The 57,671-nt window shown below is 67.9% G+C and carries 47 protein-coding genes (2 of these 47 cut by a window edge); 18 read left to right on the forward strand and 29 right to left on the reverse strand.

Annotated features, from left to right (window positions below):
* Positions 1 to 301: the 5' portion of a decaprenyl diphosphate synthase gene (locus AC3WTE_RS20405; protein ID WP_492440388.1), read on the reverse strand. The gene continues 584 nt to the left of window position 1, outside the view; 301 of the gene's 885 nt are visible here — the first part of the coding sequence; it begins with the start codon at positions 299 to 301; its stop codon lies off the left edge, out of view.
* Positions 246 to 1,124, reverse strand: coding sequence for a DNA repair protein RecO (gene recO, locus AC3WTE_RS20410; protein ID WP_492440390.1), 879 nt, complete (start codon positions 1,122 to 1,124; stop codon positions 246 to 248). Before recO ends, AC3WTE_RS20405 begins: the two co-directional genes overlap by 56 nt.
* An 81-nt stretch (positions 1,125 to 1,205) precedes the next feature.
* On the opposite strand from recO, the gene AC3WTE_RS20415 reads away from it, so the two are divergent.
* Positions 1,206 to 2,642 (forward strand): amidase, encoded by a 1,437-nt coding sequence (locus tag AC3WTE_RS20415; RefSeq protein WP_492440391.1) that lies wholly within the window; start codon positions 1,206 to 1,208, stop codon positions 2,640 to 2,642.
* 12 nt (positions 2,643 to 2,654) lie between these two features.
* Here AC3WTE_RS20415 and era read toward each other — a convergent pair whose 3' ends face one another.
* From era to AC3WTE_RS20440, 5 genes are all read right to left on the reverse strand, one after another.
* Positions 2,655 to 3,569, reverse strand: coding sequence for a GTPase Era (gene era / locus AC3WTE_RS20420; protein ID WP_492440393.1), 915 nt, complete (start codon positions 3,567 to 3,569; stop codon positions 2,655 to 2,657).
* Positions 3,562 to 4,902: a hemolysin family protein gene (locus tag AC3WTE_RS20425; protein WP_492440394.1), complete on the reverse strand. Its 1,341-nt coding sequence runs from the start codon at positions 4,900 to 4,902 to the stop codon at positions 3,562 to 3,564. The genes era and AC3WTE_RS20425 overlap by 8 nt, the downstream gene beginning before the upstream one ends.
* Positions 4,899 to 5,435, reverse strand: coding sequence for an rRNA maturation RNase YbeY (gene ybeY, locus AC3WTE_RS20430; protein ID WP_492440396.1), 537 nt, complete (start codon positions 5,433 to 5,435; stop codon positions 4,899 to 4,901). The genes AC3WTE_RS20425 and ybeY overlap by 4 nt, the downstream gene beginning before the upstream one ends.
* Positions 5,436 to 5,439: 4 nt before the next feature.
* Positions 5,440 to 6,501 (reverse strand): PhoH family protein, encoded by a 1,062-nt coding sequence (locus AC3WTE_RS20435; RefSeq protein WP_459369144.1) that lies wholly within the window; start codon positions 6,499 to 6,501, stop codon positions 5,440 to 5,442.
* Positions 6,502 to 6,651: 150 nt separating this feature from the next.
* Entirely contained in the window at positions 6,652 to 6,867 is a 216-nt protein-coding gene (locus AC3WTE_RS20440) for a hypothetical protein (RefSeq protein WP_492440398.1), read from the reverse strand.
* Between the two features lie 275 nt (positions 6,868 to 7,142).
* On the opposite strand from AC3WTE_RS20440, the gene AC3WTE_RS20445 reads away from it, so the two are divergent.
* The 3 genes from AC3WTE_RS20445 to AC3WTE_RS20455 are packed head-to-tail and all read left to right on the forward strand — an operon-like array spanning position 7,143 to position 9,746.
* Positions 7,143 to 8,822, forward strand: a complete 1,680-nt coding sequence (locus AC3WTE_RS20445) for an EspA/EspE family type VII secretion system effector (RefSeq protein ID WP_492440400.1) — start codon at positions 7,143 to 7,145, stop codon at positions 8,820 to 8,822.
* Positions 8,823 to 8,843: 21 nt separating this feature from the next.
* Positions 8,844 to 9,158 (forward strand): ESX-1 secretion-associated protein, encoded by a 315-nt coding sequence (locus tag AC3WTE_RS20450; protein ID WP_138229534.1) that lies wholly within the window; start codon positions 8,844 to 8,846, stop codon positions 9,156 to 9,158.
* 3 nt (positions 9,159 to 9,161) lie between these two features.
* A complete protein-coding gene (locus AC3WTE_RS20455) occupies positions 9,162 to 9,746 on the forward strand; it encodes a hypothetical protein (RefSeq protein WP_492440402.1) in 585 nt (194 codons plus the stop codon).
* 3 nt (positions 9,747 to 9,749) lie between these two features.
* On the opposite strand, the gene AC3WTE_RS20460 is transcribed toward AC3WTE_RS20455, so the two are convergent.
* Genes AC3WTE_RS20460 through hrcA form a run of 3 tightly spaced genes read right to left on the reverse strand, consistent with a single transcriptional unit; the run spans position 9,750 to position 12,757 of the window.
* Positions 9,750 to 10,517 carry a 16S rRNA (uracil(1498)-N(3))-methyltransferase gene (locus tag AC3WTE_RS20460; protein ID WP_492440404.1) on the reverse strand — a complete coding sequence of 256 codons (768 nt, stop codon included), beginning with the start codon at positions 10,515 to 10,517 and terminating at the stop codon, positions 9,750 to 9,752.
* Positions 10,518 to 10,532: 15 nt separating this feature from the next.
* A complete protein-coding gene (dnaJ, locus tag AC3WTE_RS20465) occupies positions 10,533 to 11,684 on the reverse strand; it encodes a molecular chaperone DnaJ (protein WP_492440406.1) in 1,152 nt (383 codons plus the stop codon).
* A 41-nt stretch (positions 11,685 to 11,725) separates the two neighbouring features.
* Positions 11,726 to 12,757 carry a heat-inducible transcriptional repressor HrcA gene (hrcA, locus tag AC3WTE_RS20470; protein WP_492440407.1) on the reverse strand — a complete coding sequence of 344 codons (1,032 nt, stop codon included), beginning with the start codon at positions 12,755 to 12,757 and terminating at the stop codon, positions 11,726 to 11,728.
* Positions 12,758 to 12,936: 179 nt separating this feature from the next.
* Here hrcA and AC3WTE_RS20475 point away from each other — a divergent pair, with 179 nt between their 5' ends.
* The gene (locus AC3WTE_RS20475) at positions 12,937 to 13,266 is read left to right on the forward strand and encodes a type II toxin-antitoxin system VapB family antitoxin (RefSeq protein ID WP_459369136.1); all 330 of its coding nucleotides are present in this window, start codon (positions 12,937 to 12,939) and stop codon (positions 13,264 to 13,266) included.
* 6 nt (positions 13,267 to 13,272) lie between these two features.
* Here the strand turns inward: AC3WTE_RS20475 and AC3WTE_RS20480 are convergent, their stop codons facing one another.
* The 9 genes from AC3WTE_RS20480 to AC3WTE_RS20520 all read right to left on the reverse strand — a co-directional run bounded on the left by AC3WTE_RS20480 (position 13,273) and on the right by AC3WTE_RS20520 (position 33,590).
* Entirely contained in the window at positions 13,273 to 13,617 is a 345-nt protein-coding gene (locus AC3WTE_RS20480) for a hypothetical protein (protein ID WP_492440409.1), read from the reverse strand.
* Positions 13,618 to 14,044: 427 nt separating this feature from the next.
* The gene (locus tag AC3WTE_RS20485; protein ID WP_492440411.1) at positions 14,045 to 14,257 is read right to left on the reverse strand and encodes an MbtH family protein; all 213 of its coding nucleotides are present in this window, start codon (positions 14,255 to 14,257) and stop codon (positions 14,045 to 14,047) included.
* On the reverse strand, positions 14,235 to 15,527 hold the full coding sequence (mbtG, locus tag AC3WTE_RS20490; protein WP_492440413.1) for an NADPH-dependent L-lysine N(6)-monooxygenase MbtG: 1,293 nt from the start codon (positions 15,525 to 15,527) through the stop codon (positions 14,235 to 14,237). Before mbtG ends, AC3WTE_RS20485 begins: the two co-directional genes overlap by 23 nt.
* Positions 15,528 to 15,558: 31 nt before the next feature.
* Entirely contained in the window at positions 15,559 to 19,935 is a 4,377-nt protein-coding gene (locus tag AC3WTE_RS20495; protein WP_492440415.1) for an amino acid adenylation domain-containing protein, read from the reverse strand.
* A complete protein-coding gene (locus AC3WTE_RS20500) occupies positions 19,932 to 25,040 on the reverse strand; it encodes an amino acid adenylation domain-containing protein (RefSeq protein ID WP_492440416.1) in 5,109 nt (1,702 codons plus the stop codon). The genes AC3WTE_RS20495 and AC3WTE_RS20500 overlap by 4 nt, the downstream gene beginning before the upstream one ends.
* 1 nt (position 25,041) lies before the next feature.
* Positions 25,042 to 27,990, reverse strand: coding sequence for a mycobactin polyketide synthase MbtD (gene mbtD, locus AC3WTE_RS20505; RefSeq protein WP_492440418.1), 2,949 nt, complete (start codon positions 27,988 to 27,990; stop codon positions 25,042 to 25,044).
* Positions 27,990 to 29,294: a beta-ketoacyl [acyl carrier protein] synthase domain-containing protein gene (locus tag AC3WTE_RS20510; RefSeq protein WP_492440420.1), complete on the reverse strand. Its 1,305-nt coding sequence runs from the start codon at positions 29,292 to 29,294 to the stop codon at positions 27,990 to 27,992. Before AC3WTE_RS20510 ends, mbtD begins: the two co-directional genes overlap by 1 nt.
* Before the next feature lie 4 nt (positions 29,295 to 29,298).
* On the reverse strand, positions 29,299 to 30,057 hold the full coding sequence (locus AC3WTE_RS20515) for a thioesterase II family protein (protein WP_492440422.1): 759 nt from the start codon (positions 30,055 to 30,057) through the stop codon (positions 29,299 to 29,301).
* On the reverse strand, positions 30,054 to 33,590 hold the full coding sequence (locus AC3WTE_RS20520) for a non-ribosomal peptide synthetase (RefSeq protein ID WP_492440424.1): 3,537 nt from the start codon (positions 33,588 to 33,590) through the stop codon (positions 30,054 to 30,056). Before AC3WTE_RS20520 ends, AC3WTE_RS20515 begins: the two co-directional genes overlap by 4 nt.
* Positions 33,591 to 33,685: 95 nt before the next feature.
* On the opposite strand from AC3WTE_RS20520, the gene AC3WTE_RS20525 reads away from it, so the two are divergent.
* The 3 genes from AC3WTE_RS20525 to AC3WTE_RS20535 are packed head-to-tail and all read left to right on the forward strand — an operon-like array spanning position 33,686 to position 37,431.
* The gene (locus AC3WTE_RS20525; protein ID WP_492440426.1) at positions 33,686 to 35,332 is read left to right on the forward strand and encodes a (2,3-dihydroxybenzoyl)adenylate synthase; all 1,647 of its coding nucleotides are present in this window, start codon (positions 33,686 to 33,688) and stop codon (positions 35,330 to 35,332) included.
* 49 nt (positions 35,333 to 35,381) lie between these two features.
* The gene (locus AC3WTE_RS20530; protein WP_492440428.1) at positions 35,382 to 36,047 is read left to right on the forward strand and encodes a VC0807 family protein; all 666 of its coding nucleotides are present in this window, start codon (positions 35,382 to 35,384) and stop codon (positions 36,045 to 36,047) included.
* Between the two features lie 43 nt (positions 36,048 to 36,090).
* Positions 36,091 to 37,431: an acyltransferase family protein gene (locus AC3WTE_RS20535; protein ID WP_492440430.1), complete on the forward strand. Its 1,341-nt coding sequence runs from the start codon at positions 36,091 to 36,093 to the stop codon at positions 37,429 to 37,431.
* On the opposite strand, the gene AC3WTE_RS20540 is transcribed toward AC3WTE_RS20535, so the two are convergent.
* Entirely contained in the window at positions 37,418 to 38,131 is a 714-nt protein-coding gene (locus AC3WTE_RS20540) for a VldE C-terminal domain-containing protein (RefSeq protein ID WP_492440432.1), read from the reverse strand. The two genes, AC3WTE_RS20535 and AC3WTE_RS20540, sit on opposite strands and share 14 nt — an antisense overlap.
* A 92-nt stretch (positions 38,132 to 38,223) precedes the next feature.
* On the opposite strand from AC3WTE_RS20540, the gene AC3WTE_RS20545 reads away from it, so the two are divergent.
* A complete protein-coding gene (locus tag AC3WTE_RS20545; RefSeq protein WP_492440434.1) occupies positions 38,224 to 38,712 on the forward strand; it encodes a MarR family winged helix-turn-helix transcriptional regulator in 489 nt (162 codons plus the stop codon).
* A gap of 1 nt (position 38,713) precedes the next feature.
* Here AC3WTE_RS20545 and AC3WTE_RS20550 read toward each other — a convergent pair whose 3' ends face one another.
* Positions 38,714 to 40,057, reverse strand: coding sequence for a salicylate synthase (locus tag AC3WTE_RS20550; RefSeq protein ID WP_492440436.1), 1,344 nt, complete (start codon positions 40,055 to 40,057; stop codon positions 38,714 to 38,716).
* A gap of 94 nt (positions 40,058 to 40,151) precedes the next feature.
* Complete coding sequence (hemW, locus tag AC3WTE_RS20555; protein WP_492440438.1) at positions 40,152 to 41,294, reverse strand: radical SAM family heme chaperone HemW; 1,143 nt, start codon at positions 41,292 to 41,294, stop codon at positions 40,152 to 40,154.
* Between the two features lie 129 nt (positions 41,295 to 41,423).
* On the opposite strand from hemW, the gene AC3WTE_RS20560 reads away from it, so the two are divergent.
* From AC3WTE_RS20560 to epsC, 7 genes are all read left to right on the forward strand, one after another.
* Positions 41,424 to 41,546: an Ms4527A family Cys-rich leader peptide gene (locus AC3WTE_RS20560; RefSeq protein ID WP_492440473.1), complete on the forward strand. Its 123-nt coding sequence runs from the start codon at positions 41,424 to 41,426 to the stop codon at positions 41,544 to 41,546.
* Positions 41,547 to 41,671: 125 nt separating this feature from the next.
* Positions 41,672 to 43,336 carry a nitrite/sulfite reductase gene (locus tag AC3WTE_RS20565; RefSeq protein WP_492440440.1) on the forward strand — a complete coding sequence of 555 codons (1,665 nt, stop codon included), beginning with the start codon at positions 41,672 to 41,674 and terminating at the stop codon, positions 43,334 to 43,336.
* A complete protein-coding gene (locus AC3WTE_RS20570) occupies positions 43,333 to 44,046 on the forward strand; it encodes a phosphoadenylyl-sulfate reductase (RefSeq protein WP_492440442.1) in 714 nt (237 codons plus the stop codon). Before AC3WTE_RS20565 ends, AC3WTE_RS20570 begins: the two co-directional genes overlap by 4 nt.
* A gap of 7 nt (positions 44,047 to 44,053) precedes the next feature.
* The gene (locus AC3WTE_RS20575; protein ID WP_492440444.1) at positions 44,054 to 44,755 is read left to right on the forward strand and encodes a sirohydrochlorin chelatase; all 702 of its coding nucleotides are present in this window, start codon (positions 44,054 to 44,056) and stop codon (positions 44,753 to 44,755) included.
* Between the two features lie 302 nt (positions 44,756 to 45,057).
* A complete protein-coding gene (locus AC3WTE_RS20580; protein ID WP_492440446.1) occupies positions 45,058 to 46,974 on the forward strand; it encodes a potassium transporter Kup in 1,917 nt (638 codons plus the stop codon).
* Positions 46,975 to 47,195: 221 nt separating this feature from the next.
* Complete coding sequence (gene cysK, locus AC3WTE_RS20585; protein WP_459369115.1) at positions 47,196 to 48,131, forward strand: cysteine synthase A; 936 nt, start codon at positions 47,196 to 47,198, stop codon at positions 48,129 to 48,131.
* A gap of 33 nt (positions 48,132 to 48,164) precedes the next feature.
* The gene (epsC, locus tag AC3WTE_RS20590) at positions 48,165 to 48,749 is read left to right on the forward strand and encodes a serine O-acetyltransferase EpsC (protein ID WP_459369114.1); all 585 of its coding nucleotides are present in this window, start codon (positions 48,165 to 48,167) and stop codon (positions 48,747 to 48,749) included.
* Positions 48,750 to 48,888: 139 nt separating this feature from the next.
* On the opposite strand, the gene AC3WTE_RS20595 is transcribed toward epsC, so the two are convergent.
* From AC3WTE_RS20595 to AC3WTE_RS20620, 6 genes are all read right to left on the reverse strand, one after another.
* On the reverse strand, positions 48,889 to 49,950 hold the full coding sequence (locus AC3WTE_RS20595; protein ID WP_459369113.1) for a sulfate/molybdate ABC transporter ATP-binding protein: 1,062 nt from the start codon (positions 49,948 to 49,950) through the stop codon (positions 48,889 to 48,891).
* Positions 49,951 to 49,972: 22 nt separating this feature from the next.
* Positions 49,973 to 50,785 carry a sulfate ABC transporter permease subunit CysW gene (gene cysW / locus AC3WTE_RS20600; RefSeq protein ID WP_492440448.1) on the reverse strand — a complete coding sequence of 271 codons (813 nt, stop codon included), beginning with the start codon at positions 50,783 to 50,785 and terminating at the stop codon, positions 49,973 to 49,975.
* 34 nt (positions 50,786 to 50,819) lie between these two features.
* Positions 50,820 to 51,701, reverse strand: a complete 882-nt coding sequence (cysT, locus tag AC3WTE_RS20605) for a sulfate ABC transporter permease subunit CysT (RefSeq protein WP_492440450.1) — start codon at positions 51,699 to 51,701, stop codon at positions 50,820 to 50,822.
* Positions 51,698 to 52,738 carry a sulfate ABC transporter substrate-binding protein gene (locus AC3WTE_RS20610; RefSeq protein ID WP_492440452.1) on the reverse strand — a complete coding sequence of 347 codons (1,041 nt, stop codon included), beginning with the start codon at positions 52,736 to 52,738 and terminating at the stop codon, positions 51,698 to 51,700. Before AC3WTE_RS20610 ends, cysT begins: the two co-directional genes overlap by 4 nt.
* 119 nt (positions 52,739 to 52,857) lie before the next feature.
* Positions 52,858 to 53,160, reverse strand: coding sequence for an Ms4533A family Cys-rich leader peptide (locus AC3WTE_RS20615; protein WP_492440454.1), 303 nt, complete (start codon positions 53,158 to 53,160; stop codon positions 52,858 to 52,860).
* Entirely contained in the window at positions 53,072 to 53,266 is a 195-nt protein-coding gene (locus tag AC3WTE_RS20620) for a hypothetical protein (RefSeq protein ID WP_492440455.1), read from the reverse strand. Before AC3WTE_RS20620 ends, AC3WTE_RS20615 begins: the two co-directional genes overlap by 89 nt.
* Positions 53,267 to 53,376: 110 nt before the next feature.
* Between AC3WTE_RS20620 and AC3WTE_RS20625 the strand changes: the two genes are divergently transcribed.
* Positions 53,377 to 55,413 (forward strand): glycoside hydrolase family 15 protein, encoded by a 2,037-nt coding sequence (locus AC3WTE_RS20625; RefSeq protein WP_492440457.1) that lies wholly within the window; start codon positions 53,377 to 53,379, stop codon positions 55,411 to 55,413.
* 57 nt (positions 55,414 to 55,470) lie between these two features.
* On the opposite strand, the gene AC3WTE_RS20630 is transcribed toward AC3WTE_RS20625, so the two are convergent.
* The gene (locus AC3WTE_RS20630) at positions 55,471 to 56,712 is read right to left on the reverse strand and encodes a thioester domain-containing protein (protein WP_492440475.1); all 1,242 of its coding nucleotides are present in this window, start codon (positions 56,710 to 56,712) and stop codon (positions 55,471 to 55,473) included.
* 338 nt (positions 56,713 to 57,050) lie between these two features.
* On the opposite strand from AC3WTE_RS20630, the gene AC3WTE_RS20635 reads away from it, so the two are divergent.
* A protein-coding gene (locus tag AC3WTE_RS20635; RefSeq protein ID WP_492440459.1) for a family 2A encapsulin nanocompartment shell protein crosses the window boundary here: on the forward strand, positions 57,051 to 57,671 show its 5' portion. 303 nt of this gene lie beyond the right edge of the window; 621 of the gene's 924 nt are visible here — the first part of the coding sequence; its start codon is at positions 57,051 to 57,053; the stop codon falls past the right edge of the window.

The following is a 57,671-nucleotide window of genomic DNA, read 5'->3' on the forward strand; positions in this document are numbered from 1 at the left end:
CGTCGATCAGCACCGCCTCGCCCATCTTGTGGCCCTCGGTCCGCCCGAGCCCGCGCTGCGTGGCCCAGCGGCCGTTGCCGTCCATGACGATGGCGACGTGGTTGGGTACCTGGGCGGCGGGGATCTGCGGGGCCACGGCCTTGGACGGGTGCTGCGGCGGGCGCGCGAAGCGGCCGTTGGACTTCGGCGGGAGCGCCGGAAAGACCACCGGCCAGGTCGAAACGTCCGGGAAAACCGGATAGTCGTCAGGCGCCTGCGGCAGCTGCGGATAGCTGGTCTTGCGCGCCCGGTTGAGTGCCATGGGCCATATCCTGCCTGAACGTGGTGATGCGCTGTTCAATGAGTGCGGTATCGGGTCTAACAGGGGCTGTCTGCTCTTCGCGCAAGCGCTCATCGCGGCGCTCCACGAGAGGCAATGTGCGCAGCTTGCGCTCCAGATGCCATTGCAGGTGCGCGGCCACCAGACCGCTGGCCTGGCTGCGATGCCCCGTCGGCGAGCCCTGCGCAAACTCCCAGTCGCCGTCGTGCAGCGCGGCCATCAGATCCAGCACACCCTGTGGCGGAGTGACCGATCCGGACGGCCGGCAGTGCACACACACGCTGCCGCCGGCCGCGATGTGGAACGCACGGTGCGGACCGGGTGCGGCGCAGCGGGCGCATTCGGTGATGGCCGGCGCCCACCCGGCGATCCCCATGGCCCGCAGCAGATAGGCGTCGAGCACAAGCTCACGGGGCCGGCTGCCGTCCGCGACGGCCCGTAGCGCGCCGACGGTGAGCCGCTGCAGCGTCGGCATCGGGTTGCGTTCCTCACCGGCCAGCCGTTCGGCGGTCTCCAGAATGGCGCAGCCACAGGTGTAGCGGCCGTAGTCGTTGACGATGTCGGTGGCGAACGCGTCGAGCGACACCACTTGGGTGACGATGTCGAGGTTGCGGCCGGGGTGCAGCTGCACATCGATATGGGCGAACGGCTCCAGCCGCGAGCCGAACTTGCTGCGGGTCCGTCGCACGCCCTTGGCCACCGCGCGGACCAGCCCGTGGTCGCGGGTGAGCAGCGTCACGATCCGGTCGGCCTCGCCGAGCTTGTGCTGGCGCAGCACGACCGCTCGATCCCGGTACAACCGCATCGGGCGATTGTCCCATCACAGACCGACAACTTCCGTTAGGCAGCGCCGGGACGACCGGTCAATCTATTCTCTTAAATCGTCATGGCCAGCCTTCCAAAACCATCCGCTCCGCCCCGATTCCCCACTCTGATCCAGCAGTTGTACCGGCTCGCGAGCGGCACGGTGACGTCACAGCAGATCGTGCAGCAGTCGCTGGACGCCATCGCGGCCAGTCAACTCGAGCTCAACGCGTTCCGGGTGGTCTTCACCGAGCAGGCACTCGCAGACGCCGCCGAAGCCGACCGCAAACGTGCTGCCGGACAACATCTTCCGCTGCTCGGCGTACCCATCGCGATCAAGGATGACGTCGACGTCGCGGGCGTGCCCACCCGGTTCGGCACCGACGGCGACGTGCCCCCGGCCACCGCGGACGCCGAGGTGGTGCGACGACTGAAGGCGGCCGGCGCGGTGATCGTCGGCAAGACCAACACCTGCGAGCTCGGCCAATGGCCGTTCACCAGCGGCCCTGGTTTCGGGCACACCCGCAACCCCTGGTCACGTGAGCACACCCCCGGCGGATCGTCGGGCGGCAGCGCCGCGGCTGTCGCGGCCGGACTGGTCACAGCCGCAATCGGATCCGACGGCGCGGGCAGCGTCCGCATCCCCGCCGCGTGGACCCACCTGGTCGGCATCAAACCGCAGCGCGGACGGATCTCCACCTGGCCGTTGCCGGAGGCCTTCAACGGCATCACGGTCAACGGGGTGCTGGCTCGCACGGTGGCCGACGCCGCACTGTTGCTCGACGCGGCGTCCGGCAACGCCGACGGCGATCTCCACAGGCCGCCGCCCATCGCGGCGGCCGAGGCCGTCGGGCGGGCACCGGGCCCCCTGCGCGTCGCCTTGTCGACCAAATTTCCGTTCACGCTGTTCCCGGCCCGGTTACATCCGGAGATCCGGGCGGCATTGAACACCGTTGCGGGACAACTGCAAGAGCTCGGACACACGGTCCGCCCGGACGACCCGGAATACGGGCTGCAACTGTCCCTGGACTTCCTGGCCCGCTCGACGTCAGGACTGGCCGAATGGCGCGACCGCGTCGGCCCCGACGTGGCACTGGACCGTCGTACCCGCAGCAACATCCGGACCGGGCGGCTGCTGTCGGAGCACGCCCTCCGGCAGGCACGACAGCGGGAAAAGGCCCTTCAACGCCGGATCGGCTGGATCTTCAACCTGTACGACGTGGTGCTGGCGCCGACCACCGCGCAGCCGCCTCCGCTGATCGACGCCTTCGACCGGCTGGGCAGCACCGCCACCGACCGCGCGATCATCGCGGCCTGCCCGGTGTGCTGGCCCTGGAACGCGCTCGGCTGGCCGTCCATCAACATCCCGGCCGGCTTCACCGCCGACGGGCTGCCCATCGGCCTGCAGTTGATGGGCCCGGAGGGCAGCGAGCCGCTGCTGATCTCGCTGGCCGCCAGCCTGGAAGCGATCAGCGGCTGGGCCACCGAGCAGCCCGACAACTGGTGGTCCCCGCGCTAACCGAGGTGACTGCTAAAAGCCGAGCTTGCCAAGCTGTTTCGGGTCGCGTTGCCAGTTCTTGGCGATCTTCACGCGCAGGTTCAGATAGACCTTGGTGCCGAGCAGCTTCTCGATCTGGGTGCGCGCCGCGGTGCCGACCTCGCGCAGCCGCGAGCCGCCCTTGCCGATCACGATGCCCTTCTGGCTGTCGCGTTCGACGTAAATGATGGCGTGCACGTCGACCATCTCGCCCTGCTCCGGGGTGCGGCCTTCGCGCTCGGTGAACTCCTCGATGACCACCGCCAGCGAGTGCGGCAGCTCGTCGCGGACGCCTTCGAGTGCGGCTTCCCGGATGAGCTCGGCGACGAGCACTTCTTCGGGTTCGTCGGTGAGTTCACCGTCCGGGTAGAACGCCGGCCCCGGCGGCAGCTGCGCGGCCAACACGTCGATCAGCACGTCGACCTGCTCACCGGCGACCGCAGACACCGGCACGATCTCGACGCTGCCCTCGGTCAGTTCACTGACCGCGAGCAGCTGTGCCGCCACGCGATCACGCGGCACCTTGTCGGTCTTGGTGACGACCACCAGCAGCTTGGTTCGCGGTGCGACAGTGCGGATCTGCTGATAAATCCACCGGTCGCCCGGGCCGATGGCCTCGTCCGCCGGGATGCACAGGCAGATGATGTCGACCTCGGAATAGGTGTCCTTGACCAGCTCGTTGAGCCGCTGCCCGAGCAACGTGCGCGGCCGGTGTAGACCCGGCGTGTCCACCAGGATGATCTGGAAATTCTCGCGGTGCACGATGCCGCGGATGGTGTGCCGGGTGGTCTGCGGCCGGTTGGAGGTGATCGCAACCTTGGTGCCGACGAGCGCATTGGTCAGCGTCGACTTGCCGGTGTTCGGCCGGCCGACCAAACAGACGAAACCTGAACGGAATTCGTCACTCATCGGGTTCTCCTTCTTCAACATCATCAGTGCGCTCCGGCTCGACGGGTGTCACCAGCACGGTGCCGATCCGGACCCGGCCGCGATGGTCCCGGCCGCCCTCGGCCCGCAATTGCAGGGTTGCCGGGTGCTGCGATCGATGCGACGGGAACGACACGCGCACCTCGGCTCCTGGCAGTGGCACACGTCCCAGCTCGTGCGCCAGAAGCCCACCGACGGTATCCACGTCCAGATCGTCGCCGACCTCGAAGCCGCACAGTTCGGCGAGGTCCTGCAGCGGCAACCGGGACGACACGCGAAAGTGATTGTCGCCCAGTTCCTCTACGGGCAACACCTCATCGGTGTCGTACTCGTCGGCGATCTCGCCGACGATCTCCTCCAACACGTCCTCGATGGTCACCAGGCCCGCGATCGCGCCGTACTCGTCGACCAGCAACGCCATGTGGTTATGGGTGCGCTGCATCTCGCTGAGCAGATCGTCGAGCGGCTTGGAGTCCGGCACGAAGACCGCGGGCCGCATCACCTCGACCGCCTTGGTCCCGCGGCCGCCGTTGGTCGAGTTATACGTCCGCTCCACCAGGTCTTTGAGATAGACGACGCCGACGACGTCGTCCACGTTCTCCCCGATCACCGGGAGGCGGGAGTGCCCACTGCGGACCGCCAGTGACGTCGCCTGGCCGGCCGACTTGTCGCTCTCGATCCACACCATCTCGGTTCGGGGCACCATCACCTCACGCGCCGGGGTGTCACCAAGTTCGAAGACGGACTTGATCATTCGGCGTTCCTCGGCGGCCACGACGCCACGCTGCTGCGCGAGATCGACGACCTCGAGCAGCTCGATTTCCGAGGCGAACGGTCCGTTGCGGAAGCCACGGCCGGGCGTCAGGGCGTTACCGATGAGCACCAGTAGCCGGCTGATCGGCGTCAGCAACACCGAGATTACCTGCAGCGGAAGCGCCGACAGCAGCGAGATCGAATAAGCGTTCTGCCGTCCGATGGTGCGCGGGCCGACACCGATGGCCACGAAGCTGACGACCACCATGATGGCCGCGGCGGATACCAGTGCCCAACCTCGCGTCATCAAATCGTCGAGGTAGTCGACCAGTAGGACGGTCGCCGATGCCTCACAGATAACACGAAGCAGCACAACGAGGTTGACGTACTGCGGCCGGTTCCGGATGATCTTCGCGAGCCGCACCGCGCCGGGCCGCTCATCACGGATCAGCTCGTCGACGCGGGCGATGGAGACCGTGTTGATGGCAGCATCGATGGCCGCGAACAGCGCGCCGACCACGACGAGCACTATGGCGCCGAGCAACGGCGTCAACCCGGTCACGGCTCGTCGAAGTACCGCGACTTGTCGAGCAGCCGGCGGTCTTTCTCGGTCTGCCGATCCTTGTGGTAGGCCTGCACCTGGTCGGCAACCCATTCTTCGAGCAGCTGACGCTGCAGTTCGAACATCTCTTTTTCTTCATCAGGCTCGGCGTGGTCATAGCCCAGCAGGTGCAGCACGCCGTGCACCGTGAGCAGCGCCAGCTCGTGGCCCAGCGAATGTCCCGCGGCCTCAGCCTGATTCGCGGCGAACTCGGGACACAACACGATGTCGCCGAGCATCGAGGGCCCGGGCTCGGGTGCGTCCGGACGACCCCCGGGCTCGAGCTCGTCCATCGGGAAGCTCATCACGTCGGTGGGGCCGGGCAGGTCCATCCAGCGCATGTGCAGATCGGCCATCGCCGACTGGTCCACCAGGACCATCGAGAGTTCAGCGGCGGGGTTCACGTCCATCTTGGAGATCACGAACCGCGCGACGCTGATCAGCTCGTCTTCGGAAACGTCGATCCCCGACTCGTTGGAAACCTCGACCGTCACTCCGTCACCGCCTCGTCCGGCCGGTGGCTCGGCGGTGTGAACGGTTGGCCAGACCGTGCTCGCTCACTTTGGCTTCCGCTGCTTCGTACGCGTCGACGATCTCCGACACCAGCTTGTGGCGCACCACATCTGCACTCGTGAGTTCGGCGATGTGGATGTCCTCGATGCCGTCGAGCACCTCGACGGCCGACCGCAGACCCGACTTCGATCCGCCCGGCAGATCGACCTGTGTGACGTCGCCGGTGACGACGATCTTCGAACCAAAACCCAAGCGGGTCAGGAACATCTTCATCTGCTCGGCGGTGGTGTTCTGCGCCTCGTCGAGGATGATGAAGGCGTCGTTCAACGTCCTTCCCCTCATGTATGCCAGCGGTGCGACCTCGATAACCCCAGCGGCCATCAGCTTCGGGATCATCTCCGCATCCATCATGTCGTGCAGCGCGTCGTACAGCGGGCGCAGATACGGGTCGATCTTCTCGTTCAGGGTGCCGGGCAGGAAGCCGAGGCGCTCCCCCGCTTCGACGGCGGGACGGGTCAGGATGATCCGGCTGACCTGCTTGGTCTGTAATGCGCTGACGGCCTTTGCCATTGCCAGGTAGGTCTTGCCGGTGCCGGCGGGGCCGATGCCGAAGACAATGGTGTGGGCGTCGATCGCGTCGACATAGCGCTTCTGATTGAGCGTCTTGGGCCGGATCGTCTTGCCGCGCCGCGACAGGATGTCCAGCGTCAGCACCTGCGCCGGCGACTCGCTCTCGGCGCCGTCGAGCATGCCGACGCTGCGGCGGACGACATCCGGGGTCAGCGACTGGCCACCGGCGGCGATCGCGATGAGCTCACTGACGACGCGCTCGGCCAGCGCCACATCGGCGGGCCGGCCGGCTATCGACAGCGAATTGCCGCGAACGTGAATGTCGGCCGCCAGCAGATTCTCCAACGCCCGCAGATTCTCGTCAGCGGAGCCGAGCAGGCCCATCACAAGGTCAGGCGGAACAGTGATGCTGCTTCGAACCGACGGGTCGAGCTCCGAGGAGCGCGACGCGGCGGCGTTCGTATCGCGGGGCGTCACGTGGTTTTCGATGCCTGCTTTCTTGGGTCGGGCTGAAAGCACATTCTACCGCCGAGCCGATGCCACGCCCAACGAGTTGGCTGGTCACGCAGGCCGCGGGCGGTACCGATGTCCGGTACCGCCCGCGGGTTACGTAGTAGTTGTCGCCGATTACCGACTCTGGTGGACGTTGGTGTCGACCTTGGGCGACTTGGCACCCTGGTGGACGTCGTCCAGCCAGTTCAGGTGATCTACCCCCGTAGGCGCCATCGTTGCCTGCACTCCTGTCGGTGCCTGGCCGATGGCGGCAACGGCGGGAACGGCGAACCCCATGGCACCGGCGGCCAATCCACCGGCGATAACTGCTGCAATTCCGAAAATCTTCATGGTGAGTTCCCCTTCACGTCTTCTGTCCGTCTTTGTCCCATTGCGGCCCGAGCCGCTGTGACATTGATGTAAACAGGCAGGTCAAGAGATTAATTCCGCTGGCAGGAAATTGATGTTTACTGGCAGGAATTGCTGTGTCCCGGGCCACACGAACCGCTCGAACGGCCCCGTCGTGGGCTTCCGAATTAGCGCAATGGAGGGACTCTGCGCGCTGTTAGGCTCGAATTCGCCGGCGAGGGTCCGCCGGGACGGTGAGGAATCGGGGAGGGTTCTGCATGTCTGGTCATCCGCGACTTCCAGGGCGCCCGCATACACCGCATACGCCGAACCCGCCACATGCGCCGAACCCTTCGCACCCCCGCAACAGTCACCCCAACCCTGGGCACCACCGTGACGACGAGCCCACCCAGCACATCCCCCGCCCGCACCGCGGCGACGAACCCGGGAACAGCCCCCATCACGGCGGCGACCATCACGGCGGCGGCCCGTTGGGCAAGCTCGGGGAGGTGCTCGACAAGGCCAACGACGTCCTCGACAAGGTCGACAACGCCCTCGACACGGCGCAGGACATCGCCGACAACATCAAGAAGATGATGTCGGGCGACCCCATCGGCGGCCTCGTCGGACTGGCCAACGACGCGGGCCAACTCGCTCAGATGTTGATGCCGGAGGCCGCGGCGACCCCCATCATCGAGGGCGGGATGTACGGGCTGACGCTCGTGTCGCTCGGCTTCGGCATGGGTGATCCCGATACCGGGGAATCGTTCTCGCAGGGCGCCGAGCTTTTTCAGGCCGCCGGCGACGGACTCAGCAACGCCTATCCGAACGAATGGCACGGCAGCGCCGCCTCGTCGTACTCCAGCAGGAACGCCGAGCAGATCGGCAGCGCCGAACAATTGCTGGAGGCTGACAATCTGGTCGTGCAGATCCTGGGCGCCGAAGCGCAGCAGGTGGCCGCCGGACGCGATCAGATGGACAACATCGCCACCGGGCTCGGCGCGATGATCCCCGTCTGCCTGGCATTGGAAGCATCGGTCATCGGCTCTCCGGAATCGCTTGCACTACAGGCCGCTTCGGTCGCCGTTGCCGCCGCGGCCGCCGGCGTGACGATGAGCAACATGATGGCGCAGTCATCAAGCAACGCAGCCCAATTGAGCCAGGCGACGAGCATGTACCAGAGCGCTTCGCACGCCGCGCCGCTGAGCACCATGCCGCCGCCACCCGCTTCGGGCGGCGCTGGGACCGACAGCACCGGTAATCCGCCCGGCACTGGCACCCCCACGGGCAACCCGCCGGGCACCGGCAACCCCAACGGCAACCCGCCGGGACCGGGCAACCCGGTCGGAACCGGTGGCGGCCCGAGCGGAGGCTCCGGTGGCGGTTCGGGCGGCGGCTCCGGCGGCGGTTCGGGTGGCGGTTCGGGCGCTGGCGCCGGCGGCGGCACGCCGGGCATGCCGTCGATGCCGCAGGTGCCTGCCGCCTCGAGCATGCCCACCGGCGCCGGCACAGGCGCAGGCGCGGGCGGCGGCATGCCGTCGCTGCCGCAGATGGGCGGTGGCTCCGGCAGCGGGGGCGGCGGCGGACTCCTCGGCAGCCTCGCCGGCATCGCGGGTCAGGCGGCGCAAGCTGCGACGCAGGCGGCCCAGGCTGCGCAGCAGGGCAAGCAGGACCCTAATGCTCAGGATCCGAACGCACCCGGCACGGACAAGGACGGCGACGGCAAGCCCGACGACGCAACCACCGATCCCAATGCCCAACCGCCGGACCAGAATCCGCCGGGCGCCGCCCCCGGCGCGGAGTCACCCGCGGGGCGTGCACCCATCCAGGTGTCGTTCGACGACGGGGCCCATCACGTCGAGGTGGCAGTCGATCCCGACAGCGCCAAAGGCCCTGTCCACGTGAGCCTCGATCCGTCGAATCCCACTGCGCCACCGCGCATCACAACCGAAACCTAGGCTTTCTGAAAGGAGCGACACATGGCCGGCAAACTGCAAGTAACGACCTCAGAGTTGCGCGAGCTGTCCACCAAACAAGACGATGCTGCCGCGGTGTTCAGCGCTGCCGGCGACACCACGTCGTATGTCGAAGTCAAAGTGCTGGCCACCCACGGGCCGCTGTGCATGTCGACGCAATCAGCGCTGAGCGCCGCGAACAACGCACGCAAGGCCGCCTGCGAGCAGATGCAGAACAAGTCCCGCAACCTGGCCTCGAATCTGACCACAGCGGCCTCTCAATACGATCAGACGGACGCGCAGGAAGGCTCCCACCTCAGCAAGCAGATGCAGATCTGATCGATGTCCGACCATTCTTGGGACGACCCAGAAGACGAGCACTCGGACACCGAGAGTGCGCTCGACTATCTCAGCGACACCGGCGGCGACGAGGTAAACCCAGACGACTCAAGTCTGGATCTGCTGGTGACGCCGGATGACGAGGCACACTCCGAAGAACCGGCCGGGGCCGACTCCTATGCCGCGGCGATGGAGCCACCGGCTACCGCCGCACCGCGGGACGACGAACCACCACAGCAGGACGAAGGGCCACGGGTAGTGGTGTTCGCGGTATCCGACCCAGCAGGCAACGTCACGGCCGAGGCCTCGATCAGCGGTTCGATCCAGCGGATCAAACTCGCGCCGGGAGCCGCCGCGGCAACCGAGACCGAACTCGCCCGCAGCATCCTGTCAACCGCGAAGCTCGCGAACATGAAGGGCCGTGCGGTGCAACGTGCCCTCATCGAAAGCGTCCTGCGGGCAGAGGGGCTCGACGATGAACGCGTCGAGGCGATCATCGAGGCCAACGCCTCCGACCTACCGACTCCGCGACAAGCCGACGACGCGGTCGCCGAGGCCGAGGCCGCATACCTGCGCGGCGAGCACTGACCGTCAGGGTTCCCAGCGCGGCGTCAGCACGCCCAAGGCACCCAACGCGACTGCCGCAGCGGTCGACGTCCGCAGCACCGACGGTCCCAGCCGAACAGCGACCGCGCCGGCGGCCACCAGCGCCGCCACCTCGCCGTCGGTGATACCGCCTTCCGGCCCGACGATCAGCGTCACGGCCTCAGTGGACGGCGAAATCACGTCGCGCAGTGCCACTTCCGCTGATTCGTGCAGGACCAGGGTGGCATGACTCATCCCGTCGCTTCGCTCACCCCTGGCGGCCCCGACCGACGCGACCAGCTCAGCGGTCGACATCGGGCCAGTGACCGAGGGCACGTACGGCCGTCGGGACTGCCGCGCCGCCGACCGGGCGACCGCACTCCAGCGTCGTAAACCCTTCTCCACCTTGGCCGCACCGTCCCACCGGGCAACGCAGCGCTCGGACTGCCAGGCCACGAAGGCGTCGGCGCCGGCCTCGGTGGCCAATTCGATTGCCAGCTCCGAGCGTTCGGATTTGGGCAGGGCCTGGACCACCGTCACCGTCGGGACCGCAGCCGGGACGTCGGTGACCGACAGCACGCGCGCCGTCAACCGGCCCTTCACCGCATCCTCGATCACGCAGTGCGCCAACATCCCTGCCCCGTCGGACAGGTCGAGTTCCTCTCCCGGACGGATGCGGCGAACCGTCGCGGCGTGGAAGCCCTCGTCGCCGTCGACGACGGCGACACCGCCGACGTCCGGCACCGCGTCGACGTAGAACAGCGCCCGGCTCACCAGCAGCCCCGAAGGCTAACGGCCGCTGAAGGTTTCGCGCAGACGGCTGAACAAGCCACCACTGCCGCCGGCGACGCTCTGCGTGGACCGCACCTCGGTGACGTCGCGGGGGCGCTGCTCCTTGAACTTGCGGAGCAGATCCAGGTCGCGGTTGTCGAGCCGGGACGGCACCACCACATCGATGTGCGCGTGCAGGTTGCCCCGGACGCCGGACCGCAGGTGCGGCATACCGTGGCCGCGCAGCGTGGTGATCGAACCGGGTTGGGTACCCGGCGCGATGGTGATCTCGGTGGGCCCGTCGAGGATGGCGTCGACGGTTACGGTCGTGCCCAGCGCGGCGTCGACCATCGGCACCGAGACCGTGCAGTGCAGGTCGTCGCCGTCCCGCAGGAACAGGTCGTGGGGCTGCTCGTGCACCTCGACGTAGAGGTCGCCGGCGGGACCACCGCCGGGGCCGACCTCGCCCTGGGCGGCCAACCGCACGCGCATGCCCTCTCCGACGCCGGCCGGGATCTTCACGCTGACCTCGCGGCGGGCCCGCACGCGTCCGTCGCCGCCGCACCGGTGGCATGGGTCGGGGATCACCTCACCGACACCGCCACACACGGGGCAGGGACGCGACGTCATCACGTTGCCGAGCAGCGAACGCTGGACCGTCTGCACCTCACCCTGACCGTGGCAGGTGTCGCAGCGCGCCGGCTGGGAGTCGCCATGCGTGCCCTTGCCTTGGCACACGTCGCACAGCACCGCGGTATCGACGGTGACCTGCTTGGTGACGCCCGTCGCGCATTCCTCGAGGTTCAGCCGCAGGCGCAGCAGCGAGTCCGAACCGGGGCGCACCCGGCCGATCGGACCGCGCGAGGACGCACCGCCGCCGAAGAACGCCTCGAACACGTCGCCGAGGCCCCCGAAACCGGCGAAGCCGGCACCACCGCCGCCGCCTCCGCCGCTCTCCATCGGGTCACCACCGAGGTCGACGATGCGCCGCTTCTCCGGGTCGCTGAGGACCTCATAGGCGGTGCTGATCTCCGCGAACCGCTGCTGTGCGCCCTCGTCGGGATTGACGTCGGGGTGCAGCTCCCGGGCCAGCCTGCGGTAGGCCTTCTTGATCTCCGAGTCGCTGGCGCCCTTGCTCACGCCGAGCAGGCTGTAGTAATCGCGTGCCACGCCTAAGAACCTTGCCTAATCTCTCGAACTGCTGGGCACCCTCACCGGGTGCCCAGAACCTCGCCTATGTACCGGGCGACGGCCGCGACGTTGGCGATGGTCCCCGGATAGTCCATCCGAGTGGGGCCCACCACGCCCATCCCGCCGTAAACCTTGCCCAAACTTCCGTAGGCGGTGCTCACGACTGACGTCCCTGCCATCTGCTCGGCCTCGGTTTCGTGGCCGATGCGTACCGTGACTTTACCTGCCTCCTGCTGGGCAGCCAGCAACCGCAGGACCACGACCTGCTCTTCCAGCGCCTCCAGCACCGACCGCAGGGACCCGCCGAAATCAGCCGTGTTGCGCGTCAGGTTGGCGGTGCCGCCGAGCAACAGCCGCTCCTCCTGGTGCTCGACCAGGGTCTCGACCAGCACCGTCGCCGCCCGGCCCACCGCATCGCCGAGGCCGCCGTGACCGTCCATCTGCGACGCCAGGTCGGCCACCGCGATGGACGCGGCCGACAGCAGCTTTCCTTCCAGCGCCGCGCCGAGTCGCTCACGCAGCTGGGACAACTCGTGCTCGCCGATGGAGTCGCCGAGTTCGACGACCCGCTGGTCGACCCGGCCGGTGTCGGTGATGACCACGAGCAACAGTCTGGCCTGGGTCAAGGCCACCACCTCGAGGTGGCGCACCGTGGACCGTGACAGCGTCGGGTACTGCACGATGGCGACCTGGCGGGTCAGCTGCGCGAGCAGCCGGACCGCCCGGCGCAGCACGTCGTCGAGGTCGACCCCGGACTCCAGGAAAGTCAAGATGGCGCGGCGCTCGCTGGACGACAGCGGCTTGACGTCGTCAATTCGGTCGACGAACTCGCGATAGCCCTTCTCCGTAGGCACCCGGCCCGAGCTCGTATGCGGCTGTGTGATGTAGCCCTCGGCCTCCAGCACGGCCATGTCGTTGCGCACCGTCGCGCTCGAAACGCCGAGGTTATGGCGCTCGACGAGCGTCTTGGAGCCGATGGGCTCCTTGGTGGAGACGAAGTCGGCAACGATGGCGCGGAGCACCTCGAAGCGACGGTCGTCAGCACTACCCATGCGTCACCTCCCGATTCACTGCCATTTTACGGTGACGCTGGATCCGGACGGCCCGCAGAGCCCATCTGGTGGCTGGATGCCTCGGCAAACACCCAGTCAACCCGCTAGGGTCAGGTGTATGCCGACGTTGTCACCGCGGACCCGCTCGGCTCATAGGGATTTCGCGGCGGGATTTGCTCATGATCTTTAAAGGGGTACGCGACGGGAAGCCCTACCCCGAACATGGGCTGAGCTACCGCGAATGGGCCCAGATTCCGCCGCGGCAGCTGCGTCTCGACGAGATCGTCACCACCACGACGGTGCTCGCTCTCGACCGGCTGCTGTCCGAGGATTCGACCTTCTACGGCGATCTGTTCCCGCATGCCGTGCGCTGGCAGGGCACCATCTATCTGGAGGACGGCCTGCACCGTGCGGTGCGATCGGCCTTGCGGAACAGGGTGGTGCTGCACGCCCGGGTGTACGACATGGATGTGCCCCTGTCTCAGCAGATTTCGCCCACCGGCGAGTGACGCGCGCTAGCGCAGGTACATGCCGGCCAGCACGACGATCACCAACGCGACGAGCCCGATACCCAAACACATCAGCGCGGTGATGACGCGGTTACGGGCACTGCCGCCCAGACCGTAGGTGCCGCGGAACAACGTGGCGATCGCCATACTGGCGGCGTGCCAGCCCGCGGAATTGCCGTCGCTCCGCGGCTCGGGCTGCGGCTGCGGGTAGCCATAGGGCGGCGGGTAGCCCGGCTGCGGGTAGGGGTACGGCGGCTGCTGGTTCGGGTAGCCGCCGGGCGGATACGGACCTGTCGGATAGGGCCCTGATGGCGGTTGTTGCTGCGGGTACCGAGGATCCGGATACGTCATTGCTGCACTCCCCCTGGTCAGCTTTGGCTCTCGCGACTCTACTCGGGCCACCGAACGACGGGGATCACGCGGAATATCAGGCCCGCGGGACGTATCCGAGAGTCGCAGGCGGGCGCCCACGACCATTGCCGGCCGGAACCTGCTCACGTGAAGCCGGGCCAGAGAAGTACCCGGGCCAGAGAAGTACATGACGTCAATCAGAAGGCAGGCGCGGCCGCTGTGATTGACGGTAGGTACTTCTCCAGGCCGTCAGAAGTCCCTGAGTGCAAAAACCGCCGTCGGCTCACCATGCCGATTGAACGCTGGTACTTCACCGCCGATGTCAGCGTTGATGGTGCGTCCAGACGCTTCGCTACGCGGACTCTGTGAACAGTCAACGCCCACAGATGCGCAACCCGACACGAACCCGACTGCCTCGATCCGCGGCTCAGCCGGCCAGGGAATCGCGCAACGTCTTCGGCCGGATGTCGGTCCAGGTCTCTTCGACGTAGGCCAGGCAGTCGGCGCGCGTGCTCTCGCCGAACACGACCCGCCACCCGGCGGGCACATCGGCGAACACCGGCCACAGGCTGTGCTGCTCTTCGTCGTTGATCAGCACGTAGAACGAGCCGTTCTCGTCATCGAACGGATTGCTGCTCATCGCTTCTCCTCACGGATTGTGTGGACAGTTCGGCACCCAGCACCCGGTCGCTGAGCAGACCGAGGCAACTGAGGTTGGGGAAACCGGGCCCCTGCGTGAGCCAGGACAGGCTGGGCAGGAACAACTTCGGCGCGACGCCCGTCACCGCGAGGTCGTAGCCGATGGACCGCTGCAGCGAGTCGGACGACAGCGGCGCCCCGATACCGAGTTCCAGAACGTCCAACGCGTCCTGGCTCAGCAGCGGCGTGAACCACATGGCGTCGGCACCGGAGCCGTCGATCACCAGGTCGAATCCGTGCACTGTCTCCAGGCAACCGGAGTCGCGTTCGGTCTGCAGGGTCAACCGGATTCGGTCCTGTTGGGGCACGGCATGGGCGACGCGGCCGCGCAGGTGCCGGATGCGGTCGTCGGCCAGGAGTGAGTCCTGAACCCGCGCGGAGAACACGCCACGGTCGGTGCGGGCCATGGCATCTCGGCGCTCGGAAACGCTGAGGCCGGCCCAGCCGGTGGGGTCGGAGAACAGGGTGTTCTCGAAGTAGCCCTCGCCCCGGGTGAATAGCGTGACGCCGGGAGAGATCACCGTGATGGTCGAAACCCGGTGCGAGAACAGCTCATCGAGCATGGTCGCGGCGGTCTCGCCACCACCGATGACGGCGACCCGCTCAGCGTTGATGCGCTCATCCTGGGCGACCCGATGCCAGAACTGGGCGATCGACAGCACCCGCGGGTGCCCCGGCAGGATGGAGCGCTCGGCCTGTCCGGGCCCGGTGATCATCACGCCGTCAGCGCGGACCTGCTGATCGCGGCAGTGCAGCACCCACTGGTCGCCGTCCACCGACAGCTGCGTGACCTCGCCCGTGATCACCTGCATGGCCACGCTTTCGGCGACCCATGTCAGGTACTGGCTCCAGCGCCGGTGGGTCGGTGCGGGCCGGCCGCGGTCGACCCATTCGGCGAACCGCCCCGTCGAGATCAGGTAGGACTGCCAGCTGTGCCGCATCATCCGTTCGTCGAGTTCGATGTTGCGCCGCGGCACGAGCGCTGACCGGTACGGGAAACCGACATCCTTCTCCGGACCGGTGCCCAGCCGGTGCCGGCCGTCGGTCCAGCCGCCGGCGGCCTGCCAGTTGGCGCCGACGCCAAGGCGTTCCACCGCGACGACCTCGGGCGCGTCCACGCCCATGGCGCGAAGTTCAGCGGCCTTGGCGGCCACGGCGACCGCTTTGGCCCCGGCACCGATGACGGCCAATGTGTTTCGGGGCTCAGTCATGCGCGATCCGCCTCCGGCTCCTCGCTGGTCGTCATTTCACCACTTCCCTGAGCTGCGCTTCCCACAGCTGTTGCAATTCGGCAATATCGTCTGCGCTGAAAATGTCTGGCACCGTGCGCCATTGGACGCCGAGCGCCGCGGTGCCGTCATGGTCGATGACTCCCGCCAGCAAGGTCAGCTCGTGGTGCACCGCGTAGTTCGGTTCGGGCACCGGTGACGCGCCGGCCAGCAGCGCACCGTCGAGCTGCAGCGCATCACCGCTCGCTCCGAGATGCACGCGGCCCAGGTAGTTCAGCAGCACCTGGGGTTCCGGGTACGCGGCCAGCCGCTCGGCGGTGTCGGTGCGCAGATGGCGCAGCAGGCCGAAGTCGATGCCGTGGCCCGGAACCGCGGCGATCTCGGCGCTGACCTGTTCGGGCGCTTCGGAACTGAGCCGCAGTGGGTAGATGGCACTGAAGAGGCCGACGGAATCCCCGGTATCGACCTGGTCGCCCGACACCATGGTGTCGGCGCGGCCGTGAGTCTCCAGCGCCAACAGCGGCGGCGGAGTCTCCTGTCCGCGGCGCCGCCGCCAACGGGTGATGGTGCGGGCGGTGGCGGCGGCCAGCAGATCGGTGACCGGCCGGCCGGCCGAGAGGACCCGCCCGGCCAATTCCGGGTCGATGAGTCCCATGGACACCACCACGTCTGCGGCACAGTCGGTCTGGGGGTTCACCCGACGATTGCCGAGCTGCGGGTCGGAGCCGGCGACCTGTGCTTCCCAGAAGTCCACGGTGTCCAGCTGCTGCGCGCGTTCGGCGATCAGCCTGGACCACGTCCGGTAGCTCGTGTGTTCGCGGATTGCGGCTGGTTCGGCGCCGGCTGTCAGTGCGTGCCAACCGTTTTCCAGCTCACCGAGCACGATTCTCCAAGATGCCGGGTCGACGGCGAGCACATGGGCACTGAGCACCAGCACCTTGGCACCGGACTCCCCGGCACCGTCTTGCGGGTGCAGCAGCACCGCCTGCAACAGGCGTCCCTGCTCCGGGTCGAGCCGCTCGACCGCCCGATCGGTCTGCTCCGCCACCGCGGCGACGACGTCACCTGCCACGGTGACCTCCGTGAGGATGTTCCCCACCGGATGGTCGACCAGGGTCATGGCGGCCCGGTCCAGTCGGCAGCGCAGGGCCGGGTGCGCGGCGATGACGTTGTGCAACAACGTGGTCAGCTGCGCAGCGGTCATGGCTTCCGGCACACGTAGAGCCTGAGTCTGGGCCAGTCGCCGGGCATCGCCGAATTGGTACAGCCAATGCACATTGGGCAGCACCGGCACCGGGCCGGATTCCTCGGCCGCCGCCGCGGCCGCTTCGTTCTCGGCATCCAGCTCGTCGGACAGTTCGCGAATGCTGGCGCAGTCCAGCATCATCCGGGCGCGCAATGCGAGTCCGCGGCGGCGTGCGGCCTGTACCACCGACAGCGCGACGATGCTGTCCAGTCCGAGGTCCAGGAAGTCGGCGGTGACGTCGAGTGCCGACGACTCGGCCACCTCGAGGACGTCGGCGAACAACTGTGCCACCGCCCGTTCGGTGGCGGTGGCCGGAGCCGCCGCCTGTCCGGCGCCGGATGCGGCATCGATGGCCGCCAACGCCGCGTCGTCCACCTTGCCGTTGACGGTCAGCGGAATCTCGTCGACGGCGATGATGTGGTGCGGCACCAGATATCTGGGTAGCCGAGAGGCCAGCATCCGCCTCAGCTCGGCGGCAGCTGCCGCCCCGGCGACGTACGCGACCAGCCGTGGCCCGCTGGCATGCCGCCGGACGATGACATGTGCCTGCCGCACGCCGGGGTGAGCGTGCAACACCGCGGCGACCTCACCGGGTTCCACGCGGAAACCCCGGATCTTCACCTGATCGTCGGAGCGCCCCTGGAACTGCAGACCACCGGTGGCGGGATCGCGGCGCACCACGTCGCCGGTGCGGTACATCCGTGCGCCGGCCGCGAATGGGTCGGCGACGAACCGTACGGCGGTCTCCCCGGCACGACCCAGGTAGCCGCGGGTGAGCTGACCACCGGACAGGTACAGCTCGCCGGTCACGCCGTCCGGTACCGGCCGCAGCCAGGCGTCCAGAACATAAGCTCGGGTCGTGGTGGTCGGGCGCCCGATGGACGGGATGCGGTGTTCGGTGAACGCCGCTACCACGGCTTCCACGGTCGTTTCCGTTGGCCCATAACAGTTGTACGCGGACATGCCGGTGCGGTCGCATTCGTCGCGGATGGCTGCCCACGCGCACGGGTCGACGGCTTCGCCGCCGAGCGCCAGCGCGGTCAGCGGCACCGTGGTCAGCAGGCCTTCGGCTTGCAGCTGGGTGAACATCGACGGCGTGGTGTCGATGAGGTCGATGCCGTACTGGCCGATGGTCGCCACCAGTGCCTCGGCGTCACGCTGCACCTCGTCGCTGACGATGTGCAGACCGTGACCGTCCAGCAGCGCCGCCAGGGGCTGCCAGGCCGCGTCGAAGGTGAACGACCAGGCATGCGCAACCCGAAGTGGCCGACCGGCTTTCGCCACCGCCGGGTGCAGCACCCGAGCGGCGTGGTCGGCAACGTACGACAGCACCGCGGCATGCGTGCCGATCACACCCTTGGGCTTGCCGGTGGTACCGGACGTGAACACGATGTAGGCGCCCTGGCCGGGATGTGTTGGCTCCGGTGTGAAATCGCCGACTGAGGTCTTGCTCGCGGCGGTCACGAGTGCGTCATCCACGATGATCGATGCGTCGGTCTGGCCGAGGATCTCCTCGACCCGATCAACGGGCATCGACGGATCCAGCGGCACGATCATTCCACCGGCCTTGAGCACGCCGAGCATCGCGACCACATAGTCAGGGCCCCGGCGAAGCAGCACCGGCACCGGCATCTCGGTCTCCACGCCGCGCCGCCGCAGTTCCGCTGCGACGTGGTCGGACGCCTCGTCGAGACCGCGGAACGTCAGCGCGCCGCCGTCATACGTCAGGGCCACCGACCCGGGCTTGCGGCGCGCGGTGGCGGTGAATTTCTCGTGGATGCCGCCGGTTTCGGTGGCAGCGGGCGTGCCCGGTGACGCAGGTGCGGCCAGATGGATTCCGACGTCGCGCATCGGTCGGTCCCAGCAGTCGACGAGGCGTTGCATCACCGCGAGCACCTGCCGGCCGAGGCTCTCCGGTGGGACCAACCCGGTGGCACCGTCTTTCGCCTCGACCAGGATGGTCAGCTCGCCGCCGGTCAGGTGCGCCGCGACGGTGATCGGGAAATGCGCCAGGCTCTGCAGTGCCCGGGGGCGGAAAGTGGCTCCGCGGACGTCGAATTCGCCGCTGCCGACGAGGCCGCCCGGCGGGAAGTTCTCGTAGACCAGGAGGCTGTCGAACAGTTCGCCGACACCGCCGAGAGACCGGAGTTCGGTGTGCGACAGGTAGCTGTGCTCCCGCAACTCGGCGGCGTCGCGCTGTACCGCCAGGCACTGCTCGCCGACACGGCGCTGCGGGTCCAGTCGGATCCGCAGCGGCACGGTGTTGATGAACAATCCAACCATCGACTCGACACCGGACAACTCCCCCGGCCGGCCTGAGACCGTGACGCCGAAGACGACGTCCCTCCGGTCGGTGAGCACCGACAGTATTGCCGCCCAGGCGATCTGGGTGAGGGTGTTGACCGTGACGCCGCGGGCCCGCGCCGCCTCGACCAGACGATGTGTTGTGTCGCGGGACGCCTTGACCTCGGTGGTGTGGGGCAGATCGTCGCCGAGTTCACCAGATCCGAGAGCCGGAGCCAGCATGGTCGGACCGTCCAGCCCCGCCAGGTGCCGCTGCCACAGCCGGCGACTGACCTCCGGGTCGCGGGCCCCGAGCCAGCCGATGTAGTCGCGGTACGGACGCGGTGCGGCGGGCAGCACCGCGATGTCGCCGCCGGCGGAGTACAGGGCGAGCAGTTCGCCGACGAACAGTGGCAGCGACCAGCCGTCGATCACGATATGGTGCGCGACGACCGCGAAACGCCAACACTGGTCCGGCATTTCGATGAGCAGGAAACGGATGGCCGGACCCCGCTCCAGGCTGAACGGCCGGCGTCGTTCGTGTGCTTCGAGGTCGTCGGCGTCGTCGGGCGACGCGGCGGTGAGCTGCCGCCACGGCAGGTCGACGGCGCTCGGAATCACCTGCACGGTCCGGCTCCCGACCGGCACGAAGCTGGCCCGCAGGTTCGGGTGGCGCACCAGCAACGCTGCCGCACAGTCCCGCAGGAGCGACGCATCGACGTCGCCCTCGATATCGGCCGACATCGCGATCAGGTACGGGTCGTCCGCCTGATCGAGTTGGGCCATCGAATACAGCCCCTGCTGCAGCGGGCTCAGGGCCAGGACGTCCTCGATGACCGGCGCCGGTTGCAGTGTGGTCACTGCGGCTCCTGCGATGCGGTCCACGATGTGGAGAACGACGCGGTCAGCTCGGCCAGTTCGTCGGCGGACAGGCCCGACACCGTCATCGGCGCATGCTCGCGATCTGTACCCTGTGCCCCTTCGGTTTCCGCCGATGACCGGGCATCGATCGCGGCAGCCAACTCGTGGACCGTCGGATATTCGAAGACCATCCGGGCGGTCAGCTTCATCCCGGCGTCACGGCCGCGGGCCGCGAGCTGCACCGCTTTGATGCTGTCGCCGCCCAGGCTGAAGTAGTCGTCGCCGCGGCTGATCTCGGCGTCGACGTCAAGGACCTCGGCCAGCAGTGCGACCAGTGCCCGTTCAGTATCGGTACGGGCGGGCTCCACTGCCGTCGACCCGGTTCGCGCTGCGCGCAACTGGACGGCCTCGACGCGCTCGAGCGCTCCGGTGGCCAACCACCTGCCGCGTTCGCCGGTGGGTGCCGACTCCCGGTAGATGTCGCCGACGACACCGATGCCCACTGGCTGGCGCCACTCGTCGAGCAAGAGTATGTCGTCGGTGCCCGCTGCCCCTTCAAAGGCTTCGTCCACCCGCAGATCCCGCAGTCGCTGGTCGGCGTTCTCGGCGATGCCGGTGATCACCCGGACCAGCCGGTCCGCGAGACGGCGGGCGGTCTCCGGCGTGTACAGATCGGTGCGGTAGATCAGGTGTCCGCGGTAACTGTCCTGCGTGGCAAAGAAATTCACCGACAGGTCGGCGTGTGCCACGTCGAACGTCGGCTCCAGCGCGGTGAACGTGGTGTCGCCGTCAGCCCGCACATCGATGATGTGGTCGGCCGGCAGGTCCTCCCGCACGTGCACGACGACGCCGAACAGGGGGTTGCGCGACAACGACCGGGCCGGGCTGACCGCATCGACGACGTGGTCGAACGGCAGGTCTTGGTGTGCGTAGGCCGCCAGCGCGATGTCCCGTGAGCGGACCAGAATCTCGCGCAAGGTCGGGTTTCCGGTCATGTCGTTGCGCAGAACCAGGATATTGATGAAAAAGCCCACCAGAGCGTCGAGTTCGGCCTCGGTGCGGCCGGCCACCGGGGTGCCGAGCGGAATGTCGAGCCCCTCCCCCGATTTCGCGAGCGCAATCGCGACCGCCGACTGCAGCAGCATGAAGTCGGTGATACCGAGTTCGCGGGTCAGCGCGGTCAGTTTGATGCGAACGTCGGGGTCGATGACGAACGGCACCGACGCGCCCTCACCGGAGAGCACCGCCGGCCGGCTGAAGTCGGGCCGCAGCCCGGGGTCGGCGGGCGGTTCGGCCAACTGACCCCGCCAGTAGTCACGTTGCGTGGCAAGCATTCCCGACTCATCGGACAGCAGGGCGGCCTGCCAGGCCGCGTAATCGGAGTATTGGATCGGCAGCGGCGCGAATTCAGGTGCACGCTGCTCGAGGCGGGCCCGGTACGCGGTGACGAGGTCGGTGAACAACACACCTGCCGACCAGTGGTCGGCGGCGATGTGATGCACCATGATCGACAGCACGTGCTGCCCGGGGATGGACAGCACCGCGGCCCGGATGGGCCACTGTGCTTCCAGATCGAATACGTAGCGCCGTTCCTGGTCGAGTTCGGCTTGCAGCCACTCTTCGTCGGCACCACGAGCGCGGCGGACCGGCAGCGGAGCCGGATCTCTCACCACCTGGTATGGCACACCGTCGATTTCGGTGTAGGTGGTACGCAGCACCTCGTGCCGCTCGACCAGGTCACCGAGCGCGGCGACGAAGGCGTCGACGTCGCAGGGACCGGTGATCCGGGCCGCGAACGGAATGTTGTTGACCGGGCCGGGGCCGTCGATGCGGTACTGGAACCATTGGCGCAGTTGCGATGCCGACATCTGGCGCGGGCCGGTGTGCTCGATGGCGAGCAGCGGCGGCCGGTTGCGCGGTGCCCCGGTGTCGACGCGCGCCGCGATCTCCGCAACGGTGCCCAGCTCGAACACCTCACGAACGCCGATCTCGGCGTCGCAGCGCGCGCGGATCGCGGCGACCAGCTTGGTGGCCAACAGGGAGTGCCCACCGAGTTCGAAGAACGAGTCGTCGGCCCCGACCTGATCGACGCCGAGCAGGTCGGCGAACAGCTCGGCGACCTTGCGCTCGGTGTCGGTGGTCAGTTCCCGGAATGCGTTGCGGGACTGAATGTCCGGGTCAGGCAGCGCGCGGCGGTCGATCTTGCCGTGTGCGGTGATCGGGATTTCGTCGAGGACGACGTAGCCGGCCGGCACCATGTATTCGGGCAGCGCGGCTGCCACCCGGGCCTTGATGCGCTGCACGTCCACCGATTCCAGGTCGCCGCGCTCGGCCGGCGTGAGGTAGCCGACGAGGCTCTTCCCGAGGCCGGGCAGGTCGCTGGCCACGACGACGGCCTGGCCGACGCTCGGGTCCACCGCGATGGCGGCGGCGATCTCGCCGAGTTCGATGCGGAAGCCACGAATCTTGACCTGCTCGTCGGCGCGACCGACGAACTCGATATCACCTTCGGCATTGAGCCGGGCCAGGTCGCCGGAGCGGTAGAGCCGGCCGCCCACGGTGAACGGATCGGCGACGAAGCGCTCGGCGGTCAGGCCGGGACGCTCGTGGTAGCCGTGCGCGACATGGGTGCCACCGATGTAGATCTCGCCGATGACGCCGACCGGCACCGGACGCAACGCATCGTCGAGCAGATGCATCTGCGTGTTGATCTTCGGCTTGCCGATCGGCACGATGCGCGTGCCCTGCTTGCCCTCGACGCGGTACCGGCTGGCGTTGATGACCGTCTCGGTCGGCCCGTAGAAGTTGTGCAGCAGCGCGTCGAAGGTGGCGTGGAACTTGTCGGCGACCTCGCCCGGCAGCGCTTCGCCACCGATCGGCACGCGCTTGAGGCTGCGCCATTCGTTGACGCCCGGCAGCGACAGGAACAGGCCCAGCAGCGAGGGCACGAAGTGCATGGACGTGATGCCCTCGGTGCGCAGCAGCTCGGTCAGGTATCCGATGTCGTTGAGGCCGCCCGGGCGTGGAATGACCAGGCGCGCACCGCAGGCCAGCATGCCGAACACCTCGGCGATGGACACATCGAAGCTGGGCGAGGCCACCTGTAGCAGTCGCTCGTCGGCGTCGATCTGGTACTCGTCGACGAACCACACGAAGTACTCGGCGACCGGACGGTGGGGCACCGGAACACCCTTTGGCAGACCGGTCGAGCCCGAGGTGTAGATCAGGTAGGCGGTGTTGCCCGCGGTGAGCGGCCGCACGCGATCGGCGTCGGTGGGGTTGTCGTCCCGCTGACCCGCGAGGTCGGTGACCGGTTCGCGGATGACAAGTTTCGGGTCGCAGTCGCCCAGGATGAAGGCCAGGCGGTCCTCGGGGTAGGTCGGGTCGACCGGCAGGTACACGCCGCCGGCCTTCACGATGGCCAGCGCGGTGATCACCAGTTCGGGCGACCTGTCGAGCAGCACGGCGACCCGGTCCTCGGTGCCGATGCCCTGGCCGATCAGCCGGTGCGCCAACCTGTTCGCCTCGGCGTTGAGTTCGCGGTAGGTGTAGTAGCGGCCCTCGTAGGCCACGGCGACCGAGTCCGGGGTGCGCTCGGCCTGGGCCTCGATCAGCGCGGCCAGCGTCGTGTCCGGCGTGTTGAACTGTTCGCCCGTGGCCATTTGGCGCAGCCAGCTGGCGTCGCGGTCATCCATCAGGTCCAGCTCGGACAGTGCTCGGCCGGGGTCGCCCAGCGCGGACTCCAGCAGCACCACGTAGTGCCGTAGCAGTTGGTCGGCCAGTGTGGCGTCGAGGATTTCGGTCAGATACTCGGCCTCGACCAGCGCTCCATCGTCGTCGAATTCGACCATGAAGCCCAGCGGCAGCTGCGTCTGCTGGCCGCGGTACTCGGCCCGGCGGCAGGTGATGCCGGGCGGGCAGAAGCCTCGGCTGTCAGCTTCGCGGGCGCCGAACGAGACCCGTGCCAGCCGCTCGACGCCGTGACGGCGGTCCGGGTTGAGTTCGCGCACCACCCGGTCCAGGTTGATCTGCTGATGTGCGAACGCACCATGGGTGGTGTCCCTGGCCTGCGTGACGAAATCGCGGAAATTCTTGCGCGACTCGGGCCGCAACCGCAGCGCCACCGTGTTGCCGTAGTAGCCCAGCGCGTCCTCGGTGCCGCCGCTGCGGTTGAGGACCGGGGTCGCGACGAGGAGATCATCGGCGTGGGTGTAGCGGTGCAACAGAGTGCCGAAGGCCGCCAGCAGCACGGTGTACGGCGTGGCACCGGTCTGGCGGGCCAGCTCGGAGACCCGGGCCACGGTGTCTGCATCGAGACGCCGGGTGACGCGCTGTGAGCGATGACCGGTGGGCGCCACAGAACCGTGCGGGCCCGGAAGTTCCAGCGGCTCAGGCAGATCGGCCAGCACGGACCGCCAGTACTCCAGCGCCTCGGTGTGATCATCGGCGGGCACCGAGCCCGGAATCACCTCGGCCAGCTCTTCGCCGGCCAATTCTCCCTCGTAGGCCCGCGTGAGGTCTCTGAAGAACACCTGCCAGGAGGCGTCGTCCCAGGCAATGTGGTGGGCGGTGAGCAGCATGACGTGCTCGTGCGCCGCGGTGCGAATCAAGCTGATCCGCAATGGTGATTCCGTGTCGAGCTGGAACGGCGTACCGAATTCCCGCTGCGCCAGTACCTCGAGCCGCAGGGTGCGCGACGTGTCGAAGAGCGCGCTCAGATCATGGGTGCTCCAGCCGGGAGCCAGCTGGTCATGCACCGTCAGGCCGGGCTCGCCGGTGGCATCTGCCCGGTAAGTGGTGCGCAGCACCGGATGACGCGCGGCAACGGCAGTCACCGCATCCTGCAGCCGCTGGTGGTCCAGGTCGCCGGTGATGGCAAAGGACACACAGACATTGAGCAGTGCACCCGAGGGTTCGGCGGTCTGCACGAACCACATCCGGCGCTGGCCGTCGGATAGCACCGGCCCGGCGGCGACGCCGTCGTGCGCCTGGTTCTGAGGCTGCAGGCCGCGCTCGGCAAGCTTGCGCCGCAACAGCTCCAGGCGCGCGTCATCCGCCCCGTTCGCCCCTCGCGTGCGCAGCTCCCGGATGTCGGTCTCGGTCACGCTAGCTCTCCACCTTTTCTGATCTATCGGTTAGCAAATCCACCAGTTCGATACCGGTGATGCCGCTGAGCAGTCCGGCCAGCGGCACGGACCGGCCGGTGCCCCGGCGCAGTCGCTTGCGCAGGTCCAGTGCCAGCAGCGAATCCAGGCCCAGGTCGAACAGGGCCGCGGTCAGGTCTATGCCGGCGGGGTCGCCCAGTTTGAGCACCACCGACAGTTCATGACGGACGACGTCTTCGGCGTCGGCGCCGTCTTCCACGGAGACCGGAACCTGCTGTGGTACCGGCGATTCCGCGTCCACCGGAGCCGCGCCGAGCAGCGTCGCCAACCGCTCGGCATCGGCGCTGAAGATCAGCGGGGCGGGCGCGCGGGTGCCCAGGGCCGCCTCGATGGCGACGGCCGGGTCCATTTCACGCAGCCCGGCGCGCTCGATCCGCGCCACCTCCTCGGTACCGACGATGCCGCCACCCGGCCACAGCCCCCACCGCACGGCCACACAGTCGATCCCCTCGGCACGGAACTGCCCGGCCATCACATCCTGCATGCGGTTCACGGCCGCATAGGCGACATGGCCGAGCCCGCCCCACAGTCCGGACACCGATGAGCACACCAGGATTCGGGCATCGGATCGCAGCGGCCAGTGCTCGGCCAGCCGGGCCAGCCCGGCCACCTTGGCGGCCGCGGTGTCGATGAATTCGTCAGCGCCGACCGTCGAGTCGAACACCGCCGCACCGGCGGCATGGACCACGAGCGTCGCACCGTCACCGGCATGGGTGGCCGCCGCGGCAGAAATCTGTTCGGACGACGTGACGTCGCATCGCACCGACACCACCTCTGTGCCCTGCGCGAACTCGGCCAATTGCCGCGCATCGGTACCGCTGCGGCTCACCAGTACGATGCGCCGGGCGCCCGCGGCGGCGAGGGTCCGCGCGAAATGCAGCCCGACGGCGCCGTTGCCGCCGGTGACCACCACGTTGTCGAGGAGCCCGGGCGCCGGCGCTTCAGCGTCCGGCAGGGCCTGGAGACCGCGTCGGTACTGCCGTGAATCACGCAGCGCCACTTCGGTTCCCGTACCCAGCATGGTGTCGATGACGACGGTCGCCGACGGGGCGTCGAGTTCCCAGGACGCCAGGTCGAGGTGGCGGAAAGACTGATCCGGATGGTCGAAACCGATACTGCGGTGCATGGCGGCCAGCGCCGCCTGGGCCGGCAGCGCCACCGGCTCGTCGTCGCGCACGTGCTCGCCCCCGACGGTCACCAGCCACACATCGTTGCACTGCGGCCCCATGGCATTCGGGTAGCCGCACAGCCCACCGCGGATCAGTTCGGCCAGGTCCCTGATCGCCGCCTCGGTATCGGGGTGGTCGAGCATCGGTGCGACGACGATCAGCAGATCAGCGTCGGCCGGCTCCACCAAGAGCGTGCCGAGATTGGCCCGCACCCCGTCGCGGAGGCGGTCGCCGAGCTCAGCACGCGGTCCCGCGAGCTCCAGCACCGCGGCGCGCCGGATGATCAGAGGTACGGTCTCTTCCGGCTGCGGCTGCCAGTGTTCGGCACCGACCGTGAGAGCAGTCACCGGCGGCAGTGGTTCCGGGGCGGCCCAGAGGTGTATCGCCGCCATCGGCGCGGGTGGAAATCGCCGCAACATGGGTTGATTCGGCTCGACGTGCCCGGCCCAGTCGTAGGTCGGGTCGGCCACTGCCACCGTGGCGATGTTGTCGGAGAGCACGTCGGCCAGCGCCTCGTCGCGGCGTCCCGAGCCGACGATCAGCGGTGCGCCGGCCCGATCGCTCGCACCGCTCGCAGCGGTGTCGGCGAGCGCGTGCAGCAACGCGGGATGCGCCGACATCTCGATGAATGCCTCGACGCCGCTGTCCCGCGTCGTCACGGCGGCCCGGTCGAACCGCACGGTGTTCCGCAGGTTGCGGTACCAATAGTCACCGAACTCGGTACCCGCATCGACAGCCTGCCCGGTCACCGATCCGATGAACGGTACTGTCCCCGAACGGAACTCGGCCTCCGGCGCCCGGGTCGCCAGGCTGGCCAGCAGTTGAGTCCGCAGCGGGTCCAGCGCACTGGTGTGGGCGGGGAAGCTCATGGCGATGACGCGCGCGAAGCGGCCGCGGGACTGCATGTCCGACACCAGTTCTGCGACGGAGCTCCGGTCGCCGGACACCACGACCGAGGCTGCCGAGTTGACCACCGACAATTCCATCCAGCCGGCGGCGTCCGAAACCGCTTGCTGCGCTTCGTCGATACTCACGCCCAGGCTCGCGGCGCCGAAGTCGCCGGCCAGGCCGTCCAATGCCCCGGCCCGAGCGATGACCACGGCGACCGCCTCGCCCAGCGTCATGGCACCGGCGACGTATGCCGCGGCGATTTCACCGAGGCTGTGGCCCAGCGTGACATCGGGCGCGATGCCCAGTGCCTGCCAGACCGAGGTCAGCCCGACGGCATGCGTGAACTGCGCGCTCTGGCTGTGGATTTGGGTCCACTCCCGGTCGACGGGATCGACCAGGAAGCTCAGCGGTGAGTCGATCCCCGCGGCGTCGAACATCTCGGCGCAGCGGTCGGCCGCGGCCCGGTACACCGGAAGCTGCCGATATGCGTCGGTACCCATCGACGGCCACTGGCCGCCGTTGCCCGGGAACACGAACGCCGTCCGGGGAGCCGCGGTCCGCGAGGAAGCCGCCACCAGCGGGTGCTCCTCCCCCGCTGCCAGCGCCCGCAGTGCGGCTGCCAATTCGGTGGCGTCATGGGCGCGGACCACGGCCCGGAACCGGCGACGACGGCGCAGCCGCAACAGCGTCGCCGCCACCGCGCCGATGCCTACGGCGCCGATCCGATCCAGGTAGTCGGCGACACCGGTCGCCTCGGCCGCCAGCAATTCCTGGCTATGGGCGCTGAGCAGGACGGGTACGCGGCCGTCGGGAAAGTGCGACAGGCTCATCACGCCACGTCCTCCTCGGGCATCGCGACGATGACGTGTGCGTTGGTGCCGCTCATCCCGAAGGCCGAGACCGCGGCGAGACGCTCGCCGCTGCGCGCCGGCCACGGCGTGTGGTCGGTGGCGAGTGTCAGTCCCTGCGCACTCCAGTCGATTTCAGCACTCGCCCGCGCGGTGTGCAGGCTGGCCGGGATGGTGGCGTGCGCGGCCGCAACCAAAACCTTGGCCAGGCCGAGCGCGCCGGCGGCGGCCTGGCTGTGTCCGACGTTGGACTTCACCGAGCCGAGGACCGCACCCTGCCCGGGTGCGGTGGCACCGTACGTCTGGGCCAGCGAGTTCAGCTCGGTCCGGTCGCCGAGTTTGGTGCCGGTGCCGTGCCCTTCGATCATCCCGATCTGGTCGGGCCGGGCGCCGGAGAGCTCGAGCGCGCGGCCGAACAGCCGCGCCTGGGCGGACCCGCTGGGCGCGGTCAGCCCGGTGCTGCGTCCGTCCTGGTTGAGGCAACTGGCCCGTACCTCCGCCTGCACGCGGTGTCCGTTGCGCTGCGCCGACGACTTTCGTTCGAGGACGAACATTCCGGCACCTTCGGCCCACACGGTGCCACTGGCCTGCGCGCTGTAGGGGCGGCAGTACCCGTCGTCCGAGAGGGCGTGCTGCTTCGCGAATTCGACGAAGTAGCCCGGCGACCCCATCACACACACCCCGCCGGCCAGGGCCATGCCGCAGTCACCCGTCCGCAGGGCCTGCACTGCGGTGTGGAATGCCGTCAACGCCGACGAACACGACGTGTCGATGGTGAGCGCGGGCCCATCGAGCCCTAGTAGGTAGCCGATGCGCCCGGAGATGACGCCCAATGACGTCCCGGTGATCAGATGTCCGCTCAGGTCGGAATATTCGGCGAGGTCGGGGCCATACCCGGTGCCGGAGGCGCCGATGTAACACCCCACGTCGTGGCCGGCCAGATCGTCCGGGTTGATCCCCGCGTCCTCCAGCGCCCGCCACGTCACCCGTAGCGCGACCCGCTGCTGTGGGTCCATCGCCACGGCCTCGCGCGGCGAGATGCCGAAGAACGAGGGGTCGAACAGCGCTGCGCCGGACAGGAATCCGCCGCGGTTGTGGATGCGTTTGAACCCGTCGCGGCGCGAGCCGGCGAGCAGGTCACGCACCGGCCAGCCGCGGTCTTCCGGGAATGTGCCCAGCGCCTCCCGCCCGGAAGACAGCAGTTGCCAATAGCTTTCGGCGTCGTCTACGCCTCCGGGGGCTTCAACCGCCATTCCGACGATGACCACTGGATCTTCGGCACCCATCGAGTCAGCGCGCACTGATCACGTCCGCGAGCGCGTCCAGGTGGTCGTTGAGGTAGAAGTGGCCGCCGTCGAACTCGGTCAGGGTGAAGGCGCCCGACGTGTGGTTCTCCCAGCGCCGCAGCATGTCCTGGTCGATGCGGTGGTCGTCGCGTCCACCGAGGGCGTGGATGTCGGCGGCGATGCGGCCACCGCCCAGGTATCGGTTGAGGGCTGCGTAGTCGGCGCCCACCGCCATCAGCAGCAGTTCCACGAAATCCGGGTCGGCCAGCAAGCGGGGGTCGGTGCCACCGAGATCGACCATCTCAGCCAGCATTTCGCGAGGACCGGTCGGCAGCGGCGGTGCGTCGACGACGTCGCACGGCGCTTGGCCGGCTGACGCCCACAGGCTGTGCACCGCAGCGCCGTGCTGTTCGGCGACCCGCGCGAACTCGAACGCCACCACCGCACCCATGCAGTGCCCGACGAGGCGGAGCGGGCCCGCGCCCGCCCAGTCACCCGCGGCGAAGAGGTCGACGGCCAGCTGCTCGACCGTCGGGTGCGCCGGATGCGCCAACCGATCGGCACGGCGCGGGTACTGCACGACGTAGGTGTCGACCCCCTTACCCGACAGCGTGGTGGCGAGGTCCCGGTAGGCCACGGCGGCACCGCCGGCATGTGGGAAGACGACGACCGCCCCGTTGTCTGCGGAGCCCGGGTAGCGCTTGATCCACGGCGCGAAGGCCCCTGTCATCTCGGTCGCGATGGCGGTGTTGATCTCGGTCATGAGACGGCCGCCGGATCCAGCGCGGACAGCACGTCGTCGTGGTTCATCTCTGCAATCTCCAGGTAGAGCTCGGCTACCAATTCCAGCCGTCCGCTGCCGTTCTCGCGGCCGATGAGCCGCTGGGCCAGCGCCCGCACGGTGCGGGCGGCGAAGATGTCCGGTACGCCGACGGTCGGGGTGTCCAGCCACTTCCGGATGCGCGCCACGGTGGCGGTCGCCAGCACCGAGTCACCACCGAGCTCGAAGAAGTCGTCGTGAACGCCGATGTCACCGGCACCCGTCAAGACGTCCGAGACGATCGCTGCCAGCGCCCGCTCGAGAGTGGTTTCCGGGAGCGCCCGTCCGGCGCCTTCAGCTGCCTGAACCAGTGCCGCAAGTTGACCGGCCGCGGCCCGACGGTCGGTCTTGCCGCCGACGGTGAACGGAATCGCCGTAACCACCTGCATCTGCCGCGGAATCATGTGCGGCGGGACGAGTTCGGCCACAGCCGTGCCGATCCGCTCCACGGTGAGGTCCGGGTCTTCGACCGACACCAACGCTGCCAGTACGTCGTGGCCGCGATCGTGCCCGGAAACCACACCGGCCACCGCGGCCCGTACCCCGGGCACGCGCTGCAGCGCGGCTTCGACGTCACCGAGCTCGATGCGGTACCCGCTGATCTTCACGCGGTGATCGGCACGCCCGACGAACTCGAGCATCCCGTCCGGCCGATAGCGCGCCAGATCTCCTGAGCGGTACCAGGTTCGGCCCGCGTAGCGCACGAAGCGGTCGGTGGTCAGGTCCGGCCGGCCCCGGTAACCCGCGGCGATGCCCCGGCCGGTGAACCACAGTTCGCCGGCCACCCAGTCGGGGCAGTCCTGGCCGGCCTCGTTGACCACTCGGCAGGCGTTGTTGGTGAACGGCACGCCATAGGGCACCGCCGACCAGGCGTCCGGCAGCTCATCGGCCTCGAAAATGGTTGCGTGGATGGCGGTTTCGGTAGCGCCACCGAGTCCGGCTACGCGAACCCCGGGAGCCTGCGCCTGCAGGTGCCGGACCATGGCGGTCCGGACCCAGTCGCCGCCGGTGAGCACCACCCGCACGGTGTCCAGACGCCCGGCACCCACCTCAACGAGCATCTCCAGCCAGCCCGGCAGGAGGTTGAGCACCGTCACGCCGTGCTCGGCGATGAGGGCGGCCCAGCGGTCGGGATCGCGGCGGTACGGCTCGTCGACCACGACGATGCTGCCGCCGGTGGCCAGGGTGGCGAACATGTCGAGCACCGACAGGTCGCATTCCAGGGTCGCGAGCGCCAGGCAGCGGTCGGCGGGTCCGATGTCGAAGTGCCCGTAGAGGAATTCGACAGTGTTCATGGCCGCGTCGTGGGTGACCTCGACGCCCTTGGGCTCACCGGTGGAGCCGGAGGTGAACAGCACATAGGCCAGGTCGTGCGGATCGGTGGCCGCGGGCACGAACGGCCCCTTTGCGCGACGCCCGATGCGCAGGGCCTCGGTCACGGTGAGCGACGGCTTCCACAACGGCGCCAGATCATCCGTCTTCCCGTCGCTGCGCTCGCCCCCGCTGCAGTACAGCGCCATTCGGACGCCGCCGGTGGCAAGGATCTTCTCGGTACGGTCGGCTGGCTGGTCGACCCCGATGGGCAGGTAGACGCCGCCCGCAGCGAGGATGGCGAGCAGGGCGATGATCTGCTCGGCGCCCTTGGGCCCGAGCACCGCAATGGTGTCTCCGGGGGTGATGCCGGCGATCTGCAGCGCGCAGGCCACGGCCGAAACTTCCTCGGCCAGTTCGGCATACGTCCACTGGCGGGATTCGCTGATCATCGCCGTGGCGGCCGGCCGGGCGGCAGCCGAGGAGAAGAAGCCGCTGTGCAGCGCCGCGCCACTGGGTGCCGCGGTACGACTGTTGGCCGCGTCTCGGACCGCGCGCTGCGTTGCCGACAGCGGTTCCGGGGTGGGCGCCTCCCACGCGGTGTCATCGGTGGCCAGCCGCTCCAGCTCGGCGATGTGCCGCGCGAACATCGCGTCGATGACGCCCTGCGGGAACGCGTCCTCGCGCACATCCCAGTTGACCAGGACACCGCCGTTGAATTCGGTCACCTGGGCGTCCAGCATCACTTGCGGGCCCTGGGAGTTGATCCACACCGGGGCGCCGAAGGTCTCGATCACTGCCGCACCGAACAACTCGCCGAGGCCGAGGGCACTGGTGAACACCACGGGCGCCAGCACCTGCGTCCCGCGGTGTCGGCTGAGGTCCCGGAGGACCTCCAGCCCGGAGTACCCGGAATGTGCTGCGGCACTGCGGAATGCCCCCTGCAGCACGGCGGACCGCTGGGTTGCGGTGGCCGCGTCGGTCAAGTCGACGTCGAGCAGCAGCGACGACGTGAAGTCCCCCACCAGACGGTCGACGTCGGCGTGGCGTTGTTCGCGCCCGAACAATGGCACGTTCAACAGGAAGCGCTGGCCGGCCGACCAGCAGGCCAGGGCGTCGGAGAACGACGCGGCCAGGGCCATCGCCGGGGTGATGCCGCGCCGGCGTGCAGCGGCGTACAGCGCGTCGCGCACCTCGGGGGCCAGCCAGTGCCAGCGCCGGGTGGTATGCCGCGGGTCGTTCTGCTCGGCGGTCGGTACCAGTGGCAGGCGCGGCGGATCAGGCAGCTCGGGGAGCCGGTCGCCCCACCACCGCCGATCGGCTTCCGCCTTGGGGTCGGGCTGCGCCGCTGACTGCGCCACGGCCAAGCGGTATTCGCGGTACGTGTAGGCCAGCGGAGCCAGTTCGACACCGCGGTACAGCGCCGCGAGATCGGCCATGAGGGTGCGATAACTCATGGCGTCGGCAGCCTGCATATCCAGGTCGACGTGCAGACGGGTGGCTCCGTCCGGAAGCAGAGTCAGGCTCAGTTCAAAAACCTGGCCGGCCAATTGCTGGTGTGCCTTACGGCGTTGCGTCTGCGCCAGTTGCGCTGCGATCTGGTCGGCAGGCAGGTGCCGCAGGTCGGTGACGGTCACCGGGAAGTCGCCGTCGAGCGCGGCGATGCGCTGGGTGCCGTCAGGCAGGAACTCGACCCGCAGCATGGGATGCCGTGCCGCCAATGCCGTTGCCGCAGCGGTCAATCGCTGCGCGTCGACCCCGCGGCCGTCGAACTCGACATAGAGGTGTCCGGCGACGCCGCCCAGTTGCTGGTCGTCTTCCCGGCCGATCCACATGGCGTGCTGCATCGGGGCCAGGCCGAACGGCTGGTCATGGTCGGCACCCCACGCTGAATCAGCTTGCGCTACCACCGAATCCGTGCGCTGCAGACCCCCCGCCGCAGACAGTAGTGCGGACCAGGCCGTAATGGTCGGCTCGGCGGCCAGGGCCGCGAAGTCGATGTCGATGCCCTGCTTTCGCCAGCGCCCGGCCAACGACATCATGCGGATCGAGTCCAGCCCCTGACCGATCAAGTCGGCGCCTGGATCCAGGGAGTCGGCACGGACAGCGAGCAGTTCGGCAACTTCCTCGCGGATGGCCTCCGAATTCACTGCTACGACGCCCACAAAATCCTCCCAAATACCTAAAGACAGGCTGTCCTAATTTTGATTAGGCTACCCTATATTGCCGCTGCCTCCATGCCTACCCCGAGGGACTCGCCGTGACGCGCACCACTGCCTCCACCGAGGCCACCCAGCATTTGCTGGACGGTTTCATCCCGTTTCCGGACGACCGCGCCGAGCGTTACCGGCGAGCGGGCTACTGGGCTGGCTATCCACTGGACAGACTGCTTACCGACGGTGCACAGCAGTGGCCGGACCGCGTCGCCGTCATCGATCCGTCTGCGTCCTATACGTTTGCCCAACTCGATCAGCTGGCTTCAGCGGCGGCCGCCGGATTCGCCGCGCTGGGGCTCGGAGTCGGCGACCCGGTGCTGCTGCAATTGCCCAACACCGCCAACTTCCCCATCGCCCTGTTCGGGCTACTGCGCATCGGCGCCGTACCCGTCATGTGCCTGCCCGCCCACCGCCGCGCCGAACTCGGCCATTTCGCGGCGGTCAGCGGCGCCGTCGCCCTCGTCATCGCCGACCGGTTCGGTGGTTTCGACTACCGCGACATGGCGCGTGAGCTGGTCGCCGAGCACCCGAACCTCCGGCACGTGATCGTCGACGGCGAGGCCGACGAGTTCATCAGTTGGACTTCGCTTTTCGGAAGGGCTCCGGTACCGGCGCCGACAGTCGACACTGCCGAACCCGCGCTGCTGCTGGTGTCGGGCGGCACGACGGGCGCGCCGAAGCTCATCCCCCGCACCCACGACGACTACTACTACAACGCCACCGCCAGCGCCGAGCTCTGCGAAATGACCAGCGCGGATGTGTATCTGACGGTGCTGCCGGCGGCACACAACTTCCCGCTGTCCTGCCCGGGAATGCTCGGCGCGCTGTCCGTCGGCGCGGCCACCGTGTTCACCACCGATCCCAGCCCCGAGTCCGCGTTCGCGACGATCGCCCGGCACGGCGTCACCGTCTGCGCATTGGTGCCGGCGCTGGCCCGCCTCTGGACGCAGGCCTGCGATTGGGAACCGCAGCGCCCCACCACGTTGCGACTGCTCCAGGTCGGCGGCGCCAAGCTGTCCGCACCCGACGCGGCGGCCGCCCGCACCGCGCTGACCCCCGGCCTGCAACAGGTTTTCGGCATGGCCGAGGGACTCGTCAACTACACCCGCCCCAGCGACGACCCGGAACTGCTCGACCACACGCAAGGGGCACCGCTGTGCCCCGACGATGAGCTGCGCGTCGTCGACGACGACGGTGCCGACGTGCCACCGGGCGGCGAAGGCGAGCTCCTGGTGCGCGGGCCGTACACCCTCAACGGTTACTACCGGGCGCCGTCCGACAACGAACGGTCATTCAGCCCCGATGGCTTCTACCGTAGTGGGGATCGGGTGCGGCGCCGGGCCGACGGCTATCTCGAGGTCACCGGACGCATCAAGGACGTCATCCACCGTGGCGGCGAGACCATCTCGGCGCTCGACCTCGAGGAGCACTTGCTCACGCACCCGGCGATCCGGGCTGCGGCCGCGGTCCCGCTAGCCGACCCGTATCTTGGCGAAAAAATCTGTGCCGTGGTCGTTTTCGGCGGACCAGCGGTCAGCCTCAGCGATCTCAACGCCTACCTCGACGGCCGGGGGGTCGCGGTGCACAGCCGCCCTGACACCCTCATCGCGCAGCCGTCACTGCCGGTGACCGCGGTCGGCAAGGTCGACAAGAAAGCCATCACACGCGGTATTGCCGCCGCCATGACCTGACCAGCACATCCCTCGCGAGCAGACGCAAAACACAAGGAGCCTGTCCTCAATGTCCGATACCCCGAAGACCCTGCGCGAGTACATCGTCAACACGGCGATCAATACCGTGCCCCCGCTGGTCGCGTACTACGTGCTGCGCATGTTCGACTTCGAGCCGTACCTGGCGCTGGTCGGAGCGATCATCACCGCGGCTCTACAGGGCGCGCTGACCATGGTGCGCAAGCGGCAGGTCGAGCCCGCGAACGTCGTGGTGATCGTCGGCGCCGCGTGCTCGCTCACCATCGCGCTCACCACCAAGAACCCGCGCATTGTCCAAGCGCTCGAGCTCGTCCCGATGTCCCTACTGGTCTGGTCATTCGCCATCAGCGGGCTGCTGCGCAAGCCGAATTCGAAGAAGGTCGCCGGCGTCATCTCCCCCGCGCTCGCCGAGGCGGCCCTGCCCGACCGCGGCTGGACCGAGCAGAGCCTCCAGGACTGGCACCGGCTGCACACGCAGCTGTGCCTCGGGCTCGGGCTGCTCTGCGGCTTCTATCCCGTGTTCGCCCTGTACATGATCTTCAACTACCCGGTGGATTTCTCACAGTTCGTCATCGTCGCGACCGGCCCAACCCTCGTGGTGCTCTGCATCGTGTTCGCGGTGGCCCGCATTCGCCGGTTCGTCGGCCGGCACGACGTTGCCGCCGACGCCGCGGTGATCCGCGCGGGCTCTGAGTAGTCACACTCATCCGCGCCGCCCGGCGCTCGGGCATCATCAGCTCATGGCGAGACTCCTGCCCGACTTCCGGACCGTGATCGACCGCACCGCGCCCGACCGCGACCGCAGCATCGATGTGGCACGGCTCGGTGCATTGCTGGTGGTGATGTTCGGCCACTGCGCGCTGCTGCTCGCCACGATCACCGCTGATGGTGTCCAGATCGGCAACACCTTGGGTGCGCTTCCCAGCCTGGAACCGGCCACCTGGGTACTTCAGGTGATGCCGTTGTTCTTCTTTGCCGGAGCCGCCGCCGGCGTGCACAGTTGGCGAGACGGGACACCATGGGGCACGTGGCTTTTCACCCGCGCGCAACGGTTGTGCCGGCCGGCGCTCTGGTACCTCGGGGCCTGGACCGTCGCCTTGATCGCGGTGCGGTTCACCATGGGCGCCGAATCCGCGACCGCGCTGGGCAACGAGGCGGTGGCACTGCTCTGGTTCCTCGGTACCTATCTGATCGTGCTGGCATTCGTCCCCGCAATGGCCCGGTTGCGGTCGGGACGATCTGCCGCGCTGGTGGTCGCTGCCCTCCTTGCGGTGGCGGCGCTCGGCGACTGGGCCCGGATCGGTACGCACACGTTGGCGGCCGGCGCGGCGAATCTGATTGTGGTCTGGTTGATCCCGATGGTCATCGGTGCGGTCTACGCGCACCGATTCGTCGCTGCTGGCACGGCCCTCATCGTGGCCGCAGGGGCGCTCGCCCTCCAGGTGCTGGTTGTCGAACTCGGCCCGTACGACGTGTCACTGGTGGTCACCGGTGCCGAACGCATGTCCAACGTGACCCCGCCGACGCTGTTGCTCGCCCTGCAGTGCATCTGGATGCCGAGCCTGTTCATCGCCTGCTCCGGTGCCGTCCGCCGGTGGGCGCAGCGCCCCCGGGTCTGGTACCTGATCGTGGTGGGCAACAGCGGGGCCATGACGTTGTATCTGTGGCACATTGCGGCCATCGCGATCGCGACGTTCGGCCTGCATGCGGCAGGCCTCGATGCCTACGATCCGGCGGCCCCCTACTTCTGGCGCAACATCGCGATCCGGGCGCTGGTCTTCGCGGTGGTGATGACGGCCATGTTCCTGCTGCTGTCGCCGCTCGAGCACAACCCGTTGTGGTGGTGGGATGCCCGCGTCCGGGCGACGGGACGCGCGTCGACCCTGGCGGGTGTGCTGGTCTGCACTGCCGGGGCGGCGCTATTGCTGATGGCCAAGTACGGGCTGGGCACCGAGTTGGGCTGGATGCTGTTGGCGCTCTTCATCGTTACGCTCGTCGGTGCCCGGATCAGCGCGGGACGACCGCCGGCACCCCACGACGTCGCCGAGAACGGCTCCGCCCCCGGGCTCAGTGCGCGCTGACGAACGTCACGGTCGGTGTCGGTGCACCCTCGACGAGCGTCGGCCCTGACGCGGACATGACGTAGGCCTCGCCACCCCTCGGATAGCCGCCGCCATTGGTCGAGATGTGCACGTGGGTGTAGTGATTGGCGTCCGGGCCGCCGTAATCCGGCATCCGGTGCGCGGAACCGTCCGGGAAATACATCACCTGGCGCCAGATCACGTGGTTCAGATCGAACCGCTGCGCGTTGGCCAGTATGTAGGTCAGGATGCGGTCCCCGAGCGCCGTGCCTGCGGACGACCCGTAGTCGGGCACCATGATGTCCAGCGCCAGGCCGTCGGGATGCCAGCGCAGCGCGTCCGGGCGGACCCCGATCATGGTGTGAATTTCCGGGAACGTCGCGCTGATGGCCCGTTCCGCGAGGACGGTGTCGACCTGCAGGCCGCGCTCGGCCGCGATACCCACCGGCAAAGCGATGGTGCGCGCCATGGCGCGCGAACTCTCGGCCGCCTCGGCGACGATCAGCGATCCCGAGTGCGCAGCGGTGGGCTCGGCCAGCACCACCTGCGCGCAGCACACATCCGGCTCCGCAGCCGTGGTGACCGGGTGGGTCGCGGTGCCCGCGGCGAGGAACGCCGCGCCCGGCATCACCAGCGCCGCCACAGCCACCGACCAGCGGCGCCGGGCGCGGGTGACGCTAGCTAATCCGGGCTTGTCCACCGGTGCACCATACCCCGCAGGTCACCGTTTGGTAACGGCTTCATAATTGACAGGCGGGCAAATTTATACTTGCCCACTAAGGAGGTGACACGGTGACAGCATGGTCGAGAACCGCCGGCGAGCCGTCGGCCGACGCCATCGCCGATGCCCTCGTCACCGCATCGCGCCTGCTCCTGGATATCACCGCCCGCTCGGTTGCCGTCGTCGACGACACGTTGACGGTCCCCCAGCTCCGGGTTCTGGTGATCCTGTCGTCGCGCGGAGTGACCAATCTGACCACGCTGGCCGGTCAACTCGACGTACAGCCGTCGACCATCGGCCGAATGGCCGAGCGCCTGGTCACCGCCGGCCTGATCGACCGGCGTCCCCATCCGAGTTCCCGCCGCGAGATCGTCGTCGAACTGACTCGCCGGGGACGCGCTGTGGTGGACACCGTCGCCGCACGCCGCCGCGCCGAGATCGCCCGGGTCATCGAGACCATGCCGGCCCGCGAACGCCAGGCCATGCTCCGCGCGCTGCACGCATTCACCGAGGCCGGTGGCGAACCGCCCGCCGACACCCCCGCCGGGCTGGACTTCTAGGTCAGCTGCGAGGCACCAGATACGGCGCGAGCGTCGTCAGCTTCTCGCACGTCTCCTCGAACTCACGTTCCGGAGTCGACTCGGCGATGATCCCGGCGCCGGCCCGCAGCCACGTGTGACCATCCGCCTCATAGGCCGACCGCAACGTCAGTGCCGCGTCCATGCCGCCGTCGGCGCTGAACATCACGACCGCGCCGGAGTACAGGCCACGCGGTGACTCGTCGAGCCGCATGATCGCTTCGACACTCTCGGCCTTGGGGATTCCGGAGGCGGTCACCGCCGGGAAGAGCGCCTCCAGCGCATGCATCCGGGTCATCTGTTCCGACAACTGCCCAGATACGGTCGAACCGAGGTGCTGAACGCTGCCGCGCTCGCGTACCGTCATGAAATCGCTGACGACGGTGGTGCCGGCCTTGGCCACCTCGGCTATCTCCTCCTGCGAACTGCGTACCGAAATCGCATGCTCGACAATCTCTTTCGAGTTCGATTCCAAGTCCTCGCGGGCCGCGCGGTCGTGATCCGGGCCGCGGCCGAAGGCCCGGGTCCCGGCCAGCGGTTCGGTGATCACGGCACCGTCGGCACGCACCGCGGCCACCAGCTCCGGACTGAAGCCCAGCGCGCGAATCCCGCCCAGCCGCAACAGGAATGACCGTACCGGGGTGTTGTTCGCCCGGCCCACGCGGTATGTCGCGGGGAAGTCGACCGCGAACGGCACCTCGAATCGGCGCGACAGGATCACCTTCTGGTAGTCGCCGGCAACGATCTCGGCGACCGCCGCGGCCACCCGCGCCGGGTAGTCACTGCCGTCGACCCTCACGTCGACGGCACGGGTGGCCCCGGCTGCTGGAATCGGCTGCTGCAGCAGCCGATTCAAAGTCTCGACGGCGACGTCCCCGTCGCCTGACACGCGCACCTCACCGCCGGTGACGGCCACCTGGGTCCGCGCGCTGAAGACCCGCGCCAGCGGAGTGCCCGCCGGGAGACGTTGTTGCAGCCCGAACCGGTACGCGCCGAATTCGAAAGCGACCCAACCGAACAGCCGGTCGGTCTCCAGGAGCAGCCGATCGACGGCGTCGCCGAGAACCTCTCCGGGCCGGCCGCCCCACAGCTGGCGAGTGACCGCGCCGCCGGCGCCGACGATCCGCAACTCGTCACAATCGAGTTCGATGGCGGTGCGCACTCCGATGGCCAGCACCCACTCGCCCGAATGCTCGTAACCGACGTAGTCGGCGCCCGAGCGCTCCGGTAGTTCGGCTGCCAGTTGCGCGATCAGATCGGCCGGGGAGACATCGGCGGGCAAGGCAATTCGCGTCACCGACGCCGCGTCGAGAGCTTCAGCAGTCACGAAAGTTAATTTAGCCTAACCTCACCAAAAAAACATCGCCCGCCCCTGTGATTCATGCCCCAGCGCCTGCTTTTGCTTCCGCGCTCGCAGCAGCTCAGTCCAAGACGGTGCGCACCACGGCGTCGGCCAACAAGCGACCGGGATCGGTCAACACCAGACGGTCGTCGGTGACCGCCACGAGGCCGTCGGCCACCGCCTCATGCGCCCGATCCCGCTCAGCGGGGGTGAGCACCGCCACCGGCAAACCGGAACGCAGCCGCAACCGCAACATGACGTCCTCGACATGCCGGGTGGCGTCGTCCAATTCCTCGAAGTCCGCGACCGGCAGCCGGCCGTCGCCCAGCGCCTCGGCATAAGCGTTGGGGTGCTTGACATTCCACCACCGTCGGGCCCCGACGAACCCATGCGCGCCCGGTCCGGCACCCCACCACTGGCCGCCGTCCCAGTAGCCCAGGTTGTGCCGGCATTCGCCGCCGGGGCGGCTCCAGTTCGACACCTCGTACCAGTGCAGCCCGGCTTGGCTGAGGTGCGCGTCCAGCAGCTCGTAGCGGGCGGCGAGCACGTCGTCGTCGGGCGCGAGGATCTCGCCGCGCCGCACCCGCCGGGCGAGCGCGGTGCCGTCCTCCACGATCAGCGCATAGGCCGACACGTGGTCGACACCGGCGTCGATGGCCGCGTCCGCGGATCGGCGCAGATCGTCGTCGGACTCCCCCGGTGTGCCGTAGATGAGGTCGAGGTTGACGTGCGCGAACCCGGCTGCCAGGGCTTCCCGCGCCGCAGCCGGGGCGCGGCCCGCGGAATGGGTCCGGTCCAGTGCCGCCAGCACGTGCGGCGCCGTGGACTGCATGCCCAGGGAAACCCGGGTGTAGCCCGCCTCCAGCAACTCGGTGAAGAACCGGGGCGACGTCGACTCCGGGTTGGATTCGGTGGTGACCTCGGCGCCGGGATTGAGGCGGAAATTTTTCCGCACCGCGTCGAGCACCGCGCGCAGTCCGGAGCCACCCAGCAGCGAGGGCGTGCCGCCGCCGACGAACACCGTGTCGACCGGCAGGTCCACCTGGGCACCGGCCATCGACAATTCGGTGCGCAGCGCGGCCAGCCAGCCCTCCGGATTGGCTCCGCCCAGCTCACCGGCGGTATAGGTGTTGAAATCGCAGTATCCGCAGCGGGTCGCGCAGAACGGTACGTGGATATAGATGCCGAACGGCCCGGTGCGGCTGGTGTCGGCAGCTGTCATCAGACAAGTGTCGCACCGCGCGACCGGCGCGTTATGTCCGCAGCCCGGCAGCCAGCAGACCTGGGCGAGCGGAAGCGACGGGATAGTTTTTTGTTCGCGCTGATTCCGAATCTGGCCCAGTTAGGCCGAATGCCCTGTTCGTGGCAGAATGGCCGGGTGTCCGCCAGCCTCAACCGCGCCCTCGGTTCCGCATTGGTAATGCGGCGGCATGTCGACTTCAAGCGCGTATGCAGCTGTTGCTGTCTGCCTTGATGCCCGCCTAAATGCCGTAGCTCTGACCACCAGATTCTTTTCAGCCGGCACAGGATCGGCAGTGCCGGACAGCCCCGGTGTACGCGTGATCCGACGCCTGCTCTTGTGCGAAGGAAACCATCCCCGTGACAACAGCTAAACCCGCCAAGACCCGCGATGAAGGCCAGTGGGCGCTGGGCAATCGTGAGCCGCTCAATGCCAATGAGGTGTTCAAGCTCGAAGACGACGCGCTGAACGTGCGGCAACGCATCATCGATGTCCATTCCAAGCAGGGTTTCGAGTCCATCAGCAAGGACGATCTGCGTGGGCGCTACCGCTGGATGGGTCTGTACACCCAGCGCGAGCAGGGCTATGACGGCACCTTCACCGGCGATGACAACGCCGACATGCTCGAGGCCCCGTATTTCATGATGCGGGTGCGCTGCGACGGCGGCGCCCTCACTCGCGCGGCGCTGCGGACCATCGGCGAAATCTCGACCGAGTTCGCCCAAGACAGCGCCGACATCACCGACCGCGAAAACATCCAGTACCACTGGATCCGGATCGAGGACGTGCCGGAGATCTGGCGTCGCCTCGAATCGGTCGGCCTGCAGACCACCGAAGCGTGCGGCGACTGCCCGCGCGTGGTGCTCGGTGGGCCCCTGTCGGGTGAGTCCCTCACCGAGGTGCTCGACCCCAGCTGGGCCGTCGACGAAATCGTCCGCCGCTACATCGGCAACCCCGAGTTCTCCAACCTGCCCCGCAAGTACAAGACCGCCATCTCCGGTCTGCAGGACGTCGCCCACGAGATCAACGACATCGCGTTCATCGGCGTCAACCACCCCGAGCACGGACCCGGTCTGGACATCTGGGTCGGCGGTGGCCTGTCCACCAACCCGATGCTCGCCCAGCGCCTCGGCGCCTGGGTGCCGCTGGCCGAGGTGCCCGATGTCTGGGAAGCCATCACCAAAGTCTTCCGCGACTACGGCTACCGCCGCCTGCGCTCCAAGGCCCGGCTGAAGTTCCTGATCAAGGACTGGGGCGTCGAAAAATTCCGGGACGTTCTCGAAACCGAGTACCTGGGCCGCAAACTCATCGACGGGCCCGCCCCGGAGCAGGTCCCGCACACCATCGATCACGTCGGCGTGCAGAAGCTCAAGAACGGCCTCAACGCTGTCGGTGTCGCGGCCATCGCCGGCCGCTCCTCGGGCACCATCTTGACCCAGGTCGCCGACCTGGCCGAGGCCGCGGGCTCGGACCGGATCCGGCTGACCCCGTACCAGAAGCTGATCATCCTCGACGTCCCCGATGACAAGGTCGAGGACCTGATCGCCGGCCTGGACGCGCTGGGCCTGCAGACCCGGCCGTCGCACTGGCGTAAGAACCTGATGGCCTGCACCGGTATCGAGTACTGCAAGCTGTCGTTCGCCGAGACCCGCGTCCGCGCCCAGACCCTGGTGCCCGAACTCGAGGCGCGCCTGGCCGACCTGAACGCCGAACTCGACGTCCCGGTGACGATCAACCTCAACGGCTGCCCGAACTCGTGCGCGCGCATCCAGATCGCCGACATCGGCTTCAAGGGACAGATGATCGACGATGGCAACGGTCCCGAAGAGGGCTTCCAGGTGCATCTGGGCGGCAGCCTGGGCCTGGACAGCGGTTTCGGCCGCAAGCTGCGTCAGCACAAGGTGCTGGCCACCGAGCTCGGCGACTACATCGACCGTGTCGTCCGCAACTTCATGAAACAACGCGAGGCCGGCGAGCGTTTCGCCCAGTGGGCCATTCGGGCCGACGAAGCGGAGTTGAGATGACCAAAGACACCACAGCCATGTCCGTCGATGACCTGAAGGCGCTCGCCGAACGCGGTGCCGTGGAACTGGCCGACGCCAGCGCCGAGGAACTGCTGCGCTGGGTCGAGGACAATTTCTCCGGCCAGTACGTCGTGGCTTCCAACATGCAGGACGCGGTGCTGGTCGAAATGGCCGCCAAGGTCCACCCCGGCGTCGACGTGCTGTTCCTGGACACCGGCTACCACTTCGCAGAGACCATCGGCACCCGTGACGCCGTCGAGGCCGTGTACGGCGTGAACGTGGTGAACGTGACCCCCGAACACACCGTCGCCGAGCAGGACGCACTGGTGGGCAAGGACCTGTTCGCCAGCGACCCCGCCCGGTGCTGCAGCCTGCGCAAAGTGCAGCCACTGTCCAAGGCGCTCAAGGGCTACTCGGCCTGGGTCACCGGTATCCGCCGGGTCGAGGCGCCCACCCGCGCCAACGCTCCGCTCATCAGTTTCGACGAGGCGTTCGGTCTGGTGAAGATCAACCCGATCGCCGCGTGGACCGACGAGCAGATGCAGGCCTATATCGAAGCCAACGGCATTCTGGTCAATCCCCTTGTCGACGAAGGCTATCCGTCCATCGGCTGCGCACCGTGCACCCAGAAGCCGGTCGAGGGCGCCGACCCCCGCAGTGGCCGCTGGGCCGGTCTGGCCAAGACCGAATGCGGTCTGCACGCGTCCTGAGTTTCTGGTGCAACTGATCCTCACCGCGCACGGCAGTGCCGACCCGCGGTCCGCGGCGAACGCCCGCGAGGTGGCCCGTACAGTGGCCACCTTGCGGCGCGACGTCGACGTCACAGTGGCGTTCTGCGAACAGAATTCGCCGAATCTACGCGATGTGCTCGCCGACTCTCCCACCGGCGGTGTGGTGGTGCCGCTACTGCTGGCCGACGCCTATCACGCCCGCATCGACATCCCCGCAATGATCGCCGACGCCAATCCCGCCGTACGCCAGGCCGACGTACTCGGTGAGGACGACCGGCTGATCCACGTGCTCAGCCAACGGCTCACCCATTCCGGGGTGTCCCGGCTCGACTCGAGCGTCGGCGTCCTGGTCACCGCCGTCGGCTCGTCCTCAGCCGCCGCCAACACCCGCACCGGCGCCGTGGCCACCGGCCTGACCGCCGGCACCCACTGGCAAGCGACGACGGCGTTCGCGACCGGGCCACAAGCCAACCTGGCCGAAGCCACTGAGCTGCTCCTGGATCAAGGCGCGACGCGGCTGGTCATCGCACCCTGGTTCCTGGCCCACGGCCGCATCACCGACCGGGTCGCCGAATTCGCTGCAGCACAACAGATTCCCATGGCCCAGCCACTAGGCCCGCACCGCCTGGTCGCCGAAACCATACTGGACCGATTCGACGACATCGTCGCCGCTCGGCACGCCGCGTAGCCCGAAGCCGGCCGAATTCCGGCAAGACCGCGGCCGTCGCCGTATGGATTTCGTATAGATCGTGGCATCGCAGCAATGGCGCCGGTTGACTCTCGCTCATGCGAATCTCTGGGACGACTCATGTCTGACCTGCTGCAACTGCTGTCGATGATGGCGCTGCCGGCGTCGGTCCTACTGATGTGCCGACGCGCCAACCGGCGCAACCGGCGGTCCCGCGCGGTTCGAACCTGATCGCACACCACGTCTACGTCGCCTACGATCCGGACCGTCGACCAACGATCCGGACCAAGGAGGCACCGCGCGTGGGCACACACCCCGACACCGGTCGGAGCGGGCTGGGAGCGGGCCTTGCCGTCAGCGCGCTGGGCGTCGTCTTCGGTGACATCGGGACGAGCCCGATCTACACCATGCAGACGCTGTTCAACCCCGATGACCCTCATCCGGTGCCGATCAGCCGAGACAACATCTACGGCGTCGTCTCCCTCGTGTTCTGGTCGGTGATGCTGATCGTCACGATCACGTACGTCAGCTTGGTGATGCGGGCCGACAACGACGGCGAGGGCGGCGTCATGGCGCTGATCACGCTGGTGAAACGATCCTCGAACAAGCTCGGTAAGCGCACCGCGACAACCCTCGCCGCGCTCGGAATTCTCGGCGCCGCACTATTTTTCGGTGACTCGATGATCACCCCGGCGATCTCGGTGCTGTCTGCCGTCGAGGGCGCGAAAACCATCGACCCGGGTCTGGCCGATTGGGTGGTGCCGATCACCGCGGTGATCATCATGGCGCTGTTCAGCGTCCAACGGCAAGGGACCGCCGTCGTCGGCAGGTTCTTCGGCCCGGTGATGATCCTGTGGTTCACGGTGATCGGCGCGTGTGGTGTCGCCGGGATCGCCAGAGAACCCGAGATTCTGCGCGCGCTGAACCCGATGTACGCGCTGGGGTTCATGGCGGGCCATTTCGGCATCGCGTTCTTCGCGCTGGCCGCCGTCGTGCTCTCGGTGACGGGCGCCGAGGCCCTGTACGCCGACATGGGCCATTTCGGTCGCAAGCCGATCACCATCGCCTGGCTGCTGCTGGTCTTCCCGGCATGCATGCTGAACTACTTCGGGCAGGGCGCGCTCCTGCTGCAGAACCCGACCGTGCACGACGCCCCGTTCTTTCTCCTGACGCCCGAGTGGGGCCGGCTTCCGATGGTGCTCCTGGCCACGGCGGCCACTGTGATCGCGTCGCAGGCGGTGATCACCGGAGCGTTCTCCGTCGCTGCGCAGGCCGCCCACCTGGGCTACCTGCCGCGGCTGCGGATCCTGCACACGTCGGCATCGACCATGGGCCAGATCTACGTGCCCTGGATCAACACCATGCTGTTGGTCGCGGTGCTGACCCTGGTCTTCGCCTTCCGCAGCTCGGCGGCGCTGGGCTACGCCTACGGAATGGCGGTCACCGGGACCATCACCATCACCACCCTGCTGTTCCTCAACATCGCGCGCGCCAGGTGGAACTGGCCGCTGTGGTCGGTGATCGCGATCGGGGCTCCGCTCCTCACCGTGGACCTGCTGTTCCTGGCCGCGAACATGACGAAGCTCGTTCACGGTGCCTGGCTGCCGTTGCTGATCGGGTTGATCACGTTCACGGTGATGACCACGTGGCAGGAAGGCCGCGCGGTGGTCACCCGGGCCCGCGACGAGGTCGAAGGGCCGCTGCGCCAGTTCGTCGAATCGATCGTCACCAGCGATCCGCCGCTGACCCGGGTGCCGGGCACCGCGGTGTTCCTCAACCGCGGTATCGAAACCGCGCCGCTGGCCATGCGCGCCAATGTGAAGTACAACCGCATGCTGCACGAGCACGTGGTGGTGTTGTCCCTGGTGACAGCGACGGTACCGAGGGTCCCCGATAGCGGCCGAGTGGCGGTCGATGATCTGGGCCACAGCGACGACGGCATCATCCACGTCACCGCCACCTACGGATACATGGACCGGCCCGACGTGCCCGCCGCGCTGGCACTGCTCGACTCGGCCCTCACGGAAGGTCCGCTGGATCTGGCGGGCGCGACCTACTTCCTGTCCAAGGTCGATCTGGTGATGGGCAAGGAGCCGTCGATGGCCCCATGGCGGACAAGGCTTTTCATCGGTACGTCGTACATCACATCCGACGCCGCAGCCTACTTCCAGCTGCCTCTCGACCGCACGGTCGTGCTGGGGTCCCGCATCGAGGTGTGAAATACCCACCCGTGGGTAACGCGTTGTCCCAAGCAGATAGATTTTGTGATGATCGAAACCCTTGACGGAACACCTGCTATTCAGCAGATTCGGCAGGTGCCAGTCGCGGCGTGACGGTCGTGCGCGACACCACGGTGCCGCGTGGGGCACCCACAATTTCACCAGCAGGTCCCTTGCGAGCCCGCCTACGCGGTGAGCTTGCGTATGACGAGAGGTTGTCGATGGGCAAGATCTACGCCAATGTCACCGAATTGGTCGGGCGCACCCCGCTGGTCCGGCTCAATCGGTTGACCGAGGGCGCTGGTGCCGAGGTCGTCGCCAAGCTGGAGTTCTACAACCCCGCCAACAGCGTGAAGGACCGCATCGGCGTGGCGATCGTCGACGCCGCGGAGAAGTCCGGCGAGCTCAAGCCCGGTGGCACCATCGTCGAGGCCACCAGCGGCAACACCGGCATCGCCCTGGCCCTCGTCGGCGCGGCCCGCGGCTACAGGGTCATCCTGACCATGCCGGAGACCATGTCCCTGGAACGCCGGGTGATGTTGCGCGCATACGGCGCCGAGATCGTGCTGACGCCGGGCGCCGAGGGCATGGCCGGCGCGGTCGCCAAGGCCAAGCAGATTCTGTCCGAGACCCCGAACTCCGTGGCCGCCGACCAGTTCGCCAACCCGGCCAACCCCGCGATCCACGAGCAGACGACCGCCGAAGAGGTCTGGGCCGACACGGACGGTCGGGTCGACATCTTCGTCGCCGGCATCGGCACCGGCGGCACCCTGACCGGCGTCGGGCACGTTCTCAAGAGCCGCAAGCCGGACGTGCAGATTGTCGGCGTCGAGCCCGTCGACTCCCCCATCCTCACCGGCGGTCAGGCCGGACCGCACAAGATTCAGGGACTCGGCGCGAACTTCGTCCCCGAGGTACTGGACCGCTCCGTGTACGACGAGATCATCGACGTCGCGTTCCCGGACGCCATCGAGGTGGCACGAGCGCTGGGCACCGAAGAGGGCATTCTGGGTGGCATCTCGGCGGGCGCCAACGTGTGGGCGGCGCTGGAGCTCGCCAAGCGTCCCGAGAACGCCGGCAAGCTCATCGTGGTGATCATCCCTGACTTCGGCGAGCGGTACGTCTCCACGGCGCTGTACGAGCACATCCGGGACTGACCGGGCGAGCGAAGCGACAGGAAATAGATAAGGATGACGCTGCTCTCTAGGCTCCGCGAGGACCTGGACAACGCGCGCAGCCACGACCCGGCAGGGCGCGGAGACATCGAGAACGCCCTGGTGTATTCGGGCCTGCATGCCATCTGGTCGCACCGCCTGGCCCACCGACTGTGGGCCCGGCCGGCATGGCGCGGACCGGCGCGCGTGCTGGCCCAGGTGACCCGCTTCCTCACTGGCATCGAGATCCACCCAGGGGCGACCATCGGCCGGCGGTTCTTCATCGACCACGGCATGGGCGTCGTGATCGGCGAGACCACCGAGATCGGCGACGACGTCATGCTCTACCACGGCGTGACGCTGGGCGGCCGTAGCCTCAACAAGGGCAAGCGCCACCCCACCATCGGCAACCGGGTGACCGTGGGCGCCGGCGCGAAGGTGCTCGGCCCCATCCTGGTCGGCGACGACTCCGCCATCGGCGCGAATGCCGTTGTGACCCACGATGTTCCGGCCGACTCGATCGCGACTGGCATCCCGGCGATCGTGCGTCCGCGTACGGAGAAGCAACGCGAGCCCGCCGTCGACCCGACGAGCTACATCGACCCGGCGATGTACATCTGACATTCAGCGGCGTTGACCGTGTACCCAGGGTCCTCGCTACTCGCACTTTTGCGCTCTGGCGTCCGGGTCAGCGCTAAAGCACCACGACCGTGCAACCAGGTCTGTCCGGTTGCACGGTCTCGGTGAAAACCCCTCGGGATTACGCCCGCGCGAGAACAGCCTCGACTTCTTGCGTCTGGCCCGCGATCGGCGGGATACGCGTCGCACGGACGTACACGGTGTCGCCCTCGATGAGGCGCAACGCTTCGGCGTCGCCACGGGTGATCTGTGCGGTGAAGGGTGTGTGGTCCGCTGCCGTCGTCAGCTCTACGCGAACCTCGAAGCCCAGCACGACAACTCGGTCGACCTTGGCCCGGAGCACGCCGGTGGCCGCCACATTGCCCTCGGCCTGGGAGATGGCCATGTCGGGGGTCCGGCCCACGCGGATGTCGTGCGGACGCACCAGTGTCCCGTTCAGCGTCGACACCGCGCCGAGGAACGACATCACGAACGGATTGCTCGGGCTGTCGTAGACCTCGGTCGGGGAACCGACCTGCTCGATACGGCCCTTGTTGAGCACCGCGATCCGGTCGGCGACGTCGAGCGCTTCGGCCTGGTCGTGGGTGACCAGCACCGTGGTCACATGCACCTCGTCGTGCAGGCGGCGCAGCCAGGCCCGGAGGTCGTCGCGCACCTTGGCATCGAGAGCACCGAAAGGCTCGTCGAGCAGCAGCACCTTGGGGTCGACCGCGAGGGCTCGCGCCAGCGCCATGCGCTGACGCTGACCGCCGGAGAGCTGGCTGGGGTAGCGCGTCTGGAAACCGCTGAGGCCCACCACCTCCAGCAGATCGTCGACCTTGGCCTTGACCTCCGCCTTGGGCTTCTTGCGGATCTTCAGCCCGAACGCGACGTTCTCGCGGACGGTGAGGTGCTTGAACGCCGCGTAGTGCTGGAAGACGAAACCGATGCCGCGGCGCTGCGGCGGCACGCCGGTGACGTCGTTGCCCTTGATGGTGATGGTGCCGGTGTCCGGGGTGTCGAGCCCGGCGATGGCCCGCAACAGCGTCGACTTGCCCGAGCCGCTGGGGCCCAGCAACGCGGTCAGCGACCCCTCGGGCACGTCGAAGTCGACGTTGTCCAAGGCCGCGAAGTCGCCGTATCGCTTGTTGGCACCGCGCACCGTGATGGCCGGCGTCCTGCCCTGCTTGTGCTCGTCGCTCATGTTCGGTTCTTCCTATCGAAAGCTATTGTGCCGCCCGGGCACGCCGGGCGTCGAGGATCACCTGCACGATCAGCACGATCACCGCGACCGCCATGAGCACTGTCGACATGGCGTACGCGCCGTATTCGGCGCCGCGGTTGTACCGATCGGAGACCAGCAGGGTGAGGGTCTGAGATTGGCCGGGCAGGTTGGAGGACACCATGATGACGGCGCCGTACTCGCCCAGCGTGCGGGCGACGGTCAGCACGATGCCGTACGTCAGGCCCCAGCGGATGGACGGCAGCGTGATCCGCCAGAACGTCTGCCACCACTGCGCACCGAGAGTGGAGGCCGCCTCTTCCTGGTCCGTGCCCAGCTCGTGCAGCACCGGTTCGACCTCGCGGATCACGAACGGCACCGTGACGAAGATGCTGGCCAGCACGATGCCGGGGAACCCGAAGATGATCTTGAAGCCCCAACTGTGCTCGACGAATCCGAGCAGACCCGCCGATCCCCACAGCAGGATCAAGGCAACACCGACGACGACCGGCGACACCGCGAACGGCAGATCGATCACCGCCTGCAGCACGCTCTTGCCGCGGAACCGGTTGCGGGCCAACACCAATGCGGTCGGCACCCCGAACAGCACGTTGAGCGGCACCACGATGGCGACGACCAGCAGTGTCAGTTGCAGCGCGGAAATGGCTGCCGGCGTGGTGATCTGGGCGAAGAACTCGCCCAGGCCGGGCTGGAACGTCCGCCACAGGATCAGGCCGACGGGCACGATGACGAGCACCGTGATGTAGGCCAGCGCCAGGTACCGGGCCAGGTGGCGAACCACCGGTGACAATGTCATGCGCGATCCGCCTTCGGCTCCTCGCTGGCTGTCATCAGGCCAGCTCCTGACGTTTGGCCGCACGCGAACCGATGATCCGCAACACGAACAGCACCACGAACGAGATCACCAGCAGCACAATCGAGATCGCGGCCGCACCGGTGGGGTCGTCGTTCTCGATCAGGGTGCGGATCCACTGCGACGACACCTCGGTCTCGCCGGGCACCGCGCCGCCGATGAGCACCACCGAACCGAACTCACCGATGGCCCGGGAAAAGGCCAGACCGGCGCCCGAGAGCAGCGCCGGCAGCAGCGCCGGCAGCACCACCTTGGTGAAGATCACGAAGTTGTTGGCGCCCAGCGACGCGGCCGCCTCTTCGGTCTCCTGGTCCAATTCGAGCAGCACCGGCTGCACCGACCGCACCACGAACGGCAGTGTCACGAACAGCAGCGCGACTCCGATGCCCCACTTGGTGTGCTGCAGATGCAGATGCACCGGACTGGCCGGGCCGTAGAGCGCCAGCATCACCAGGCTGGCCACGATGGTCGGCAGCGCGAACGGCAGGTCGATGACCGCGTCGACCAAACGCTTGCCCACGAAGTCGTCCCGGGTCAGTACCCACGCCACCAGCAGGCCGAAAACCAGGTTGATGAGCGCGACAGCTGCCGAGACCTCCAGCGTCACCCGGAAGGACGCCACGGCCGAGTTCGATGTGATGGCGGTCCAGAAGTACTCCCAGCCACCGCGGGCGGACTGCACCAGGATGGCGGCCAGCGGCAGGAGCACGATCACGGACAGCCAGATGCTCGCCGCTCCGACCCGCAACGACGTGCTGCCGAACGCCTTCTTCACGCCGGACTCCGGCCCGGTCGAGCCGCCATTACTGGGGGTCTCGGGCCGGGCCGGGATGCCGTCGAACGTGGACGTGGTCGTCATCCAGTGGCCTGCTTGTAGATCTTGGTAATGCTGCCATTTTCCTTGTCGAACAACGCCGGATCGACCGTCTTCCATCCACCGAGATCAGCGATGGTCCACAGCTTCTCCGGGGTCGGGAAGTCCTTGGCAAACTCGGCGCTCACCGCGGGATCGACCGGACGGAACCCGGCCTGCGCCCACGCCTTCTGTCCCTCCGCGGTGTAGAGGAAGTTCTTCAGCGCATTGGCCTTGTCCTGGTGCGGACCGGAGGTCACGACCGCCACCGGGTTCTCGATCTTGAACGTCTGGGGCGGGTTGATGTGCTGGACGTCCTTGCCCTGACGCTCGACGTTGATCGCCTCGTTCTCGTAGCTGATCAGCACGTCACCGGTGCCGTGCAGGAACAGGTCGGTGGCTTCGCGGCCCGAACCCGGACGGGTCTTGATGTGCTCGGTGACCAACTGCAGGATGTAGTCGAGGCCGGCCTGAGCGTCCTTGCCCCCGTTGCTCTTCGCGGCGTACGGCGCCAGCAGGTTCCACTTGGCCGAACCCGAGCTCAGCGGGCTCGGGGTGACGACCTCGATGCCCGGCTTGAGCAGGTCGTCCCAGTCCTTGATGCCCTTGGGGTTGCCCTTGCGCACCACCAGCGACACCACCGAGCCGAACGGGACGCCCTTGGTGGCATCGGCGTTCCAGTCCTTGCTGACCTTGCCGGCCTTCACCAGACGGGTGACGTCCGGTTCCACCGAGAAGTTGACGATGTCGGCGGGCGCTCCCGACTCGACCTTGCGCGACTGGTCGCCGGAGGCACCGTAGGACGTCGTGACAGCGACGCCCTTGCCTTCGGGGGTGGCGGCGAACGCCGGGATGATCTTGCTCCAGCCGGGCTCCGGCACGGCATAGGCCACCAGGGTCAGGGTGGTATCGGCACCCGACTGCGCACCACCACCGCCGGCGACGTCGCTCGCTCCGCCACCGCAGGCGGCGAGCACGGCAGTGCTGACCGCGACGGCAGCGACCGCGGTGGCGGGCCGCCAGCTCTTGATGATCTTGTGCATTGATGGGCCTTCCTTGCGGGATTACGGATGAACTACTCCGTCACACGGCAAGGTGATGAATCAGCACGTGGGCATAGCAGAAGCCGGTGCCGACCCCAGTAACCGCGGACGGAAACGGGTCAGCGACAACAGGCGACGTCAGCAACAGCGCGGTTACCCACGGCAATGAGAGCCAGGATGTGACCCTCGGTAGTGCCGGACGCTGCGTGCATGGCGGGAAGAATATCAGAGGTTGCCTGGCAGCTACCGCTCAGCGAGTCAGCAGCCACGTGACGATCACCAGCACCACCAGCAGCACCAGGATCAACGTCACCCGTGACTGCGGCAGTCCGTTCACAGCGCTTCCTCCTCGATGTGGCGGGCCCGGTGCAGCAGGGTGATGGTGTAGCCCAGAGCCACGTCAAGTAGCACTGCCAGGCCATATGCCAGGGCCAGCACAACAGGCATCACGATGATGGTCTGCAGCACGAACGACAGGCCGGACAGCCACAGCTCAACGCCGTCCCACCAATTCAGAATGCCGCTCATCAATTCCAGCCTACGGTGCGTGCCGTTTCGAATCGCGGTGGGTTGAATCTGCGGGACCCCGCCGGGGCGTTAGGTGGACGGCAGGTGCAGATCCAGTCGATGATGTGCGGATGGTGCTGCCACACACTGACAAGTCGGGACAGTCCAGCGATTCCGGCCACGTCCTGGCGAACGGTCACGGGGTCCCTCACCTTGCTGCCGCGGGCGACGATTCGTTGACCGGCGGTGCAATCTCGACAGCCGTGCGGACGCCGTTTCCGCCGATCGCAGACTACGCGTTCCTCTCCGACTGCGAGAACACCTGCCTGATCTCCTCGGCGGGGTCGGTGGAGTGGATGTGCGTACCGCGACCTGACTCCCCCAGCGTGTTCGGCTCGATCCTGGACCGCAGCGCCGGCCACTTCCGGCTGGCCCCGTACGGAGTGACGGTGCCCTCGGCGCGGCGGTACCTGCCGGGCTCACTGATCCTGGAGACCACGTGGCAGACGCACACCGGCTGGGCCATCGTGCGCGACGCCCTCGTGATGGGTCCGTGGCATGACATCGAGACCCGCTCCCGCACGCACCGCCGTACTCCGATGGACTGGGACGCCGAACACATCCTGCTGCGCACCGTCCGCTGCGTCAGCGGCACCGTCGAGTTCGTCATGAGCTGCGAGCCGTCGTTCGACTATCACCGCGAGAGCGCGTCGTGGGAGTACTCGGCCGCCGCGTACGGCGAGGCGATCGCCCGGGCCAACAAAAACCCCGAAGCACACCCCACGCTGCGTCTGACCACCAATCTGCGGATCGGCCTCGAGGGCCACGAGGCCCGTGCCCGGACCCGCCTCACCGAGGGCGACAAGGTGTTCGTCGCACTGTCGTGGTCCAAGCACCCGGCGCCGCAGACCTTCGACGAGGCCGCCGACAAGATGTGGAAGACCAGCGAGGCCTGGCGCCAATGGATCAACATCGGTGACTTCCCGGACCACCCCTGGCGGTCGTATCTGCAACGCAGCGCGCTGACCCTCAAGGGCCTGACCTACTCCCCGACCGGCGCCCTGCTGGCGGCCAGCACCACGTCGCTGCCGGAAACGCCGCACGGCGAACGGAACTGGGACTACCGGTACTCGTGGATCCGCGACTCCACCTTCGCGCTGTGGGGCCTGTACACCCTGGGCCTGGACCGCGAGGCCGACGACTTCTTCTCGTTCATAGCCGACGTGTCCGGTGCGAACAACGGTGAGCGCCATCCCCTTCAGGTGATGTACGGGGTCGGGGGTGAACGCAGCCTGGTCGAGGAGGAACTGCACCACCTGTCCGGCTACGACTACTCACGGCCCGTCCGCATCGGCAACGGCGCGTACAACCAGATGCAGCACGACATCTGGGGCACCATGCTCGACTCGGTGTATCTGCACGCCAAGTCGCGTGAGCAGATTCCCGAGATGCTCTGGCCGGTGCTGAAAAACCAAGTGGAAGAAGCGATCAAACACTGGAAGGAACCCGACCGCGGCATCTGGGAGGTGCGCGGCGAACCGCAGCACTTCACCTCCAGCAAGATCATGTGCTGGGTGGCGTTGGACCGTGGCTCCAAACTTGCTGAGCTGCAAGGGGAAAAGTCGTACGCGCAGCAGTGGCGCGCCATCGCCGATGAGATCAAGGCCGACGTCCTGGCGCACGGCGTCGACAAGCGCGGCGTGCTCACCCAGCGCTATGGCGACGACGCGTTGGACGCCTCCCTACTGCTGGCGATTCTCACCCGGTTCCTGCCGGCGGACGACCCGCGGGTGCGCGCGACGGTGATGGCCATCGCCGAAGAGCTCACCGAAGAGGGCCTGGTGCTGCGCTACCGTACCGAGGAGACCGACGACGGATTGTCCGGCGAGGAAGGCACTTTCACCATCTGCTCGTTCTGGCTGGTGTCGGCGCTGGTCGAGATCGGCGAGGTCAGCCGGGCCCGGCATCTGTGCGAGAAACTGCTGTCGTTCGCGAGCCCGCTGCATCTGTACGCCGAGGAGATCGAGCCGCGTACCGGCCGGCACCTCGGCAACTTCCCGCAGGCGTTCACGCACCTGGCGCTGATCAATGCCGTCGTGCACGTGATCCGCGCCGAGGAGGAAGCCGACAGCAGCGGGGTGTTCCAGCCCGCGAACGCACCGATGTGACTGCGATTTCGGCGTGATTCGTAGCGATGAGCGTGACCGATCACGCCGAAATCATCGCTAGAAGGTCAGCTCGAAGTCGATGACGGTCGGGGTCGGCACGGCGAGCGCGACAGGCGTCAGCCGGCTGTCATGTGCTACGCCGGTGATGACTCGGCCGCCGAAACCGTTGTGTGCCGCAGGCACACTCGCGGTGACGGTCACCTGTCGGACCTCCGGTGCCGGACGCAGGTAGATGTCGCCACCGGGGACCACCGGCGTGGTGATCGGCTCCCCCGCCGCATCGACGAGAGTGCCGCCCGCTGCGGTGAGCGTCGCGGCATCGGTGGCCTCGAACCGGAACGGACCGACGACGTCGCCTGCCACCGCGCGGTCGGTGACCAGCCGCGGTACCATTGTCAGCCGGCGCGCCGTCTCGGCACCGGCGACGAGGTAGTTGTACAGCGCGACAACGCGTTCGGCATTGCGGTAGTGGCCGGACCCGTGGAGCGTGAAGGTCACGTCTTCGATGTCGACGAATGCCCCGCTGTCGGCGAGCACCTGGAGCCGGTAGAAGCGGTACCCGCGGGGCTGACGCCCCGGGCGGCTGTCCGAGGCGGTGGCCCCGACGCCGATGCCCCGGCGGTGCCGGCCGTAGCCGGCGGCCACATTGAGTCCGGACGCCGCGACATCGCGCCACGACGTCCCGTCGACCGACTTCTGCAGCACCAGCGAGACGGCGGTGTCGATCGTCAATTCGACTGTGTAGCTGCCCAATTGGGGAGCACCGTCGAACTCGAAAGTGACGGCGCCCGATTCCGGGGTGACCGCGACGGGCACGTTGAGCGGGCGGTTGTCCAGCCGCAGGCCATTGGTGAAATGCCAGATCGCGGCCTGCGTCGCGGCGATGGCCTCGTGCTCGGCCAGGTGTGCGTCACCCAACAGGTGACCGGTCGCGCGGACCCGGCGGCTCAGCTCGGCGGTGCCCAGGGTGGGATACGAGTTGCGGATGATCCAGTCCACCTCGGCTTCAAAGGCGCGGGCCGCCACGTTCGGGACTGCCGACCAGTTCGCCGGCCGGTACGGGGAGGGCCGGGTCGGGGCCACGCCGAGGAAGTCCAGCGAGTACGCGTCGATGTTCGGGTTGAGCCGGATCAGGTCGGTGCGCGCCGTCGTCCCGTCGGTGAACACGACGGTGTCGACCGTCGGCGAATACGTGCCGCCGCGGTAGCGGGTCATCCGGGTGATCTCGGTGTCCCGGCGCACGGTACGGCGGACCGCGACGGAGGTGCGGGCCCGCGCGAGCGGCGAAATGGAGGTCAGGGCGGGCAGAGTGGCGAACATTGCAGGTGTTGCTTTCTGGAGGCTGTGAACAGCGCGTTCAGGTGCTCCGCCAGAAGATGGGCGGGCAGAACGCAGGGGGCCGGCGTCAGAAAATCAACAACAACAACACGGCACGACGAAGCGGCGCCGCATGGGCATGCGCAGCGATCCGTCGTGGGTCATGGCGTCTACCATACGGCACCCGCGCAGAAAAGCCACGGCCGAAATCGTCACGGCAAACGGGGTTTTAACCGCGATGCGCGCTAACCCTGTGCTGGCCCCCGTGAAGCCGTATCGTGACCGCCGCATCCCCACCACCACCCCTCGGAGGTAGCCCCATGACGTCTGCGCAGAACGAGTCGCAGGCCCTCGGCGATCTCGCCGCAAGGCAGCTTGCCAATGCCACCAAGACAGTTCCGCAACTGTCGACCATCACCCCGCGATTCCTGCTGCACCTGCTGAGCTGGGTGCCCGTCGAGGCCGGTATCTACCGCGTCAACCGGGTGGTCAACCCCGAGCAGGTCGCCATTGCAGCCGAGCAGGGTTCGGGCAACGAGGATCCGCTGCCGGAGACCTACGTCGACTACGAGACCAGCCCGCGCGAGTACACGTTGCGCTCCATCTCGACGCTGCTCGACGTACACACTCGGGTGTCGGACCTGTACTCGAGCCCGCACGACCAGGTTGCCCAGCAACTGCGCCTGACCATCGAGACCATCAAGGAACGCCAGGAGTCCGAGCTGATCAACAACCCGGAGTACGGGTTGCTGTCGCAGGTCACCCCCGAGCAGACCATCCAGACGCTGCGCGGCACGCCGACCCCGGATGACCTCGACTCGCTGATCACCAAGGTGTGGAAGACCCCCGCGTTCTTCCTGACCAACCCGCTCGGGGTGGCGGCATTCGGCCGGGAAGCCACTCGTCGCGGCGTGCCGCCACCAGTGGTCAGCCTGTTCGGC

The organism is Mycobacterium sp. FW102-FHT13B02 (assembly GCF_058790275.1).

Excerpts from the sequence above, each read along its gene's own strand:
- mbtD (WP_492440418.1), bottom strand. The coding sequence starts at position 27,990 with ATGAGCCTGTCGCACTTTCCCGACGGCCGCGTACCCGTCCTGCTCAGC.
- AC3WTE_RS20570 (WP_492440442.1), top strand. The coding sequence starts at position 43,333 with ATGACCAAAGACACCACAGCCATGTCCGTCGATGACCTGAAGGCGCTC.
- AC3WTE_RS20480 (WP_492440409.1), bottom strand. The coding sequence starts at position 13,617 with ATGACGTATCCGGATCCTCGGTACCCGCAGCAACAACCGCCATCAGGG.
- AC3WTE_RS20515 (WP_492440422.1), bottom strand. The coding sequence starts at position 30,057 with ATGACCGAGATCAACACCGCCATCGCGACCGAGATGACAGGGGCCTTC.
- AC3WTE_RS20455 (WP_492440402.1), top strand. The coding sequence starts at position 9,162 with ATGTCCGACCATTCTTGGGACGACCCAGAAGACGAGCACTCGGACACC.
- era (WP_492440393.1), bottom strand. The coding sequence starts at position 3,569 with ATGAGTGACGAATTCCGTTCAGGTTTCGTCTGTTTGGTCGGCCGGCCG.
- AC3WTE_RS20510 (WP_492440420.1), bottom strand. The coding sequence starts at position 29,294 with ATGGGTGCCGAAGATCCAGTGGTCATCGTCGGAATGGCGGTTGAAGCC.
- hrcA (WP_492440407.1), bottom strand. The coding sequence starts at position 12,757 with ATGGGTAGTGCTGACGACCGTCGCTTCGAGGTGCTCCGCGCCATCGTT.
- AC3WTE_RS20440 (WP_492440398.1), bottom strand. The coding sequence starts at position 6,867 with ATGAAGATTTTCGGAATTGCAGCAGTTATCGCCGGTGGATTGGCCGCC.
- AC3WTE_RS20485 (WP_492440411.1), bottom strand. The coding sequence starts at position 14,257 with ATGAGCAGCAATCCGTTCGATGACGAGAACGGCTCGTTCTACGTGCTG.
- hemW (WP_492440438.1), bottom strand. The coding sequence starts at position 41,294 with ATGACAGCTGCCGACACCAGCCGCACCGGGCCGTTCGGCATCTATATC.
- AC3WTE_RS20560 (WP_492440473.1), top strand. The coding sequence starts at position 41,424 with ATGCCCTGTTCGTGGCAGAATGGCCGGGTGTCCGCCAGCCTCAACCGC.
- AC3WTE_RS20475 (WP_459369136.1), top strand. The coding sequence starts at position 12,937 with ATGATCTTTAAAGGGGTACGCGACGGGAAGCCCTACCCCGAACATGGG.
- cysK (WP_459369115.1), top strand. The coding sequence starts at position 47,196 with ATGGGCAAGATCTACGCCAATGTCACCGAATTGGTCGGGCGCACCCCG.
- AC3WTE_RS20610 (WP_492440452.1), bottom strand. The coding sequence starts at position 52,738 with ATGCACAAGATCATCAAGAGCTGGCGGCCCGCCACCGCGGTCGCTGCC.
- AC3WTE_RS20415 (WP_492440391.1), top strand. The coding sequence starts at position 1,206 with ATGGCCAGCCTTCCAAAACCATCCGCTCCGCCCCGATTCCCCACTCTG.
- AC3WTE_RS20450 (WP_138229534.1), top strand. The coding sequence starts at position 8,844 with ATGGCCGGCAAACTGCAAGTAACGACCTCAGAGTTGCGCGAGCTGTCC.
- cysW (WP_492440448.1), bottom strand. The coding sequence starts at position 50,785 with ATGACATTGTCACCGGTGGTTCGCCACCTGGCCCGGTACCTGGCGCTG.
- AC3WTE_RS20625 (WP_492440457.1), top strand. The coding sequence starts at position 53,377 with ATGGTGCTGCCACACACTGACAAGTCGGGACAGTCCAGCGATTCCGGC.
- AC3WTE_RS20620 (WP_492440455.1), bottom strand. The coding sequence starts at position 53,266 with ATGAGCGGCATTCTGAATTGGTGGGACGGCGTTGAGCTGTGGCTGTCC.
- epsC (WP_459369114.1), top strand. The coding sequence starts at position 48,165 with ATGACGCTGCTCTCTAGGCTCCGCGAGGACCTGGACAACGCGCGCAGC.
- cysT (WP_492440450.1), bottom strand. The coding sequence starts at position 51,701 with ATGACGACCACGTCCACGTTCGACGGCATCCCGGCCCGGCCCGAGACC.
- AC3WTE_RS20595 (WP_459369113.1), bottom strand. The coding sequence starts at position 49,950 with ATGAGCGACGAGCACAAGCAGGGCAGGACGCCGGCCATCACGGTGCGC.
- AC3WTE_RS20445 (WP_492440400.1), top strand. The coding sequence starts at position 7,143 with ATGTCTGGTCATCCGCGACTTCCAGGGCGCCCGCATACACCGCATACG.
- AC3WTE_RS20535 (WP_492440430.1), top strand. The coding sequence starts at position 36,091 with ATGGCGAGACTCCTGCCCGACTTCCGGACCGTGATCGACCGCACCGCG.
- AC3WTE_RS20615 (WP_492440454.1), bottom strand. The coding sequence starts at position 53,160 with ATGGCCTGGCAGTGCTACTTGACGTGGCTCTGGGCTACACCATCACCC.
- AC3WTE_RS20530 (WP_492440428.1), top strand. The coding sequence starts at position 35,382 with ATGTCCGATACCCCGAAGACCCTGCGCGAGTACATCGTCAACACGGCG.
- mbtG (WP_492440413.1), bottom strand. The coding sequence starts at position 15,527 with ATGACTGAGCCCCGAAACACATTGGCCGTCATCGGTGCCGGGGCCAAA.
- recO (WP_492440390.1), bottom strand. The coding sequence starts at position 1,124 with ATGCGGTTGTACCGGGATCGAGCGGTCGTGCTGCGCCAGCACAAGCTC.